52 protein-coding genes (1 of these 52 running past the window's edge) are annotated in these 56573 nt (G+C 60.6%); 30 read left to right on the top strand and 22 right to left on the bottom strand.

Annotation, left to right across the window (positions count from 1 at the left end; translation table 11 throughout):
- A protein-coding gene (flgE, locus tag AC07XF_RS14550; RefSeq protein ID WP_204934008.1) for a flagellar hook protein FlgE crosses the window boundary here: on the top strand, nt 1–727 show its 3' portion. It extends 593 nt beyond the left edge of the window; the window shows 727 of its 1320 coding nt (coding positions 594–1320); its start codon lies off the left edge, out of view; the stop codon is at nt 725–727.
- Nucleotides 728–980: 253 nt separating this feature from the next.
- Here flgE and AC07XF_RS14545 read toward each other — a convergent pair whose 3' ends face one another.
- A complete protein-coding gene (locus tag AC07XF_RS14545) occupies nt 981–3872 on the bottom strand; it encodes a ribonucleoside-diphosphate reductase subunit alpha (RefSeq protein WP_495027040.1) in 2892 nt (963 codons plus the stop codon).
- Nucleotides 3873–4612: 740 nt separating this feature from the next.
- On the opposite strand from AC07XF_RS14545, the gene AC07XF_RS14540 reads away from it, so the two are divergent.
- Together AC07XF_RS14540 and AC07XF_RS14535 are read left to right on the top strand one after the other, a co-directional pair.
- Complete coding sequence (locus AC07XF_RS14540) at nt 4613–5335, top strand: response regulator (protein ID WP_007980115.1); 723 nt, start codon at nt 4613–4615, stop codon at nt 5333–5335.
- A complete protein-coding gene (locus tag AC07XF_RS14535; protein ID WP_495027039.1) occupies nt 5332–6942 on the top strand; it encodes an ATP-binding protein in 1611 nt (536 codons plus the stop codon). Before AC07XF_RS14540 ends, AC07XF_RS14535 begins: the two co-directional genes overlap by 4 nt.
- 127 nt (nt 6943–7069) lie before the next feature.
- Here AC07XF_RS14535 and AC07XF_RS14530 read toward each other — a convergent pair whose 3' ends face one another.
- On the bottom strand, nt 7070–7795 hold the full coding sequence (locus tag AC07XF_RS14530; protein ID WP_495027038.1) for a 4'-phosphopantetheinyl transferase family protein: 726 nt from the start codon (nt 7793–7795) through the stop codon (nt 7070–7072).
- A 215-nt stretch (nt 7796–8010) separates the two neighbouring features.
- Complete coding sequence (locus AC07XF_RS14525) at nt 8011–8802, bottom strand: dienelactone hydrolase family protein (protein WP_495027037.1); 792 nt, start codon at nt 8800–8802, stop codon at nt 8011–8013.
- Nucleotides 8803–8948: 146 nt separating this feature from the next.
- Here AC07XF_RS14525 and AC07XF_RS14520 point away from each other — a divergent pair, with 146 nt between their 5' ends.
- From AC07XF_RS14520 to AC07XF_RS14510, 3 genes are all read left to right on the top strand, one after another.
- Nucleotides 8949–9551 carry a hypothetical protein gene (locus AC07XF_RS14520; RefSeq protein ID WP_495027036.1) on the top strand — a complete coding sequence of 201 codons (603 nt, stop codon included), beginning with the start codon at nt 8949–8951 and terminating at the stop codon, nt 9549–9551.
- Between the two features lie 189 nt (nt 9552–9740).
- Entirely contained in the window at nt 9741–10418 is a 678-nt protein-coding gene (locus AC07XF_RS14515; RefSeq protein WP_495027035.1) for a response regulator, read from the top strand.
- The gene (locus AC07XF_RS14510; RefSeq protein ID WP_495027034.1) at nt 10415–11761 is read left to right on the top strand and encodes an ATP-binding protein; all 1347 of its coding nucleotides are present in this window, start codon (nt 10415–10417) and stop codon (nt 11759–11761) included. The genes AC07XF_RS14515 and AC07XF_RS14510 overlap by 4 nt, the downstream gene beginning before the upstream one ends.
- Nucleotides 11762–11914: 153 nt before the next feature.
- Here the strand turns inward: AC07XF_RS14510 and AC07XF_RS14505 are convergent, their stop codons facing one another.
- Nucleotides 11915–12913: an AraC family transcriptional regulator gene (locus tag AC07XF_RS14505; protein ID WP_495027033.1), complete on the bottom strand. Its 999-nt coding sequence runs from the start codon at nt 12911–12913 to the stop codon at nt 11915–11917.
- Nucleotides 12914–13251: 338 nt separating this feature from the next.
- On the opposite strand from AC07XF_RS14505, the gene AC07XF_RS14500 reads away from it, so the two are divergent.
- Complete coding sequence (locus AC07XF_RS14500) at nt 13252–14586, top strand: dicarboxylate/amino acid:cation symporter (RefSeq protein ID WP_495027032.1); 1335 nt, start codon at nt 13252–13254, stop codon at nt 14584–14586.
- A 144-nt stretch (nt 14587–14730) separates the two neighbouring features.
- Nucleotides 14731–15912, top strand: coding sequence for a CaiB/BaiF CoA transferase family protein (locus AC07XF_RS14495; RefSeq protein WP_495027031.1), 1182 nt, complete (start codon nt 14731–14733; stop codon nt 15910–15912).
- Nucleotides 15913–16032: 120 nt separating this feature from the next.
- Here AC07XF_RS14495 and AC07XF_RS14490 read toward each other — a convergent pair whose 3' ends face one another.
- Together AC07XF_RS14490 and AC07XF_RS14485 are read right to left on the bottom strand one after the other, a co-directional pair.
- The gene (locus tag AC07XF_RS14490) at nt 16033–16527 is read right to left on the bottom strand and encodes a SprT family zinc-dependent metalloprotease (protein ID WP_495027030.1); all 495 of its coding nucleotides are present in this window, start codon (nt 16525–16527) and stop codon (nt 16033–16035) included.
- Between the two features lie 156 nt (nt 16528–16683).
- Nucleotides 16684–17286 (bottom strand): Yip1 family protein, encoded by a 603-nt coding sequence (locus tag AC07XF_RS14485; RefSeq protein WP_429367095.1) that lies wholly within the window; start codon nt 17284–17286, stop codon nt 16684–16686.
- A 416-nt stretch (nt 17287–17702) separates the two neighbouring features.
- Here AC07XF_RS14485 and ttcA point away from each other — a divergent pair, with 416 nt between their 5' ends.
- Nucleotides 17703–18527, top strand: coding sequence for a tRNA 2-thiocytidine(32) synthetase TtcA (ttcA, locus tag AC07XF_RS14480; protein ID WP_015096458.1), 825 nt, complete (start codon nt 17703–17705; stop codon nt 18525–18527).
- Between the two features lie 128 nt (nt 18528–18655).
- Complete coding sequence (locus AC07XF_RS14475) at nt 18656–19330, top strand: DNA-3-methyladenine glycosylase I (protein ID WP_495027029.1); 675 nt, start codon at nt 18656–18658, stop codon at nt 19328–19330.
- Between the two features lie 88 nt (nt 19331–19418).
- On the opposite strand, the gene AC07XF_RS14470 is transcribed toward AC07XF_RS14475, so the two are convergent.
- From AC07XF_RS14470 to arsC, 3 genes are read right to left on the bottom strand one after another with little or no spacing between them, the layout of a single operon-like run.
- Nucleotides 19419–19844: a DUF2069 domain-containing protein gene (locus tag AC07XF_RS14470; protein WP_495027028.1), complete on the bottom strand. Its 426-nt coding sequence runs from the start codon at nt 19842–19844 to the stop codon at nt 19419–19421.
- 1 nt (nt 19845) lies between these two features.
- Complete coding sequence (wrbA, locus tag AC07XF_RS14465) at nt 19846–20442, bottom strand: NAD(P)H:quinone oxidoreductase (protein ID WP_007988758.1); 597 nt, start codon at nt 20440–20442, stop codon at nt 19846–19848.
- Entirely contained in the window at nt 20439–20792 is a 354-nt protein-coding gene (gene arsC, locus AC07XF_RS14460) for an arsenate reductase (glutaredoxin) (protein WP_150672588.1), read from the bottom strand. Before arsC ends, wrbA begins: the two co-directional genes overlap by 4 nt.
- A 114-nt stretch (nt 20793–20906) precedes the next feature.
- On the opposite strand from arsC, the gene AC07XF_RS14455 reads away from it, so the two are divergent.
- Nucleotides 20907–21374: a TlpA disulfide reductase family protein gene (locus AC07XF_RS14455; protein WP_495027027.1), complete on the top strand. Its 468-nt coding sequence runs from the start codon at nt 20907–20909 to the stop codon at nt 21372–21374.
- Between the two features lie 214 nt (nt 21375–21588).
- On the opposite strand, the gene AC07XF_RS14450 is transcribed toward AC07XF_RS14455, so the two are convergent.
- From AC07XF_RS14450 to AC07XF_RS14435, 4 genes are all read right to left on the bottom strand, one after another.
- Entirely contained in the window at nt 21589–21993 is a 405-nt protein-coding gene (locus AC07XF_RS14450; RefSeq protein ID WP_495027026.1) for an META domain-containing protein, read from the bottom strand.
- Nucleotides 21993–22427: a hypothetical protein gene (locus AC07XF_RS14445; RefSeq protein ID WP_495027025.1), complete on the bottom strand. Its 435-nt coding sequence runs from the start codon at nt 22425–22427 to the stop codon at nt 21993–21995. The genes AC07XF_RS14450 and AC07XF_RS14445 overlap by 1 nt, the downstream gene beginning before the upstream one ends.
- Before the next feature lie 77 nt (nt 22428–22504).
- On the bottom strand, nt 22505–23497 hold the full coding sequence (locus AC07XF_RS14440) for a 2-hydroxyacid dehydrogenase (protein ID WP_495027024.1): 993 nt from the start codon (nt 23495–23497) through the stop codon (nt 22505–22507).
- A 195-nt stretch (nt 23498–23692) separates the two neighbouring features.
- The gene (locus AC07XF_RS14435; RefSeq protein WP_495027023.1) at nt 23693–26446 is read right to left on the bottom strand and encodes a response regulator; all 2754 of its coding nucleotides are present in this window, start codon (nt 26444–26446) and stop codon (nt 23693–23695) included.
- A 216-nt stretch (nt 26447–26662) separates the two neighbouring features.
- Here AC07XF_RS14435 and AC07XF_RS14430 point away from each other — a divergent pair, with 216 nt between their 5' ends.
- The 8 genes from AC07XF_RS14430 (at nt 26663) to AC07XF_RS14395 (ending at nt 36236) form a co-directional block, all read left to right on the top strand.
- Nucleotides 26663–27382: a response regulator transcription factor gene (locus AC07XF_RS14430; protein WP_495027022.1), complete on the top strand. Its 720-nt coding sequence runs from the start codon at nt 26663–26665 to the stop codon at nt 27380–27382.
- Nucleotides 27372–28793: a sensor histidine kinase gene (locus AC07XF_RS14425; protein ID WP_495027021.1), complete on the top strand. Its 1422-nt coding sequence runs from the start codon at nt 27372–27374 to the stop codon at nt 28791–28793. The genes AC07XF_RS14430 and AC07XF_RS14425 overlap by 11 nt, the downstream gene beginning before the upstream one ends.
- Before the next feature lie 169 nt (nt 28794–28962).
- Nucleotides 28963–29865 (top strand): cysteine synthase CysM, encoded by a 903-nt coding sequence (gene cysM / locus AC07XF_RS14420; protein WP_046043004.1) that lies wholly within the window; start codon nt 28963–28965, stop codon nt 29863–29865.
- A complete protein-coding gene (rlmD, locus tag AC07XF_RS14415; protein WP_495027020.1) occupies nt 29865–31217 on the top strand; it encodes a 23S rRNA (uracil(1939)-C(5))-methyltransferase RlmD in 1353 nt (450 codons plus the stop codon). Before cysM ends, rlmD begins: the two co-directional genes overlap by 1 nt.
- A 123-nt stretch (nt 31218–31340) precedes the next feature.
- A complete protein-coding gene (gene relA / locus AC07XF_RS14410) occupies nt 31341–33584 on the top strand; it encodes a GTP diphosphokinase (RefSeq protein ID WP_007974540.1) in 2244 nt (747 codons plus the stop codon).
- A gap of 119 nt (nt 33585–33703) precedes the next feature.
- Nucleotides 33704–34537, top strand: coding sequence for a nucleoside triphosphate pyrophosphohydrolase (gene mazG / locus AC07XF_RS14405; RefSeq protein ID WP_495027019.1), 834 nt, complete (start codon nt 33704–33706; stop codon nt 34535–34537).
- A gap of 28 nt (nt 34538–34565) precedes the next feature.
- Nucleotides 34566–35108, top strand: a complete 543-nt coding sequence (locus AC07XF_RS14400) for a DUF2058 domain-containing protein (RefSeq protein ID WP_007988773.1) — start codon at nt 34566–34568, stop codon at nt 35106–35108.
- 180 nt (nt 35109–35288) lie between these two features.
- Nucleotides 35289–36236 (top strand): hypothetical protein, encoded by a 948-nt coding sequence (locus AC07XF_RS14395; protein WP_495027018.1) that lies wholly within the window; start codon nt 35289–35291, stop codon nt 36234–36236.
- A gap of 67 nt (nt 36237–36303) precedes the next feature.
- Here AC07XF_RS14395 and AC07XF_RS14390 read toward each other — a convergent pair whose 3' ends face one another.
- The 6 genes from AC07XF_RS14390 to AC07XF_RS14365 form a co-directional block, all read right to left on the bottom strand.
- A complete protein-coding gene (locus tag AC07XF_RS14390) occupies nt 36304–36492 on the bottom strand; it encodes a hypothetical protein (protein WP_007974549.1) in 189 nt (62 codons plus the stop codon).
- 443 nt (nt 36493–36935) lie between these two features.
- A complete protein-coding gene (gene fabB, locus AC07XF_RS14385) occupies nt 36936–38156 on the bottom strand; it encodes a beta-ketoacyl-ACP synthase I (RefSeq protein ID WP_007974551.1) in 1221 nt (406 codons plus the stop codon).
- A gap of 11 nt (nt 38157–38167) precedes the next feature.
- Entirely contained in the window at nt 38168–38683 is a 516-nt protein-coding gene (gene fabA / locus AC07XF_RS14380) for a 3-hydroxyacyl-[acyl-carrier-protein] dehydratase FabA (RefSeq protein ID WP_003179264.1), read from the bottom strand.
- A 247-nt stretch (nt 38684–38930) separates the two neighbouring features.
- Nucleotides 38931–40832, bottom strand: coding sequence for an ATP-binding protein (locus AC07XF_RS14375; protein WP_495027017.1), 1902 nt, complete (start codon nt 40830–40832; stop codon nt 38931–38933).
- Complete coding sequence (locus AC07XF_RS14370; protein WP_495027016.1) at nt 40829–41761, bottom strand: ABC transporter substrate-binding protein; 933 nt, start codon at nt 41759–41761, stop codon at nt 40829–40831. Before AC07XF_RS14370 ends, AC07XF_RS14375 begins: the two co-directional genes overlap by 4 nt.
- A 1-nt stretch (nt 41762) precedes the next feature.
- Nucleotides 41763–43886, bottom strand: a complete 2124-nt coding sequence (locus AC07XF_RS14365; RefSeq protein ID WP_495027015.1) for a TonB-dependent receptor plug domain-containing protein — start codon at nt 43884–43886, stop codon at nt 41763–41765.
- 195 nt (nt 43887–44081) lie between these two features.
- Between AC07XF_RS14365 and AC07XF_RS14360 the strand changes: the two genes are divergently transcribed.
- From AC07XF_RS14360 to AC07XF_RS14315, 10 genes are all read left to right on the top strand, one after another.
- Nucleotides 44082–45107: an NAD(P)H-dependent glycerol-3-phosphate dehydrogenase gene (locus tag AC07XF_RS14360; protein WP_495027014.1), complete on the top strand. Its 1026-nt coding sequence runs from the start codon at nt 44082–44084 to the stop codon at nt 45105–45107.
- 31 nt (nt 45108–45138) lie between these two features.
- A complete protein-coding gene (locus tag AC07XF_RS14355; protein ID WP_204934037.1) occupies nt 45139–45486 on the top strand; it encodes a DUF4389 domain-containing protein in 348 nt (115 codons plus the stop codon).
- Nucleotides 45483–45935, top strand: coding sequence for a phosphohistidine phosphatase SixA (gene sixA / locus AC07XF_RS14350; RefSeq protein ID WP_223456125.1), 453 nt, complete (start codon nt 45483–45485; stop codon nt 45933–45935). The genes AC07XF_RS14355 and sixA overlap by 4 nt, the downstream gene beginning before the upstream one ends.
- Before the next feature lie 199 nt (nt 45936–46134).
- Entirely contained in the window at nt 46135–47802 is a 1668-nt protein-coding gene (locus AC07XF_RS14345) for an AMP-binding protein (protein WP_495027013.1), read from the top strand.
- 32 nt (nt 47803–47834) lie between these two features.
- A complete protein-coding gene (locus AC07XF_RS14340; RefSeq protein ID WP_495027012.1) occupies nt 47835–48278 on the top strand; it encodes a hotdog fold thioesterase in 444 nt (147 codons plus the stop codon).
- 113 nt (nt 48279–48391) lie between these two features.
- Nucleotides 48392–49198, top strand: coding sequence for an alpha/beta fold hydrolase (locus AC07XF_RS14335; RefSeq protein WP_007988799.1), 807 nt, complete (start codon nt 48392–48394; stop codon nt 49196–49198).
- The gene (locus AC07XF_RS14330) at nt 49195–50049 is read left to right on the top strand and encodes an alpha/beta hydrolase (RefSeq protein WP_495027011.1); all 855 of its coding nucleotides are present in this window, start codon (nt 49195–49197) and stop codon (nt 50047–50049) included. The genes AC07XF_RS14335 and AC07XF_RS14330 overlap by 4 nt, the downstream gene beginning before the upstream one ends.
- 50 nt (nt 50050–50099) lie before the next feature.
- On the top strand, nt 50100–50759 hold the full coding sequence (locus tag AC07XF_RS14325; RefSeq protein WP_495027010.1) for a glutathione S-transferase family protein: 660 nt from the start codon (nt 50100–50102) through the stop codon (nt 50757–50759).
- A gap of 8 nt (nt 50760–50767) precedes the next feature.
- Nucleotides 50768–51574, top strand: a complete 807-nt coding sequence (locus tag AC07XF_RS14320; RefSeq protein WP_495027009.1) for a DUF4892 domain-containing protein — start codon at nt 50768–50770, stop codon at nt 51572–51574.
- Between the two features lie 69 nt (nt 51575–51643).
- Nucleotides 51644–52699, top strand: coding sequence for an AI-2E family transporter (locus tag AC07XF_RS14315; RefSeq protein ID WP_495027008.1), 1056 nt, complete (start codon nt 51644–51646; stop codon nt 52697–52699).
- Between the two features lie 107 nt (nt 52700–52806).
- Here AC07XF_RS14315 and xopAW read toward each other — a convergent pair whose 3' ends face one another.
- The 3 genes from xopAW to AC07XF_RS14300 form a co-directional block, all read right to left on the bottom strand.
- Entirely contained in the window at nt 52807–53445 is a 639-nt protein-coding gene (gene xopAW, locus AC07XF_RS14310) for a XopAW family type III secretion system calcium-binding effector (protein WP_495027007.1), read from the bottom strand.
- Between the two features lie 233 nt (nt 53446–53678).
- Entirely contained in the window at nt 53679–54728 is a 1050-nt protein-coding gene (locus AC07XF_RS14305) for a sensor histidine kinase (protein WP_495027006.1), read from the bottom strand.
- A complete protein-coding gene (locus AC07XF_RS14300; protein WP_495027005.1) occupies nt 54728–55486 on the bottom strand; it encodes a response regulator in 759 nt (252 codons plus the stop codon). The genes AC07XF_RS14305 and AC07XF_RS14300 overlap by 1 nt, the downstream gene beginning before the upstream one ends.
- Nucleotides 55487–55782: 296 nt before the next feature.
- On the opposite strand from AC07XF_RS14300, the gene pyrF reads away from it, so the two are divergent.
- On the top strand, nt 55783–56481 hold the full coding sequence (gene pyrF / locus AC07XF_RS14295) for an orotidine-5'-phosphate decarboxylase (RefSeq protein ID WP_173677935.1): 699 nt from the start codon (nt 55783–55785) through the stop codon (nt 56479–56481).
- Nucleotides 56482–56573: the final 92 nt, after the last annotated feature.

Raw genomic sequence — 56573 nt, 5'->3', positions numbered from 1 at the left:
TCAGGGTAACCAGCACACCATGGATCAATACATGGTCAAGACTGGCGCGAACACGTGGGACACCTACACCCTGATCGATGGTCGCAACCCGGATGGTAGCGATCCTACCGTTACCGCTCCGGTTGCTTCGACCATGTCGTTCGACTCGACTGGTAAACTGGTTTCGGTCAGCACCCCGGCCCCACCTGGCGCTCCAGTGATCAGCAGTGACCTGAAGATCACCAACTGGACTCCGGGCTCCGTGACCGGTGGCGTCTGGACCGCCAACGGCGCCGCAGCCGATCCGGCAGGTTTGACCATCGCCATGGCCAACACCACCCAGTTCAACGCCGACACCGCGCGTTCGATTCCGGCACAGAACGGCTACGCCACTGGCCAGATCACCAACCTGACCATCGACGGCAGCGGTGTGCTGCTGGCCAACTTCAGCAACAACCAGACCAAGCCCATCGGCCAGATTTCCCTGGCCAGCTTCACCAACGAGCAAGGCCTGCAGCCGGTAGGCGGCACCAGCTGGAAAGAAACCTACGCGTCGGGCATCCCGGGCTACGATGCGCCGGAGACTGGCACCCTGGGTTCGATCGTTTCCAACTCCCTGGAAGAGTCCAACGTCAACCTGACCAACGAACTGGTCGACCTGATCAAGGCGCAGAGCAACTACCAGGCGAACGCCAAGACCATCTCCACCCAAAGCACCATCATGCAGACCATCATTCAGATGACCTGATGCTGGAAAGTGCTGCATAAAAAGCCCCTCGCAAGAGGGGCTTTTTTGTGGCCTGAGGTTTTGTGTTGGAGGTGATGGCCTCTTCGCGGGCAAGCCCGCTCCTACAGGGATCACATTGAACCTGTAGGAGCGGGCTTGCCCGCGAAAGCGTCAGACCCGTCACCATTTTTCGTAAGGCAAAAGAAAACCCCCGACCCGCCAGAGGCTGATCGGGGGTTTTTAGTAAGCACCTTTCAGTGCTCACCGGCTCAGCTTATTGGCAAGCTTCGCAATCCGGCTCGTCGATGGCGCAAGCCTTCGGCACTGGAGCAGGACCGGCAGGCGCTGCCAGGACCGAGTCGTCACCGTGGTTGCCGCCGCTGGAAACAGCGTTCAGCTTGCCGGTGTTGATGGTCGACTTCTCGGTGCTGGTCGCGGCCAGGGCACGGAGGTAGTAAGTGGTTTTCAGGCCACGGTACCAGGCCATGCGGTAGGTCACGTCCAGTTTCTTGCCCGAAGCGCCAGCGATGTACAGGTTCAGCGACTGAGCCTGGTCGATCCACTTCTGACGACGGCTGGCCGCGTCGACGATCCACTTGGTGTCCACTTCGAAGGCAGTCGCGTAGAGCTCTTTGAGTTCTTGCGGGATGCGCTCGATCTGCTGCACCGAACCGTCGTAGTACTTCAGGTCGTTGATCATGACCGAATCCCACAGGCCGCGAGCCTTGAGGTCGCGAACCAGGTACGGGTTGATCACGGTGAATTCGCCCGACAGGTTCGATTTCACATACAGGTTCTGGTAGGTCGGTTCGATCGACTGCGATACGCCGGTGATGTTGGCGATGGTCGCGGTCGGTGCGATGGCCATGATGTTGGAGTTACGAATGCCTTTCTGTACACGGGCGCGAACCGGTGCCCAGTCCAGGGTTTCGTTCAGGTCGACATCGATGTACTTCTGGCCACGGGCCTCGATCAGGATCTGTTGCGAATCCAGCGGCAGGATGCCTTTGGACCACAGCGAACCCTGGAATGTCTCGTACGAGCCGCGCTCGTCGGCCAGGTCGCAGGAAGCCTGGATCGCGTAGTAGCTGACCGCTTCCATCGACTTGTCGGCGAACTCGACGGCAGCGTCGGAGCCGTAAGGGATGTGCTGCAGGTACAGCGCGTCCTGGAAGCCCATGATGCCCAGGCCGACCGGACGGTGCTTGAAGTTGGAGTTCTTCGCTTGCGGCACCGAGTAGTAGTTGATGTCGATCACGTTGTCGAGCATGCGCACGGCGGTGTTCACGGTGCGTTGCAGCTTGGCGGTGTCCAGCTTGCCGTCGACGATGTGGTTCGGCAGGTTGATCGAGCCCAGGTTACAAACGGCGATCTCGTCCTTGTTGGTGTTCAAGGTGATCTCGGTGCACAGGTTCGAGCTGTGGACCACGCCGACGTGCTGCTGCGGGCTGCGCAGGTTGCACGGGTCCTTGAAGGTCAGCCATGGGTGGCCGGTTTCGAACAGCATGGACAGCATTTTGCGCCACAGGTCTTTGGCCTGGATGGTCTTGAACAGCTTGACCTTGCCCGGGTACTCGGTCAGGGCTTCGTAGTACTCGTAGCGCTCTTCGAAGGCCTTGCCGGTCAGGTCGTGCAGGTCCGGCACTTCGGATGGCGAGAACAGGGTCCACTTGCCGTCATCGAAGACACGCTTCATGAACAGGTCAGGGATCCAGTTGGCGGTGTTCATGTCGTGGGTACGACGACGATCATCACCGGTGTTCTTGCGCAGCTCGATGAACTCTTCGATGTCCATGTGCCAGGTTTCCAGGTAGGCACACACAGCGCCTTTGCGCTTGCCACCCTGGTTAACGGCAACGGCGGTGTCGTTCACGACTTTGAGGAACGGAACCACGCCCTGGGATTTGCCGTTGGTGCCCTTGATGTACGAACCCAACGCACGAACCGGGGTCCAGTCGTTGCCCAGGCCACCGGCGAATTTCGACAGCATGGCGTTGTCGTGGATCGCGTGGTAGATGCCCGACAGGTCATCCGGCACGGTGGTCAGGTAGCAGCTCGACAGCTGTGGACGCAGGGTACCGGCGTTGAACAGGGTCGGGGTCGAAGCCATGTAGTCGAAGGACGACAACAGGTTGTAGAACTCGATGGCACGGGCTTCGCGGTCTTTCTCTTCGATCGCCAGGCCCATGGCCACGCGCATGAAGAAGATCTGCGGCAGTTCGAAACGCACGCCATCCTTGTGGATGAAGTAACGGTCGTACAGGGTTTGCAGGCCCAGGTAGGTGAATTGCTGGTCGCGCTCGTGGTTGATCGCCTTGCCCAGTTTTTCCAGGTCGAAGGAGGCCAGCTCAGGGTTCAGCAGCTCGTATTCGATACCCTTGGCGATGTAGGCCGGCAGCGCCTTGGCGTACAGGTCGACCATCTCGTGGTGAGTGGCGCTCTCGGCAACACCGAGGAAGCCCAGGCCTTCGGCACGCAGGGTGTCCATCAGCAGGCGCGCGGTCACGAACGAGTAGTTCGGCTCGCGTTCAACCAGGGTACGGGCAGTCATCACCAGGGCGGTGTTGACGTCGGTCAGGGCCACGCCGTCGTACAGGTTCTTCAGGGTTTCGCGCTGGATCAGGTCGCCGTCGACTTCTTCCAGGCCTTCGCATGCTTCGGTGACGATGGTGTTCAGGCGGCCCATGTCCAGCGGCGCCAGGCTGCCGTCGGCACGGGTGATGCGGATCGACGGGTGCGCTTGTACCGGCTCTTCGGTGGTGCGAACAGCGCGTTCCTTGGAACGGGCATCACGGTAGATCACGTAGTCGCGAGCAACTTTCTGCTCGCCGGCACGCATCAGGGCCAGTTCGACCTGGTCCTGGATTTCTTCGATGTGGATGGTGCCGCCCGATGGCATGCGACGCTTGAAGGTCGCGGTGACCTGTTCGGTCAGGCGGGCAACGGTGTCGTGGATTCGCGACGAGGCAGCAGCGGTGCCGCCTTCAACTGCGAGAAACGCTTTGGTGATGGCGACGGTGATTTTGTCATCGGTGTAGGGAACGACAGTGCCGTTACGCTTGATCACGCGCAGTTGGCCAGGCGCGGTGGCGGACAGATCCGAATTCGAATCAGCGGCCTGCGGCAAGGTGCCCTGCGGGTTCTCGCGAGTTGTGTCGGTTTGCATGGGGGAGTGTCTCCACATTCTCTATGTTTGTTTGGGCACCATCACGGTGCCCACCGTTCCGTCCTGAAGCACTACAACCGGCGAGCGCCGGGCATAACAACTTCGGGACAGGAGGAAGGGGGCTTTATCGGGCGCCGCTTCCATGCCGAAGTCTTTGGTCTCACGCCTTGGGCCTGAAACCGGGGTCCTTAATAGGTGACAGTTGGGACTGCAACACCCGTACCGTTTTCACCACTCGGGGCCGAAATACAGTAGCCATCCGCACGCGCGGTTTGGTCTTTCGAAAATACGTTTGGTTCAACCGGACAGAGGCAATAAAAGCGCTTGAAATTGGTGTCTGGTTTGTGTTTGGTTTTTTGCGCAAAACCCTATATCTAGGGTTTTTTTAGCGCCGGGCTACAAGATAATGCGTTTTGGGGGGCGATTGCAACGTACTGCCTGTGGATAAACCTGTGCGTAAATTGTGTGTGAAAGAGGGAACCGGCGTGTAGGCCGCGACGCAGCTGGACCGGACCTTTTTTCAGCGATTTTCTACGATCGAAAACGCTCGGGCGGATTTTTAAGGGCGCGAACCCTATCACAAAAAAACGTGTTGTCCGAACGCATTTACCCGCTTGTGTTCTCGACGGGTGGCGTTTATACAATCGGCGCAGCGTGTATACCTATTTGTCCCCCGGAATCATTACAAAAAGACGGGTGGATCCTTCCTTATTAGTGTTTTTGGCAAGCAGAGGTCACCCGTGGAGCAAGAAGCCTGGCAGGTATTGATTGTGGAGGACGACCAGCGACTGGCTGAGCTGACCCGCGATTACCTGGAAGCCAATGGCCTGCGTGTATCGATCGAAGGGGACGGTGCGCTCGCTGCGAACCGCATCATCAAGGAACAACCGGACCTGGTGATTCTCGACCTGATGCTCCCCGGTGAAGATGGCCTGAGCATTTGCCGCAAGGTCCGCGCTCGCTATGACGGCCCGATCCTGATGCTCACCGCCCGCACCGATGACACTGACCAGATTCTCGGCCTGGACCTGGGTGCCGATGACTACGTGTGCAAGCCGGTGCGCCCGCGCCTGCTGCTGGCGCGCATCCAGGCCCTGCTGCGTCGTAGCGAAACGCCCGAGGTCGCCCCGGAAAAACAGCGGCGTCTGCAGTTCGGCCCGCTGATCGTCGACAACGCCTTGCGCGAAGCCTGGTTGCAGGGCAACGGCATCGAGCTGACCAGCGCCGAATTCGATTTGCTCTGGCTGTTGGTGGCCAATGCCGGGCGCATCCTGTCCCGGGAAGAGATCTTCACCGCGCTGCGGGGCATCGGCTATGACGGTCAGGACCGCTCCATCGATGTGCGCATCTCGCGCATCCGCCCGAAGATCGGTGATGACCCGGAGCATCCACGGCTGATCAAGACCGTGCGCAGCAAAGGCTATCTGTTCGTTCCCGAGGCTTGCGTAGACCAGACCCTGTGAACTCGATCTTCCTGCGTATCTATGGCGGCATGTGCGCTGCGCTGATTCTGGTGGCGGTGCTCGGTGTGCTGGCGTTGCACCTGCTCAATCAAGTGCGCAGCGAGCAATACCGCGAGCGCCTGGCCCACGGCACGTTTTCGCTGATGGCCGATAACCTGCAACCGATGAACCCGACCGAGCGCCACCGGGCCTTATTGGTATGGGAGCGGCTGCTGGGCATTCCGCTGGCGCTGAAAACCTTCGCCGAGACTGACCTTGATCTTACCCAGCGCACTCGTGTGTTGCGCGGCCAGGCATTGGTGGAACAGACCGGGCCGCACGCGGCGAAGGTCTACAAGCTGGTCAGCGACAAGGAACAGTTGATGCTCACCGGGGAGGTGCAGCAGATCAGCGAACAACTGGCCCGGGCGACCATCTACCTGTTGACCGATGAACTGGTGCGCACCCCGGTAGCCGACCAGCCCTTGCGCCTGGCTCAATTGAAGCAAGACAAGGGCTTCGGCTTCGACCTGCGGCTGGTTACGGTTGACGAGGCGGACATGGACGACGACCAGAGCCGCCGGGTGTCCGAGGGGGACACCGTGATGGCGCTGGGCAAGGAGGGCGATTCGATCCGGGTGTTTGCCGGCATGGTCGGCACGCCGTGGGTCCTGGAAATCGGCCCGTTGTACCAGATGAATCCTTATCCGCCGGAGTGGCTGGTGTTGATTGCCGCGCTGGGCCTGACGCTGATCGGTTTGATCGTCTATCTGCTGGTGCGCCAGCTGGAGCGACGCTTGCGTGGCCTCGAAGCCGCCGCCACGCGCATTGCCAAGGGCAGCCTGGAAACCCGCGTGCCAGCGCGCGGCGCGGACTCGGTGGGACGCTTGGCCTCGGCATTCAACGGCATGGCCGAGCACTTGCAACAGTTGCTGGCGATCCAGCGCGAACTGGTGCGCGCGGTGTCCCACGAATTGCGCACGCCGGTGGCGCGCCTGCGCTTCGGCCTGGAGATGATCGGCTCGGCCACCACGCCGCAAGCCCTGGAAAAATACTGCCAGGGCATGGACAACGACATCGAGGATCTCGATCGGCTGGTGGACGAGATGCTGACCTACGCACGGCTGGAGCAGGGCTCGCCGGCGCTGAACTTTCAGCGGATCGATCTGGATGCCTTGGTCAATCAAGTGATTGAAGAACTGGCGCCGTTGCGCGCCGACGTCACGGTACAGCGGGGTTTGTGCCTGTCGGCCGCCGATAACGACGATGCCTGGGTCGAGGCCGAACCGCGTTATTTGCACCGGGCGATCCAGAATCTGGTGAGCAACGCCATGCGCCATGCGCAATCACGGGTGACCATCAGCTATCAGGTGGGGCAGCAGCGTTGCCGGGTGGATATCGAGGATGACGGGCCGGGTGTTCCGGAGTCGGCGTGGGAGAAGATCTTCACGCCGTTCCTGCGCCTCGACGACAGCCGCACCCGCGCGTCGGGCGGGCATGGACTGGGGTTGTCGATCGTGCGGCGCATTATCCATTGGCATGACGGGCGTGCGTTGATCGGCAAGAGCAAGAGCCTGGGCGGGGCGTGTTTCAGTTTGAGTTGGCCGCGCAATCAGGAAAAGCGTTGAGATTTTCGGTGAATGTTCAACCGCTTTCGCGAGCAAGCCCGCTCCCACACTGGATCTGTGGTGTTCACAAAGCCCAATGTGGGAGCGGGCTTGCTCGCGAAGAGGCCCGGTCATGTGCTGAAAATCTTCAGGCCTTGATACTGACCAGACTCAACAACTGCCCATCCTTGACCCCGAACTGCGCATCCAGCTCGGTACCACTGCGCCATTCGCTGGACAAATCAGTGAGCAGTCGCAACCGCACCTCCCCCGACTCACTCCACTCCAGCACTTCGGCGTGTTCGAAATAAAAGCGTTGCTGGACGATCGGATAGAGCGCCTTGAACAGGCTTTCCTTGACCGAGAACGTCAGGGTGACCAGCAATGCCCGTTGATCCTGATCACCGGCCGCCAGGCGCTGTAGTTCCGGCGGATTGAGGATTTCCCCGGCCAGGCGTTCGGCCCGTTCGGCGTTGAGCAGGTTTTCCAGGTCCATGCCCAGGCCGCGCCAGTGGCTTTTGTTCGCCACGATCGCGGCGGCCCGGCCGGTGCTGTGGGTGATCGAGCCGGCGATATGAGCGGGCCACACCGGTGCCCGGTCTTCACCGATGGCCGGAACCAAATTCAAACCTTCGAGCCGCTGTAACGCGGCCCTGGCACACACCCGCCCGGCGAGAAACTCCGCCTGCCGTTTGGCCACCGAGCGCTGGATGCTCGCCGGCGCCTCGACGGCGCTGCGCTGGAAATCATCGCTGGCCAGTCGGGCACTATCGAAGTGAGTACTCAGCAGGACCGTATCGGGCAGCACGAACGGCAGCGGCCAATGGTCATCGAGAGGGGTGCAGCAGACGGGCAGGGCGGGGGTTGAATTCATGCCAGGCATTTTGCCGGGTTGGCTTGAGGCTGGGTAGTGGCAGATGGCTTTTGTGGCGAGGGAGCTTGCTCCCGCTGGGTGGCGAAGCCACCCAAAAACCTGTAACCGCATTGTGTCAGACAGGGCGCGGTTGCAGGATTTACGACTGCTTCGCAGCCGAGCGGGAGCAAGCTTCCTCGCCACGGGGAGCGCTGCTCAACTTCAGTTGTTATGTCTCAGCCAAAGATCTTTTTGAAGAAAGCCTGCATGTCCGCCCAGGATTTTTCATCGGCGGCCTTGTTGTAGCCAATGTCGGGCCCGCCATGTTCGCCATGGCTCAACCGATCGGCATCCGGATTGGTGAAACCGTGCTTGGCGTCGTCGAGACTGACGAATGTATAGTCGGCCCCGGCCTTGTCCATTTCGCTTTTGAAAGCGGTGATGCTCTCCGGGGTGACGATGCTGTCCAGTGCCCCGTGCTCCACAAGGATCTTCGCCTTGACGCTGCCCGGCGTTGCCGGCGTATTGGTCGCCAGCGCGCCATGGAAACTCACCACGCCCGCCAGCGGCACACCCTGGCGCGCCGCGTTGAGCACCACGCCACCACCGAAGCAGTAGCCGATGGCGGCGATTTTGTTCGGGTTGGTTTGTGGCTGTTTTTTCAGCAAATCGAGCCCGGCGTTAAACCTCGCGCTGCCCACGGCACCGTCTTTCGTTACCGCTTGCATAAAGGCCATGGCGTCTTTGGGGTGCTCGGTATTTTTGCCGTCGCCGTACATGTCGACGGCCAGGGCGCTGTAGCCCAGGCCGGCGAGATCCCGGGCGCGACGCTTGGCGTAGTCGTTCAGGCCCCAGAACTCATGCACCACCAAGACCCCGGGGCGCGGGCCTTTGATGGCATCGTCATAGGCGTAATAGCCGATCATTTTCGTGCCGTCGGCACTTTGGTAGGGGATTTCCCGGGTTTTGATGGCGGCCTGACTGAGCCCGCTCAGGGCCAGTAGGAGGACGGCGAGGAACAGGCGCATGGTCGGATCTCCTGTTGAAACGTGTCGAAACGTTTGGGCCGGGTTGATTCAGCCCAGGTTCAGAGTGCGTTCAGGGGGAGTTCAGGGCGCGGTGCGTAACCTTGCCCCGTACCCAAAAAGCAAACAGCGCATGAGGAAACTCCCCAATGACTGGATTCAAAAAACTGCTACTGGCGTTCGCCGTTCTGGGCGCGAGCACCACAGCCTTCGCGTCCGACGACAACTTCGCCAGTCTTACTCTTGGACAGACCAGCGACAAAGTCAAAAAATCCCACGCCCTGAACGACAACCTCAATCATCCGAACGCCGACGGCGTGATCGGCAAGGACACCACCTGGGGTGTACGTCTGGGCCAGCAGAATAGCCAGGGCCGTTACTACGCCACTTACGACAACGTGTCGGGCTCGCACAACGGCATTAAACTGCGTCAGGAAAACCTCCTGGGCAGCTACGATCTGTTCTACCCGGTGGGCGGCAGCACCAAATTGTTCGGCGGCGCCACGGCGGGCCTGACCAAACTGACGCAGGAGTCGCCAGGCTTCAGCCGCGACAGCGATATCGGCTACGCCATCGGTGGCCAGGTGGGTGTGCTGCAACAGGTTTCGCAAAACACCTCGGTTGAACTGGGTTACCGTTACCTGCGCAGCAATGCCAGCACCGAGATGAGTGAGCGCGGTGGCAGCAAGCAGGGTTCGCTGGACCTGACCAGCAGCGCCCAGACTTACCTGTCGGCCAACTACGCTTTCTGACAAGGGCATGCGCCAACGCGAAGCCTGTAGGAGCGAGCTTGCTCGCGAAAGCGGGGTGTCAGGCAACATCAATGTTGACTGTGCCGTCGTCTTCGCGAGCAAGCTCGCTCCTACAGTGACTGTTGCCATTTTAGCTATTGAGGTGCGACGTTGTGCCTCTGGAGATGTTGATTTGCCCGGGAGAGCGTTATGAAACTGCTGGTTGTCGAAGATGAAGCGCTGCTGCGTCATCACCTGCAAACCCGCCTGACGGAGAGCGGCCACGTGGTCGAGTCCGTGGCCAACGCCGAGGAGGCGCTGTACCAGACCGCGCAGTTCAACTTTGACCTGGCGGTAATCGACCTCGGTCTGCCGGGCATGAGCGGGCTCGACCTGATCCGCCAGTTGCGCTCAAGCGGCAAGATCTTCCCGATCCTGATCCTCACCGCGCGCGGTAACTGGCAGGACAAAGTCGAAGGCCTGGCCGCCGGGGCCGACGATTACGTGGTCAAGCCGTTCCAGTTCGAAGAGCTGGAGGCCCGCCTGAATGCCTTGCTGCGCCGCTCCAGCGGTTTTACCCAATCGACTATCGTTGCCGGTCCCTTGCTGCTGGACCTCAATCGCAAACAGGCGTCCCTCGATGAACAGCCGCTGGCGCTGACCGCGTACGAGTACCGCATCCTCGAATACCTGATGCGCCACCATCAGCAAGTAGTACCCAAGGACCGCTTGATGGAGCAGCTCTACCCGGATGACGACGAGCGTGATCCGAATGTGATCGAGGTACTGGTCGGCCGGTTGCGCCGCAAACTGGAGGGGCCGGGCGGGTTCAAGCCGATCGACACCGTGCGGGGCCTGGGCTACCTGTTCAATGAGCGTTGCACTTGATCCGTTCGCTGCGCGTTCGCTTGATGCTCGCCGCCACGCTGTTGGCGGTGTTGTTCATGCTGGCGTTGCTGCCGGCGATGCAAGGTGCCTTCAGCCTGGCGCTGCAGGACTCCATCGAGCAGCGCCTGGCATCGGACGTGACCACGCTGATCTCTGCCGCCCGGGTGGAGAACAACAGCCTGCAGATGCCGGCGCAATTGCCCGACGAACGCTTCAACCTCACCGACAGCCGATTGCTCGGCTACATCTATGACCGTGAGGGGCACCAGGTCTGGCGTTCGAAGGCGACCCAGGAAGAACACATCAATTACAAGCCGCGCTACGACGGACGTGGCAACGAGTTCGCGCGAATCCGCGAAGCCAATGGCCAGGAGTTCTTCGTCTACGACGTCGAGGTCAAGTTGCTCGGCGGTAAAAGTGCAGCGTTCAGCATCGTGGCGCTGCAACCGGTTCGCGAGTACGAACTGACCCTCGAAGGCCTGCGGGAAAATCTTTACCTGGGTTTTGGCGCGGCACTGCTGGTGTTGCTGGCGTTGCTGTGGATCGGTCTGACCTGGGGCTTGCAGGCATTGCGGCGCTTGAGCCAGGAGCTGGACCAGATCGAAGGTGGCACCCGCGAGAGCCTCAGTGAAGAACATCCCCGGGAATTGCTGCGCCTGACCGGTTCCCTCAACCGCTTGCTGCACAGTGAGCGTGAACAGCGCAGTCGCTACCGTGATTCCCTCGATGACCTGGCCCATAGCCTGAAAACGCCGCTGGCTGTGTTGCAAGGCGTCAGTGAAGACATGGCTCAGCGTCCGGAGGATCGCGATCAGGCCTGGGTGCTGCAAACCCAGATCGAACGCATGAGCCAGCAGATCAGCTACCAGTTGCAACGTGCCAGCCTGCGCAAAAGTGGTCTGGTACGTCATCAGGTGCGCTTGCGGCCGGTGCTGAAAAGCCTGTGCGACACGCTGGACAAGGTCTATCGCGACAAGCGCGTGCACGTTGCCTTCGACCTGCCGGACCCGTGCTACGTACCGATCGAGCAGGGCGCTCTATTGGAGATGCTGGGCAACCTGCTGGAAAACGCCTATCGCCTGTGCCTTGGCGAAATACGCATCAGCGTGCGCGAAACCCTCGGCGGCACCGAGTTGTGTGTCGAGGACGACGGCCCCGGCGTGCCACAGGATCAGCGCGCACGGATTCTCGAACGCGGCGAACGCCTGGATCGCCAGCACCCGGGGCAGGGCATCGGCCTGGCGGTGGTCAAGGACATCATCGAAAGCTACAGCGCCCAGCTGACGCTGGGGGATTCGCCAATGGGCGGGGCGGCGTTCCGGATTCACTTTCCGCTGGTTTAACCGGGAGTTTGATAGTGCTTCTACTGGCCTCTTCGCGAGCAAGCCCGCTCCCACATTCGACCGCGTTCCCTCTGACGGAACAGGGCCAAATGTGGGAGCGGGCTTGCTCGCGAAGAGGCCAGTGAATACTTCAAAAAAATTCGGCCTTGGAAATCAGTTTTCCTGCGCCCGGTAGGCCCCCGGCGTCAATCCGGTCCATTTCTTGAACGCCCGGTGAAACGCCGACGGCTCGGAAAACCCCAGTTGTTCGGCGATCTGTTGCAACGACAGGTCGGCGCGGCTCAGGTGATAAATCGCGATGTCCCGGCGCAACTGGTCCTTCAATTCCTGAAAGCTCGAACCCTCTTCCCGCAGATGCCGGCGCAAGGTTTGCGGGCTGATGTGCAGGTGGGCGGCCACGGCTTCCAGGTCGGGCCAGCGAGAACTGTCTCGGCTCAGCAAGCGGCGTAAACGGCTGCTCAGGCTGTCGCCGTCATCCGGGCGCGAAAGCAGGTTTGCCGGGGAGTGCTCAAGAAAATGCTTGAGGGTGCGCTCGTCCTGCAATAACGGCATGGTCAGGTAACGGCTGTGAAACAGCAGACTGCTCTGCTTGGTAGAAAACGCCAACGGGCAGGAAAACAGCAGATCGTATTCGGCACCGTGCTCGGGGCGGGGATAGCTGAATGTGGCGTGCTCCAGTCGAATGCGCTGGCCGATCAGCCAACTGCCGAATCGATGCCAGATCACCAGCAGAGCCTCGCTCAGAAAGTGGTCCGGGTCCCAGAGTTGTGAGTCGTCCAGGCTCATGCGGACCCATTCGTCCTCATGAGTCAGGGTCAAACGCGGAGCCCCGGGGAATAGGCTATAAAACAATAAGCCGCGATTGAGTGCCTTATCCAGATTGCGGCAGTGGATCACGGCATGACACATCATCGCGAAGCTACCCGGTTTGCTCGGGGCTTGCCCAAAACCCAGGTACTCGTCGTCCAGTGCCAGCCATAAGGCCTTAATCAGTTGGGTGAACTGCTCCGGAGCGATGCGCGCCCGCGGTTCGTCCAGCAGCTCGGGGCTGATTCCCAGTTGTTGCAGCAGTCTCGAATAGTCGTAGCCGTGTCGACGCGCGCCCCCGAGAACGGCGCGGGCGAAATGACTGGCGATGGTGCGTTCGCGCATGGCAGCAGATCTGACCGTTGAACGACGGATGGTAGCTGCGTCCTGCGGGCATGAACAGGGCGGATATCCGCCAGATAGCAGGACGACTTTTAGTGGAAGGGCGGAAATCCGCCACACCGTTGTAACCGCCCGGTGACAGGGAATTCGCTGCAACCCCTGATATCAAAAGGCTTGCAGGGTTTTTACGGAAGGTGGCACGGGCCTTGCGATACAACGAGCAGATGCCTGCCGTTGCGCAGCTCGAAAAAACAAATCCCTCCAGTGCAGGAGGGTTCGCAATTGCGGTGTTGCGGGCAACAGTTGGATGTTGTCACCGGACACCCTTGAGGAACTTTGCAATGACGACTCGTCAGCCACTGTACAAATCCCTGTATTTCCAGGTGATCGTTGCAATTGTCATCGGTGTTTTGCTCGGTCACTTCTATCCGCAGCTCGGTGTGGCAGTAAAGCCGCTGGGTGACGGGTTCATCAAACTGATCAAAATGATCATCGCCCCGATCATCTTCTGCACCGTCGTCAGCGGTATCGCCGGCATGCAGGACATGAAAGCGGTCGGCAAGACTGGCGGTTACGCACTCCTTTACTTTGAAATCGTTTCGACCATCGCTTTGCTGGTGGGTCTGGTCGTGGTCAACGTCGTGCAGCCAGGCGCTGGCATGCACATCGACGTAAGCACCCTGGATGCCTCCAAAGTCGCTACCTACGTAGCGGCTGGTGCTGATCAAAGTGTCATCGGCTTCCTGCTCAACGTGATCCCGACCACCATCGTCGGCGCTTTCGCCAACGGTGACATCCTGCAAGTGCTGATGTTCTCGGTGATCTTCGGTTTCGCCCTGCATCGCCTGGGTGCCTACGGCAAGCCGCTGCTGGACTTCATCGATCGCTTCGCCCACGTGATGTTCAACATCATCAACATGATCATGAAGCTCGCGCCGATCGGTGCCTTCGGTGCCATGGCCTTCACCATCGGTGCCTACGGTGTCGGCTCGCTGGTGCAGTTGGGTCAGTTGATGGCGTGCTTCTACATCACTTGCCTGCTGTTCATCCTGATCGTGCTGGGCTCCATCGCTCGCATGCATGGCTTCAGCGTGCTGAAGATGATCCGCTACATCCGTGAAGAGTTGCTGATCGTGCTTGGCACTTCTTCTTCGGAATCGGTGCTGCCACGCATGCTGGTCAAGATGGAGCGTTTGGGCGCGCAGAAATCTGTCGTGGGTCTGGTGATCCCGACCGGTTACTCGTTCAACCTCGACGGTACCGCCATCTACCTGACCATGGCGGCCGTGTTCATTGCCCAGGCAACTGACACCCACATGGACATCACGCACCAGATCACCCTGCTGGTGGTGTTGTTGCTGTCCTCCAAAGGCGCCGCCGGTGTGACGGGTTCGGGCTTCATCGTACTGGCAGCCACCCTGTCCGCTGTTGGCCACCTGCCGGTTGCCGGCCTGGCGCTGATCCTCGGCATCGACCGCTTTATGTCCGAAGCACGCGCCCTGACCAACCTGATCGGCAACGCCGTTGCTACTGTCGTTGTGGCCAAGTGGGTCAAGGAACTGGACACCGACGTGCTGCAGGCCGAACTGGCTTCGGGCGGTCGCGGCATTGCCGACGAGCCTAAAGATGATGTTCTGGGCCACGTCGAAGGGGTAACCCCGACTAACGCCAAGTAAGCCTTGTTGTAATGAAAAACCCGCTTCGGCGGGTTTTTTGTTGCCTGTGGTTTGAGCGCAACGGTCAGCGTGACTGGCGCATACGGTGATTGCTGCAATGCGTTCGGCTGCCTAGTCTGGGGGCATCGTATAGGGAGAACGCTCATGCTCGGTCCACTGGCTTCACTCAAGGTTCTGGATTTCTCGACACTGCTGCCGGGGCCGTTCGCCTCGTTGCTGCTGGCGGACATGGGCGCCGAAGTGCTGCGCATCGAATCACCGACCCGCCTGGATCTGCTGCGGGTGTTGCCGCCCCACGATCAAGGCGTGTCAGCCAGTCATGCCTACCTCAACCGCAACAAGCGCAGCCTCGCCCTGGACCTCAAACAGCCTGAGGCACTGGAGGTGATCAGCTCGTTGCTGCAGGACTACGACATCGTGCTCGAGCAGTTCCGTCCGGGTGTCATGGAGCGTCTGGGCCTGGGCTACGAAGCCCTGAAGGCGATCAATCCGAAACTGATTTATGTGTCGATCACCGGCTACGGCCAGACCGGCCCCTACAAGGACCGCGCCGGCCATGACATCAACTACCTGGCCCTGTCCGGGCTGGCGAGTTACACCGGCCGTGCCGACAGTGGGCCACTGCCGTTGGGCATGCAGGTGGCGGATGTCGCCGGTGGCTCGCTGCACGGGGTGATTGGCTTGCTGGCGGCGGTCATTGCCCGGCAGCAAACCGGTCAGGGCCAGCACCTGGATGTCAGCATGACCGACTGCGCGTTCAGCCTGAATGCGATGGCGGGTGCCGGGTATCTGGCCTGCGGCGTCGAGCCGGGGCCGGAAAGCCAGGTGCTCAATGGCGGCAGCTTTTACGATTACTACTGCTCCCGGGATGGGCGCTGGCTGTCGGTGGGCAGCCTGGAACCGGCCTTCATGAAGCAGTTGTGCACGGCGTTGGGGCTGGAGGAACTGGCCGGCCTGGGCCTGTCACCGCAACCGGCGCATCAGAAACAGCTTAAAGACGCGCTGAGGGTCGAATTTGAAAAGCATGACTTTGCCGAGTTGTGCGCGCTGTTCGCGGAACTGGATGCGTGTGTCGAGCCGGTGTTGAGCCTGGGAGAAGCGCTGTGTCATCCGCAGTTGCAGGCGCGGGAGTTGGTGACCGACGTGCCGCGGGGTGATGGTTCAACCCAGGCGCAGATGGCGTGCCCGCTGAAGTTTTCCGATGGCTTGCCAGAGCCGAAGCATATCGGTGCGGCGCTGGGGCAGCATACGGATCAGGTGTTGGGGGAGTTGGGGCTTGGTGTCGAGCGGATTGCTGAATTGCGGCGGGCCAAGGTGATTCTCTAGCGTCTGCTCCGGCTTCTTCGCGAACAAGCCCGCTCCCACACTGGATCTATGCCACACCGGAGGTCCCCTGTGGGAGCGGGCTTGCCCGCGAAGAGGCCAGTACAGCCACCCAAAGTCTTGCTATTCGACCCGCATCTCGCCACTGAACACCAAGGTGTTGCGACACCGCCGGCACAAATACCGCCGCCCTTGCCGAACCAGGCTGTGGCGCTGGGCCGAGAACGGAAAGTCGCTGTCGGCGCACGGGCACTTGTAGATGTAGCGGGTCACGTTGCGGCGTTTGACGTCATAGGTGTGGCAGCGGTTGGGCGGCAGTTCGTACACGCCGCGCATGATCAATTGCCACTCTTCGCCATGGGGCTGGATGCGGTCGCCGAACAGCTGATGGGCGATCAGGTGCGCGACTTCATGGGCCACGGTCTGCTTGAGGAAATCTTCGGTGTTTTCCCGGTACAGCTGCGGGTTGAAACGCAGCAGGTTCTCGTGCAAATGCGCGACACCGGCTTTTTGCCCGCGCAGCTTGAGGCTCACCACGGGGCGCTTGAAAGATCGTTTGAAAAAGGATTCGGCTAGTTGGAAACAGTCTTCGACGCGGGTATTGAGTTGCTCGGGCATGCTTGATGGATCTCCAGAGCGGTCGAGTATGCCGCAACCCTAGGACCTTGCGAATCACCAGGTTGCCGAATGGTCGTGTGCCTTTTCGTTCCTGAAGATGAAAAGGCCGCCTTGCGGCGGCCTTTGTCGGCAGTTCTGATTTTCAGTGATGAGCGGCTAATTGGTGTAGACCGGCCCCACGCCGAGTCCCCAGACAATCACAGTGAACGCCATGATGGCGACCAGCACCACCAGGCCTACGGCGAGCACCGAACTTGAAAACAGGAAGCCCTCGTCAGATGGAATGTTCATGAATGTCGGTAAGCCCACATACAGCAAGTACACCGTGTAGCAGATGGCTGCGGTGCCGACGATCATCCCCAGCCACAAGTGCGGGTACAAGGCGGCGAGGCCGCCGATGAACAGCGGTGTAGCGGTGTAGGTTGCAAACGCAATGCAGCGGGCGAGGCTTGGGTTGGCGTCATAGGTGCGGGCCATCCAGTGGATGAATGCACCCATTACCGCTACACCACCGAGCATCGCCACGTACGACATGACCGTCATCCATATCGCGCTTTCTACGGTCAACATCACGGGAGCCCGATTGCCGATGACCCAGCCGACCTGTGTGGTGCCAATAAAGGCAGACACGGCGGGGATTGCCGCCAGGATCAGCGTGTGGGTCAGGTACATGTGGCTGATGCTTTCCTCTTGGTCGCCACGGATTTCTTTCCATTCTTGGTCAGGGTGGGTGAAGAGCCCCACTACGTGATGGATCATGCCAGTCACTCCTCTTGTTTTTACCGTCGCCCCCCAGTGGAGCGCCTACGGGCCAATGCGGCCGGGCAAGTCATAGGTCTGAAGATAATATGCGACCTTATGTCGCAGTATAGGGAGGAGTTTCCCCAGAGGGAGTAGGGGCATTAGAGCAAATCGCGCTGTAAACCCGGTTGTTAATCGCCGTCGGGTCTGTGCGGTATGACACCTGTGGCGAGGGAGCTTGCTCCCGTTCGGTTGCATAGCAACCGCAAAAAAGCCGCCGCGGAGTGTCTGGCGCAAAGGGTTGCAACAAATCAGGGCTGCTTCGCACCCCGGCGGGAGCAAGCTCCCTCGCCACTGGTATCCGAGGCACTTCGCCCCTGAAGCGTTTTTGCGTAAAATGCCGGCCTTTCGTCACTCCTCACGGATTTCGCGTCATGGGCACTCTCACGGTCAACCAGAACAAACTGCAAAAGCGCCTTCGCCGACAGGCCGGTGAGGCGGTCGCCGATTTCAACATGATTGAAGACGGCGACAAGGTCATGGTCTGCCTGTCCGGTGGCAAGGACAGCTACACCATGCTCGACGTGCTGATGCATTTGCAGAAGGTCGCGCCGATCAAGTTCGAGATCGTGGCCGTGAACATGGACCAGAAACAGCCGGGCTTCCCGGAGCACGTGTTGCCGGCCTACCTCAAAGAGCTGGGCATCGAGTACCACATCGTCGAGAAAGACACTTACTCGGTGGTCAAGGAGCTGATCCCGGAAGGCAAGACCACATGCTCGCTGTGCTCGCGCCTGCGTCGCGGCACGCTCTACACCTTCGCCGACGAAATCGGTGCGACCAAGATGGCCCTCGGTCACCACCGTGACGACATCGTCGAAACGTTCTTCCTGAACATGTTCTTCAACGGTTCGCTCAAGGCCATGCCGCCAAAGCTGCGCGCCGACGACGGCCGCAACGTGGTGATCCGCCCGCTGGCCTACTGCAACGAAAAAGACATCCAGGCCTACTCGGACTTCAAGCAATTCCCGATCATTCCGTGCAACCTCTGTGGTTCCCAGGAAAACCTGCAGCGTCAGGTGGTCAAGGAAATGCTGCAGGACTGGGAGCGCAAGACACCGGGCCGTACCGAGAGCATTTTCCGCAGCCTGCAGAACGTGATTCCGTCGCAACTGGCGGATCGCAACCTGTTCGACTTCACCAGCCTCAAGATCGACGAAAGCGCGGCTTCGCGCTTCGTCAACGTGGTCAACCTCTGATTAAAACTGTGGGAGCGGGCTTGCTCGCGAAGGCGTAGTGTCAGTCGACATCAATGTTGAATGACGCACCGCCTTCGCGAGCAAGCCCGCTCCCACTTTGGTTTTCGTTTCAATCCTCAGGAGAGGGCATGCGCGATTACAAGTGGCTCAATGAATACTGTCTGAACCGCTTCGGTTCGGCGGCTGAACTGGAAGCCCATCTGCCCGTTCCCAAGACTGCGGCGCAACTGCGCAAGATCAGCGACGATCGCTACCTCTCGATGATGGCGCTACGGGTATTCCGCGCCGGACTCAAACACAGCCTGGTGGATGCCAAGTGGCCGGCCTTCGAAGAAGTCTTCTTCAAGTTCGATCCGGAAAAAGTCGTGCTGATGAGCGCCGAGCACCTTGAGCGCCTGATGCAGGACGCGCGGATCATTCGTCACCTGGGCAAGCTCAAGAGTGTGCCGCGCAATGCGCAGTTCATACTGGACGTGGCCCATGAAAAGGGCAGCTTCGGTGCGCTGATCGCCGACTGGCCGGTGACCGATATCGTCGGGCTCTGGACCTTCCTGAAAAAACGCGGACATCAGTTGGGCGGCCTGTCAGCCCCGCGCTTCCTGCGCATGATCGGCAAGGATACCTTTGTACCGAGCTATGACGTGGTAGCGGCGCTGAATGCACAGGACATCATCGACAAGGTGCCGAGCAGTCTGCGCGACCTGGCTTTGGTGCAGGACGTGTTCAACCAGTGGCATGAGGAAAGTGGCGGGCGGCCGATGAGCCAGATTTCGATGATGCTGGCTTATACCGTCAATCATTGAGACCGGGGGGCCCCATTCGCTGGCAAGCCAGCTCCTACAAAATCAGCGTATACCCTGTAGGAGCTGGCTTGCCAGCGAAGGCGTCGGATCAGGCGACAGAGATTTCGCCTTCGCCGGCCAGCTTACGGTTCAACTGATAGCGCCAGCGCACATACAACAGCGCCGAGCAGAACACCGCCAGGCTCGCGCCCATCTCCAGCAAACCGAAGATTTGCCGATTCGGGTCATAGGCAGCCAATGCGCCCTTGATGAAAAACAGGTTCACCACAAAGCACATCCACGAATGCCCGCGAGGGCTGCCGACGATCATCCCCGGCGCCAAAATCAGCAGCGGCACCAGCTCGATCAACAGAATCACCCAAGGGCGTGCACCGTGCAGGTCGGCGACCGCCAGGTAGTAAACGCAAAGCAACCCCACCAGGCCGAAAAAACACAGCAGGCTGATGACGCGCATCGCCTTGACGCGTGGTTCGAGCCATTCGAGGGCGGGCAGTATCTTCGGCTTCCTGGCCACCTCAGCTCTCCAGTTTCTGTGCAGTCTTGGCCAGGCGCATGCCGAGTGCCCGGCACAGCGCCACTTCATGGGCGTCCAGGCCGCTTTTGCCATCAGCACCGGCGTGGTGGCTGGCGCCGTATGGCGTACCGCCGCCCTGGGTTTCCAGCAATGCCGATTCGCTGTACGGCAGACCGGTGATCAGCATGCCGTGGTGCAACAACGGCAACATCATCGACAGCAGCGTGGTTTCCTGGCCGCCGTGCAGGCTGGCCGTGGAGGTGAACACACCGGCCGGTTTACCGACCAACGCGCCGGTCAGCCACAGGTTGCTGGTGCCGTCGAGAAAGTACTTGAGCGGCGCCGCCATGTTGCCGAAGCGGGTCGGGCTGCCCAGTGCCAGGCCGGCACAGTTTTTCAGGTCGTCGAGGCTGGCATAGAGCGCGCCTTCGTCCGGAATTTCCGGCGCAACGGCTTCGCACTCGGTGGAAATCGCCGGCACCGTGCGCAGGCGGGCTTCAAGCCCGGCCTGTTCGACACCGCGGGCAATCTGCCGGGCCATTTCGTTGGTCGAGCCGCTGCGGCTGTAGTACAGAACCAGAATGTACGGCGCACTCATGGCAACAGTTCCAGGATCTGCTCCGGTGGGCGGCCGATGATGGCTTTGTCGCCGACTTCGAGAATCGGTCGCTCCATCAGTTTCGGGTGGGCGGCGATGGCGGCGATCAATTGCGCCTCGCTCAGGCTGCTGTCGGCCAGGTCGAGGGTTTTGTACTCGTCCTCACCGGTGCGCAGCAATTGCCGGGCGCTGATCCCGAGTTTGCCCAGCAGGCTCTGGATTTGCGCGGCGTCCAGCGGGGTTTCCAGGTAACGGACCACGGTCGGTGTCAGGCCACGGGCTTCAAGCAGTTCGAGCGCACCGCGGGATTTCGAGCAGCGCGGGTTGTGATAAAGCGTCAGATCGGTCATGAGCGGGTCGCATCTTGCGTAAGGTGGCGGCTATTCTAACTGTGCAGCGCGCAATCCAGAACCGTGAGAGGCGATGGGTCGCAGGCGCATTCAATTTTTGACAAGGAACACGACATGACAAGGCGACTGGCAGCGGCATTGGCGATCATCGGAACGTTGATGCTGGGGGGCTGCGGTAATGACTATGGCATCGACCAGAATGGTCAGAAGATCGTCGCTGATCGGCTGGACGGCAAATGGCTGGTGCTCAACTACTGGGCAGAATGGTGCGGACCGTGCCGTACCGAGATTCCGGAGTTGAACACTTTGGCCGAGCAGCTCAAGGGCAAGAAAATCGGTGTGTTCGGGGTCAACTTCGACAACGTCCAGGGGCAGGAGCTGAAGGGCGCGAGCGAGAAACTGGGGATCAAGTTCACGGTGCTGGCCCAGGACCCTTCCGAACTGTTCGATCTGCCGCGCAGCGAAGCGTTGCCGGTGACGTACATCATCGATGACAAGGGCAAGGTGCGTGAGCAGTTGATGGGTGAACAGACGGCGGCGGGGGTGATGGCGAAGCTTGAGGCGTTGCAGGCTAAAAATTGATCAAGTGACCCTGCTCACCTCTGGCGAGGGAGCTTTTGTGGCGAGGGAGCTTGCTCCCGCTCGAGTGCGTAGCACTCGCAGGAGCAGTGTTTGCGGTGAGTCTGATTAAACGAGGTGACTGGGTTTAGGGCTGCTTCGCAGCCCGGCGGGAGCAAGCTCCCTCGCCACAAAAAGCCCCTTCACCACAGGTATCACCTGGATTGGAACGGGGCGATCAACCCTCCTCAAGCCACCAACGCAACGGCTTGCCTTCGGCTGGCCAGAAGCGTATCTGCTCGATCGGGGAGACGTCCCAGCGCTGGACATTTTCCAGTGCCTGGAGGAAGCGTTTTTCCTGTTCCATCAGCGCCGGCGCGCACAGTTTACGGGTGCTGCCGATTTTGCCGAAGGTCAGTTTTTCACCCTCAAGGGTGTACGGCGCGAACCAGTGGTTGCAGCCACCGTTGCCGTAGGCCCGGCCATCTTCGCCGAAGGTGATGGTCAGGTGGCTGTAGTCCATCAACGGCCGCTCGCCGATCCATTCCAGAATGTAGCTGCGGTTCTGTTGCAGTTGCACCGGCTCGGCGGCGCAGCCCAGCAGGCTGGCGCCGACCGTGGCGGTCAGAGCGAGGCGTTTCATCACGCAGGCTCCTGGCATTTCGGGCACAGGTGTTTCTCACCAACGGTGGTCCAGCCCAGTTCGGTAATCCGCGCGGTGGCAGCAGGTTTTTCGGCCTTGTTGCCCAGCTTGGCATCGACGGCGAATTCGAAGCTCAGCTCTTTGGCGCAGCTGTCACAGTTCACTTGCCAGGTGTGAATGGCCAGTTCGCCGAACACCGGGCCACTGGCCACCGCGACCCATTGACCAGGCGGGTTGATCAGGTGGCGAACCGTTTCGACGGTCAGGCGCATGGACAAGTCCTTGGCACCTTTGAGGGTCACGACCAGCACGTCGTTGTTGCGAATCGAGCCACCGTTGCCGGTGACCTGATAACGCCCCGGCACCAGGGCGCGGCATTCGGTGAGGGTGTGTTGCGGGTTCATCAGGCTGTAGCGGAAATCGTGTTCGACCATGGGTCCTCCAAATATGCGCGATATGCTAGCACGGGCTTGCACGCCGCATCGCGCAGGCAGATGACCTTCGATCCGTTTCAGTCTCCCGTTACTTGATTTTCCGGTGTGCCCGCCATCCAGGCTGCAATGTTGCGCAATGTGGTGGCGGCAATCGCGTCCAGCGCTTCGTGGGTCAGGAACGCCTGGTGCGCGGTGACGATCACGTTGGGGAAGGTCAGCAGCCGTGCCAGCACATCATCTTGCAGTGGCAGGTCGGAGCGGTCCTCGAAGAACAACTGCGCTTCTTCCTCATACACATCCAGCCCCAGGTAACCCAGGCGACCGTCTTTCAAGGCATCGATCAGTGCCGGGGTGTCCACCAGGCCGCCACGCCCGGTATTGATCAGCATCGCGCCCGGTTGCATGTGCGCCAGGGATTGGCGGTTGATCAGGTGCTTGCTCTGCTCGTTGAGCGGGCAGTGCAGGCTGATGATCTGCGATTCGGCCAGCAGTTGCGGCAGGCTCATGTAGTGCGCGCCGAGGGCTTCGACCTGCGGGTTGGGGTAGGGGTCATAGGCCAGTAACTGGCAGCCAAAACCGTTCATGATCCTGGCGAAGGTGGCGCCAATCTGCCCGGTACCGACCACGCCGACCGTCTTGCCCACCAAATCGAAACCGGTCAGTCCATGCAGGCTGAAATCGCCTTCACGGGTGCGGTTATAGGCGCGGTGCAAGCGGCGGTTGAGCGCGAGGATCAACGCCACCGCGTGTTCGGCCACGGCATGGGGCGAGTAGGCCGGGACCCGCACAATCGCCAGTCCCAGGCGTTTCGCCGCTGCCAGGTCGACATGGTTGTAGCCGGCCGAGCGCAGGGCGATCAGGCGTGTGCCGCCGGCAGCCAGGCGTTCGAGCACCGGGGCGCCGAGGTCATCGTTGATAAAGGCGCAGACCACCTCGTGATGTTCCGCCAGTGCCGCCGTATCCAGGCTCAGTCGCGCCGCTTGAAAGTGCAGCTCGATGCCGGCCGGTTGCCCGGCGGCGAGAAAACTGTCGCGGTCGTAGTTCTGGCTGCTGAAAAGAATCGTACGCATGCTGTCCCCCTGAGAGTTGAAGCTTTCTGTCGCAGCTGGCGAAGCCTGCGTTCGGCGGCGAAGCCGTCGCAAAACAAGCCGCCGCAGTTCTGCAGGTTAGCCGCGGATACGGGTTTTACGACGGCGTCGCCGCCGAACGCAGCCTTCGCCAGCTGCTACATTAGCGTTCATGCAACCTGGCAGGGTTGCGCTGCATCAAGCATTCGTGCGCGCCAGGGCTGCCAGGCGATTGATCGCCCGGTCGAGCTCTTCCAGTGCAACACTGGCTTTCGGGTCCTGTTGCTTGAGCAGGGTTTCGCTGCGTTGGCAGGCTGCGCGCAATTGCGGTACGCCGCAGTAACGTGTCGCGCCATGCAGGCGATGGACTCGTTCGATCAGGGCGTTGTGGTCGTTGCTTTGCTGAGCGAACCGGATGGCTTCACGGTCGGCCTCCAGTGACGCCAGCAGCATCGCCAGCATGTCCGCCGCCAGATCTGCCTTGCCGGCGGCCAGGCGCAATCCTTCCTCGTGGTCGAGCACCAACAGGTCATGGGCGCCGCCATGCATATCGCCGGAGCGCTCCGGGCTGTGATTGCGCAGCGCCAGGCCGCTCCACTTCAGCACCACCTGCGCCAATTGCCGTTCGCTGATCGGTTTGGTCAGGTAGTCGTCCATGCCGCTTTGCAGCAGCGCGCGTTTTTCGTTGGCCATGGCGTGGGCGGTGAGGGCCACGATCGGCAGCGGCGTGCAATGCCGTTCGCTTTCCCACTGGCGGATCGCCTCGGTACTCTGGCGGCCGTCCATGCCGGGCATCTGCACGTCCATCAACACCAGATCGAATGCCTCGTTCTGCACCGCCTTGACGGCGGCATAACCGCTTTCCACCGCAAGCACCTTGGCGCCCATGTCTTCGAGCAGGGTCTGCACCAGCATCAGGTTGGCCGGATTATCGTCGACACACAGCACCTTCGGTGCACGGCTGGACACCGGTTCACCCGGCTCGCTGCGCATCGGGCGCGGGTTGACCAGGTCAGACAGGGAACGTCGCAGCTTGCGGGTGCAGGCCGGTTTCGCCTGGAGCTGGCTGTGGGGGTTGGGCACGGAAAGATGGAACAGCGTCTGTTCCGTGGTCGGGCACAACACCAACACCTTGCAGCCAAGATGCTCGAGGTCCCAGATGTGCTGGTTGAGGCGTTCCGGCGGCATGTCGTTGCTGGTGATGCCGAGCACGGCGAGGTCGATCGCCTGATCGGTCTGGTGGGCGGCGGTGACGCCATTGGTCAGGCTTTCCAGGGTATTGAACGGCGTGGTGTCGAGGCCGCAGTCTTGCAGTTGATGCTGCAACGCCTGCCGGGCCAGCTCGTGGTTTTCCAGCACCGCCACCCGACGCCCGAGCAAGGGCGCGGCGGGCAGGTCTTCGGCATCGTCGCGGGCTTTCGGCAGGCTCAGGCTGATCCAGAACTCCGACCCTTCCCCCGGCGTGCTGTCGACGCCGATCTCGCCACCCATCTGTTCGATCAGGCGCTTGGAAATCACCAGGCCCAGGCCCGTGCCGCCGGGTTGCCGCGACAGCGAGTTGTCAGCCTGGCTGAAGGCCTGGAACAGCGCCCGCACGTCCTGGCTCGAGAGGCCGATACCGGTGTCCTGAATGCTGATGCGCAACTGCACAGTGTCTTCGTGCTCTTCTTCGAGCATGGCACGGGCGGCGATGGTGCCTTCGCGGGTGAACTTGATCGCGTTGCTCACCAGGTTCGTCAGGATCTGCTTGAGTCGCAGCGGGTCGCCCACCAGTGACAGCGGCGTGTCCCGATACACCAGGCTCACCAGTTCCAGCTGCTTGGCGTGGGCAGCCGGGGCGAGAATGGTCAGGGTGTCTTGCAGCAGGTCGCGCAGGTTGAACGGAATGTGGTCGAGCACCAGTTTGCCCGCCTCGATTTTCGAGAAGTCGAGAATCTCGTTGATGATGCCCAGCAGGCTGTCGGCAGACTTTTCGATGGTGCCCAGGTAGTCGAGCTGGCGCGGGGTGAGCTCGCTTTTTTGCAACAGGTGGGTGAAACCGAGAATGCCATTGAGTGGCGTGCGGATTTCATGGCTCATGTTAGCCAGGAATTCGGACTTGATCCGGCTCGCTTCCAGGGCCTCCTTGCGCGCCAGGTCCAGCTCGATGTTCTGGATCTCGATGGTTTCCAGGTTCTGGCGCACGTCTTCGGTGGCCTGGTCGATGCTGTGCTGCAATTCTTCCTGCGCGTTTTGCAGGGTGCCGGCCATGCGGTTGATGCCGGAAGCCAGTTCATCCAGTTCCTGGCTGCCGAGGGGCGGCAAGCGGGTTTCCAGATGGCCGTCCTTGAGTTGAGTCACGGCTTGTTTGATCTGGCTCAGCGGCCGATTGATCGTGCGGCCCATGCGCAAGGCCAACAGTGCCGCACCGATCAGTCCCGCACTGATCAACATCAGGCTGGCGAACAGGCTGCGGTAACCGCGCAACAGCATGCTGTTATGGGACAGTTCAAGTTCGACCCAGCCCAGCAGGCGGTCGGCTTCTTCGGGAATCACGTCCCCGGCCAGGTTGCGGTGTTTGCCGAATACCGGCAGCAGATAGCGGGTCGCATCGCTACCGCTGAGGCGCAGCATTTGCGTGCCGCCGCCGGAGGGCGACTGATTGAGCATGGTCGGGCCGGCGTGGGCCAGCAGCGTGCGATCGGGAGCCAGGAAGGTCACGGCTCGTACGTCGGTTTGTTCCAGGGCCTGGGTGGCGATGCGTTCGAGCAGTTCGTTGTCCTGATGACCCATGGCTGGCGCCGCCAGCGGAGCCAACTGCTCGGCGATCATTTCACCGCGCTGCATGAGCTGGGTTTGCAGGTCAGCCTGTTGCATCCAGGTAAAATAACCTCCCAGCACCAACGCCATCAGGCTGGTTGGCAACAGGGTCAGCAACAGCACGCGGCCTTTGATTCCCAGTTTCTTGAGCACGCATCTCTCCTGCATCCCGCTATTTATTGACCTGCACATGCATCCGCCATGCACCACTTGCGCAGTGTAGCGATTTGCTCGCGGGCAATCCTGGTAAAAATGGTGCGGCCATTCGTCGGCCCGGGCGACTCATTGGCGATACGGACAAACCGTGGGTTGCCCCTGGCGAGGCAATCTTGAATAATCAGCTCAACTGAGAATTGTTTGCAGATAGTCATGACTCCCATCACTGCTGGCTTCCCCCGAATCCTGTCCATCGAAGACGACCTCGTGCTCGGAGCCTACGTTCATGAGCATCTGGATCGCAGCGGCTTTCAGGTGACCTGGTGCCAGAACGGCCAGGAAGGCCTGGACATTGCCCGCCGGCAACCTTTCGATGTGGTGCTGATGGATATTCTGCTGCCGGGCATGGACGGCCTGGCGGTACTGACCCAATTGCGCCAGAGCCATTCCACCCCGGTGTTGCTGATGTCGGCCCTCGGTGCCGAGGCCGATCGCATCAGCGGCTTTCGCCTGGGGGCCGATGATTACCTGCCAAAGCCTTTCAGCATGGTGGAGTTGCGGGTGCGCATCGAAGCCATTCTGCGGCGGGTGGCACTCGACCGCCGGCCCGCGCCCGCAGTGCCTGCCCTGTCGATGGACAGCCTGCGTTTCGACGATGAAAGTTTCGAAGTCTTTTATGGCGAACAGGCGGCCGACCTGACCCGCAGCGAGTATCGGTTGCTGGAGACGCTGCACCGCAGCGCCGACGAAGTATTGAGCAAAGCCTTCCTTTATCAACAGGTGCTGCAGCGCGGCTATGCGGCCCATGACCGCAGCCTGGACATGCACATCAGCCAGATCCGCCGCAAGCTCAAGGCCATCGGCTACACCGAGCGCGAAGTGCGTACGGTATGGGGCAAGGGTTACATCTTGAGCGCCGCCGATGAAATGTAATTTGCCGGGCAGGCATTCGCTGTTCTGGAAGCTTGCTTGCCTATTGGTAGCGTTCTGCTTGCTGATGATCTGGCTCAGTTGGTCCTGGGGACGCTACATGGAGGAGCGTAACCAGTTCCTCTCGGATGAGGCCCGAGGCACCCTGACGCGCTATGCCGCCGAGGTTGAGCAAGCATGGCAACAGCGGCAGAGCGCTGGCGTCGATGACTGGCTGCAAGGCATGTATCAGCGGGAAGAAGGCTGGGTTGGTGTCATCGGCGCTGACTTGCAGTCCTTGAGCAACCAGTCGCTGACGGACAAGGAAGTCGAACGCCTGACTTTTTTGCGCGGCCTCGATTGGCCCATCCACAGAAAAGGCCGGCCGTGGATGCGCATACCGTTTCCCGGCGACCCGTCTAGCGGCAGCCTGGTGATCGAACTGCCCAAGCGTTTTGTACCGGGGCATTACCGAGTGTTCTGGCGGGTGATCACCAACGGCGTGATTCCGGGGTTGTTCACCTTGCTGTTGTGCGTTGGGCTGTACCGCTTGTTGGTGGTGCCGCTCAATCACTTGCGCGCGCAGGCCAATGCCTGGCGTGCCGATCAACTGAATGTACGGCTGTCGACCCGGACCACCAATCGTTCGGATGAGCTGGGTGAGTTGGGTCGGGCGTTCGATCACATGTCTGAACGCCTGCAAAGCACCGTGGCCTTGCAGCAGCAATTGCTGCGCGATTTGTCCCATGAATTGCGCACGCCATTGAGCCGCCTGCGGGTGGCCAGTGAAAGCGAGCAGGGGCTGGAGCCATTGCGCGAACGCATCGGCCGTGAGGTCGATGGCATGCAGCGCCTGGTGGAGGACACGCTGCAACTGGCGTGGCTGGACACCGAGCGCACCCGACTGCCCGACGAAGCCATCCAGATCCAGGCCCTGTGGGAAATGCTCACGGAAAATGCCTGTTATGAAAGTGGCTGGCCCGATACTCGGTTGCAATGCACGGTAGATGCATCCTGCTGGGTCCGCGGTCATCTCAACACCTTGGCCCAGGCATTGGAAAACATTCTGCGCAATGCCATCCGTCATTCGCCGAAGGGGGGTGTCGTGAGTCTTGGTGGACGGCGTGATGGCGACTTCTGGCATCTGTGGCTGGAGGATCAGGGCGGCGGTGTGGCGGAAGCCGATCTTGAGCGGATCTTCCTGCCGTTCACCCGACTCGACGGTTCGCGGCCGGGGGATGGTGGGTTTGGGCTGGGGCTGAGCATTGCGAGGAATGCGGTGCAGCGGCAGGGCGGGAAACTTTGGGCGCAGAACACCGGGACCGGGTTGCGCCTGAATATGCGTTTGTTGGCGGATGTTGATAGCGCCAGTGTCGACGCCTTCGCGAGCAAGCCCGCTCCCGCATTGGCCGTGTTCCAACCGCAAAACGCATGATCACCCCCGATACCCTGTGGGAGCGGGCTTGCCCGCGAAGAGGCCCTCCCATTCCCCATAAAATTCAGCCTTATTCCCATAAACCATAAGCACCACACTTTGCGTGATATGGCCTCGCTCGGTTTGCCGGTATGATAGTCGCCCCCGCAGTCTGGATTGCGAATACGCCATGACCTTGCAGTACCCAACCATCGCCGATTGCGTCGGCAACACTCCGCTGGTCCGTTTGCAGCGCCTGCCCGGCGCCACCAGCAATACCCTTTTGCTCAAGCTCGAAGGGAACAACCCGGCGGGTTCGGTCAAGGACCGTCCGGCGCTGTCGATGATCACCCGCGCCGAACTGCGCGGGCAGATCCATGCCGGCGACACGCTGATCGAAGCGACCTCGGGCAACACCGGGATCGCCCTGGCCATGGCCGCTGCGATCAAGGGTTACAGGATGATCCTGATCATGCCGGACAACTCCAGCGCCGAGCGCAAGGCGGCCATGACCGCTTATGGCGCCGAGCTGATTCTGGTCAGCCAGGAGCAGGGCATGGAAGGCGCCCGTGACCTCGCGCAGAAGATGGAAGCAGAAGGTCGTGGCAAGGTACTGGATCAGTTCGCCAACGGTGACAACCCCGAGGCGCACTACACCACCACTGGCCCGGAAATCTGGCGCCAGACCCAGGGCACCATCACCCATTTCGTCAGCTCCATGGGCACCACCGGCACCATCATGGGCGTGTCGCGCTACCTGAAAGAACAGAACGACAACGTGCAGATCATCGGCCTGCAACCGATGGAAGGCTCGGCGATTCCGGGTATCCGCCGCTGGCCCCAGGAATACCTGCCAAAGATTTATCAAGCCGATCGCGTCGACCGGATCGTCGACATGGCGCAAAGCGAAGCCGAAGACGTGACCCGTCGTCTGGCCCGCGAAGAAGGCATCTTCTGCGGCGTGTCCTCGGGCGGTGCCGTGGCGGCGATGTTGCGGTTGTCCAAAGAAGTTGAAAACGCGGTGATCGTCGCGATCATCTGCGACCGTGGCGACCGTTACTTGTCGACCGGCATTTTCGACGCGCCCAACTGATGGCCAAACATGAAAGAGGCCTGCGCTTCCAGCCCACCGGCGGCAGCAAGGCCCCGCAAATCCCGACCGGCAAAAAGCAGCGCCTGACCATCGAGCGCCTGGCCAATGACGGTCGCGGCATCGCGTTTTTCGAAGGCCGCACCTGGTTCGTCATCGGCGCATTGGCCGGTGAAGAGATTGAAGCGCGTGTGCTCGGTGCCCACGGCAAAGTGGTCGAGGCGCGCACCGAACGGGTGTTCAAGGCCAGCGATCTGCGTCGCCCGGCGCCGTGCCCCCATGCCGGTCGCTGCGGCGGTTGCAGCGTGCAGCATTTGCCTCACAACGAACAACTCGCCCTGAAACAGCGAATGCTCGCCGAGCAATTGTCCAAAGTCGCCGGTGTCGAGCCCGAGGAATGGGCCGCGCCATTGAGTGGTCCGGAGTTCGGCTACCGTCGTCGCGCCCGCGTCGCGGTGCGCTGGGACATGAAAGCAAAAAAACTCGAAGTCGGATTCCGTGCCGCCGGCAGCCAGGACATCGTAGGCATCGATGAATGCCCGGTTCTGGTTCAGCCCTTGCAGCCGATCATGACCCGCTTGCCGGAGATGCTGCGGCGCTTGAGCAAACCCCTGGCACTCGGACATGTGGAGTTGTTCAGCGGCTCGAAGCTGGCGGTTTTGCTGCGGCACATGGCGCCGTTGTCCGACGCCGACCTGACGATTCTCAAGGATTTCTGCGCGTTCCACGAAGCCCAGTTGTGGCTGCATGGCGACAGCGAACCGCAACCGGTCGAGGCCGATCAGTCATTGGGCTATCGTCTTGAACAGTGGGATCTGGAACTGGCTTACCGGCCAGGGGATTTCATCCAGGTCAATGCCGGGGTCAACGAAGCGATGGTCGCCCAGGCACTGGACTGGTTGAAGCCGACAGCCGATGAGCGCGTACTTGATCTGTTCTGTGGCCTGGGCAACTTTGCCTTGCCATTGGCCAAGGCCGCTCGTGAAGTGGTGGCGGTGGAAGGTGTGCAGGTGATGGTCGATCGGGCAGCGGCGAATGCCGCTAGCAATAATCTGCATAACGCGAAGTTTTTTCAGGCCGATTTATCCCAGCCTTTGTCGGACGCTGAATGGGCCGCCGAAGGCTTTTGTGCGGTACTCTTGGACCCACCGCGTGACGGTGCTTTCGAGGTTGTGCGCAAGCTCAAGGCCCTGGGCGCCGAACGATTGGTGTATGTGTCGTGCAACCCTGCAACTCTGGCGCGCGACACGGTCGAATTGATCAAGCAGGGCTACCGGTTAAAACGTGCCGGGATTCTCGATATGTTTCCTCAAACGGCGCATGTCGAGGCCATGGCGTTATTTGAAGCGAGCTAGGATGGCTCGTCTGGTCCGACTGGCCCGCCCGTGCAGCCGCGCACCCAGCCCGACGTGGGCGCACGGGCAACGAAGGTCAGCGATTTGACGCATTGAATCTGCGTCGTAGGGAAGGTAAGCAAGATGGTACAGGTGAGAGCACACCAGCCGATCAACACCGACGGCAGTATCAATCTCGAGGCTTGGCTCGATCACGCGGTGAGTGTCGATCTGGCACTGGATCGCGAAGCCTTGAAAGAGGCCTGCGAGTACGCTCGCGAGGCTGAGCAGCAAGCCAATGCGGCACAGAATCTATGGTCGGAAGGCAACTCGACTTTCCGTACCGGCCTTGAGATCGCCGAGATTCTCGCCGATCTCAAACTCGATCAGGATTCACTGGTCGCCGCGATCCTGTATCGAGGCGTACGCGAGGGCCAGATCAAGTTGCCCGCCGTCAGCCAGCGCTTCGGTCCGGTGGTGGCCAAGCTCATCGACGGCGTGCAGCGCATGGCCGCGATCAGCGACAGCCTGAGTCCGCGAAAATCCCTGGTGCTGGGCACCCAGGGGCAGGTGGAAAACCTGCGCAAGATGCTGGTGGCCATGGTCGACGACGTTCGCGTCGCCCTGATCAAACTGGCCGAACGCACCTGCGCGATCCGTGCGGTGAAGACCGCCGACGACGAAAAGCGCAACCGCGTGGCTCGTGAAGTCTTCGACATTTATGCACCACTGGCCCACCGCCTGGGTATCGGTCACATCAAGTGGGAACTGGAAGACTTGTCCTTCCGTTACCTGGAGCCAGACCAGTACAAGCAGATCGCCAAGTTGCTCCACGAGCGGCGACTGGATCGCGAGCGCTTCATCAGCGACGTGATGAGCCAGCTGAAAAACGAATTGCAGGCCACCGGCGTCGATGCCGACATCAGCGGCCGGGCCAAACACATCTATTCGATCTGGCGCAAAATGCAGCGCAAAGGTCTGGAGTTCAGCCAGATCTACGACGTGCGTGCCGTTCGCGTGCTGGTGCCGGAGATGCGCGATTGCTACACCGCGCTCGGCATCGTCCACACCCTGTGGCGGCACATCCCGAAAGAGTTCGACGACTACATCGCCAACCCCAAGGAAAACGGCTATCGCTCGCTGCACACGGCGGTGATCGGGCCTGAGGGCAAGGTGCTGGAGGTGCAGATCCGCACCCATGCGATGCACGAAGAAGCTGAACTCGGCGTGTGCGCGCACTGGCGCTACAAGGGCACCGACGTCAAATCCGGTTCCAATCACTACGAAGAAAAAATCTCCTGGCTGCGTCAGGTGCTCGAATGGCACGAAGAGCTGGGCGACATCGGTGGCCTGGCGGAACAGCTGCGGGTCGATATCGAGCCTGACCGCGTCTACATCTTCACCCCGGACGGTCACGCCATTGACTTGCCGAAGGGCGCGACACCGCTGGACTTCGCCTACCGCGTACACACCGAAATCGGTCACAACTGCCGCGGCGCCAAGATCAACGGGCGCATCGTGCCGCTCAACTACAGCCTGCAAACCGGTGAACAGGTCGAGATCATCACCAGCAAGCACGGCACCCCGAGCCGTGACTGGCTGAACCCGAACCTGGGTTACGTCACCACGTCGCGGGCGCGGGCGAAGATCGTTCACTGGTTCAAGTTGCAGGCTCGTGACCAGAACGTCGCGGCCGGTAAAACGCTGCTTGAGCGCGAGCTCAATCGCCTCGGTCTGCCGGCGGTGGATTTCGACAAGCTGGCCGACAAGGCCAACATGAAAACCGCCGAAGACCTGTTCGCCGCCCTCGGTGCCGGCGACTTGCGCCTGGCGCAACTGGTCAACCTGGCGCAGCAACTGGTCGAGCCGGAACGCGGCAACGAACAGCTGGAACTGATTCCACGCAAGGCCACCGGCTACAAACCGGGCAAGCGCGGCGATATCCAGATCCAGGGCGTCGGCAACCTGATGACCCAGATGGCCGGCTGCTGCCAGCCGTTACCGGGCGATGCAATCGTCGGGTACATCACCCAGGGCCGCGGCGTGAGCATTCACCGCCAGGACTGCGCCTCGGTGCTGCAACTGGCCGGGCGCGAGCCCGAGCGAATCATCCAGGTCAGCTGGGGGCCGGTACCGGTGCTCACCTATCCGGTGGACATCGTCATCCGCGCCTACGACCGTTCCGGTTTGCTGCGTGACGTGTCGCAGGTGCTGCTCAATGAGCGGATCAACGTGCTGGCGGTCAACACCCGCTCGAACAAAGAGGACAACACCGCGCTGATGTCCCTGACCATCGAGATTCCGGGGCTGGATGCATTGGGGCGGCTGCTGGGGCGGATTTCCCAGTTGCCGAACATCATCGAAACCCGGCGTAACCGGACGCCCTGACCCCCCCCTCCCTGTAGGAGCCGGCTTGCCGGCGAAGGCGGCCTCAAGTCTTGCGCTGGCCTGATGGTCGCCATCGCTGGCAAGCCAGCTCCTACAGGGGTGTTTGACGAGAATCACGGATGTACACACTTGAAGACCTGTTGCACCTGATGAACCGCCTGCGCGACCCGCAGTACGGTTGCCCATGGGACATCAAGCAAACTTACGCCACCATCGTCCCGCACACCCTTGAGGAAGCCTACGAAGTCGCCGACGCCATCGAGCGCGGCGACTTCGATCACTTGCAGGGTGAGTTGGGCGATCTGCTGTTCCAGGTGGTTTATTACAGCCAGCTGGCTCGCGAAGAAGGGCGCTTTGAGTTCGCCGGTGTGGTCGACAGCATCACCCGCAAGCTGATCCGCCGTCACCCTCATGTGTTCCCCACCGGTGACCTGTATGCGCCGCTGGATGTCCCGCGCCTGAGTGAAGAACAGGTCAAGCAGCGCTGGGAAGAGATCAAGGCCGAAGAGCGCGCGGAGAAATCTTCGGCACCCGAGCAGTTGTCGTTGCTCGATGATGTTCCCGCCGCACTGCCGGCGCTGTCCCGTTCGGCAAAATTGCAGAAGCGCGCGGGGCAGGTCGGGTTCGACTGGCCGGACGCTTTGCCGGTGCTCGATAAAGTGCGTGAAGAGCTCGATGAAGTCCTCGAAGCCATGTCGGAAAACGATCCCGAGGCCGTGGCCGACGAGATCGGCGACCTGCTGTTTTCCGTGGTCAATCTGGCGCGGCATCTCAAGGTCGATCCGGAAGCCGCATTGCGTGGCGCCAACGGCAAGTTTGAAAGACGCTTTCGTTTTATCGAACAGGCATTGCGCGATACCCGTCGTCCCATGGAAGATTGCACCCTCGAAGAGTTGGACGCCTTGTGGGGCGAAGCCAAACGTCAGGAAAAGAATTTGCCCAGCTGCGGTTGAGCAGTGGCCTAAGTGAGTAATAAGCACCATGAGCATTTCCCTTCGCGACCAGTTGCTCAAAGCAGGGCTGGTCAACCAGAAGCAGGCCAAGCAGGTCAGCAAAGACAAGCAGAAACAACAACGCCTGGCCCACAAAGGCCAGATCGAGCTGGATGACTCCCAGCAGCGCGCGGCGCAGGAAGCCATGGCCGAGAAGGTCAAGCGCGACCAGGAACTCAACCGCCAGCAGCAGGAGAAAGCCGAGGCCAAGGCCCGTGCGGCGCAGGTCAAGCAATTGATCGAAGTCTCGCGCCTGCCGAAACTGACGACCGAGGATTACTACAACTTCGTCGACGACAAGAAGGTCAAGCGCATCTCCGTCAACACCCTGATGCGCAACAAGCTCAGCAGCGGTTCGCTGGCCATCGTGCATCACGCTGGCGGCTACGAAGTGATTCCGCGCGAGGCGGCATTGAAGATTCAGGAGCGCGACCCACAACGCATCGTGCAACTGAATGTGCAAACCGAGGAAGTCAGTGTCGAGGACGATCCGTACGCGGCCTACAAGATTCCTGATGATCTGATGTGGTAATCGACTCACTCGCGTTACATGATTGCTAGTACTTTGCAGGATTAAATAATTGAACCCGAAAGATCGTATCGATACGATCTTTCGGGTTTTCTTTTGCTGAAAATAATCTCTCTTGGGTGAGTGGTTAATTAATAAGGAGAAAACAAATGGAATGAATTTTAATGGATAAGGATGTCTTCAATGCTGATAAGTATCGCTTCGTTACGCCAACCCACTTTCAAGTCGCAGTTATCGCACCCGCGAATGCCCGAACAATCCATTCTCGATTATCTGGACGATGAACTGGCCGAGCGCGCTTACCTGGTGCGCCGAAAGATCAAGATTGCTGCAAAGGCCGCCCGCGAGGACCATGGTGAGGTCGCTTGTGTTTTCTTTACACTGCCTGAGTTTTTCTGGAATATTCCCTGGCACCAGGTCCGCAGTGAAGAGGAACTCCATGAGTTGAATTCGGCTTATCTGCAAAAGGTGCCAGAGTGTGTGGCGTTGTTGATCAGCGAACTGCCAGTGGAGCAATACGGCAAGATCGTTCTGCTGGCGGGAAGTTGTGCGACGCTGATTAAAGTTGGAGAGGGTGAGTCTGGTTATTACGATGTTATTAATTACTTACTGACGATCTCCAATAAGGATTACGAGGCTGATAGGCCATTGATGTCGATGTGGCCGAAGCGCTATGTATCAGGCATCGATTTCGGCAAGCATGTAGGTACTGAAGACGGCTATTGGTTTTTCAAGTTGTTTGACGAGGTTGTCGTCAGGGTAAAGGAAGTCAGTAGTGTGCAGGCCGAACACAGTTATTTTGGTGGTTACGAAGGAAGGTTTATTAATAGTCTCGTTCCGGGCTGCCCATTCGGTATCAACTTGTGCCTTGATTATGCGCTGTTGAAAGACGGTGAGCGGGACAAGGAAATTGAACTGGCGGGAGCGAAAATCGATTTTCTGATCGCCTGCGGCATGAGTTTCGATTACGGCAAGCGTCATCCAACTTCGATCCAGTTTTCCATCCGCAATGACGGCATGGGCGATGGTGAGTGTGAAGTGGTGAAGCTTGAGGCGGGGCGGATCGTCGGTGTTGTCCCTTCGGTGGTGATCGACGACTCTCTTCATTTAGCGGCCGTTCAGATTGCCTGAGCCGTGTGATCCGGATGCAGCCCGCCCGTGCGGGGAGGGGCAGGCTGCACGGTGGTGGAGTCTGTTTTCAACCGGTCGCAAGTTCGCGTTTGCGCTCGAGCATTTCCAGTTCGGCCCTGTAGTTTTGTGCGTCAGCCTCGGAATGGAACATCCCGACCAGCAGGTCTTGTTGATGCACGTCCCAGATCCGGATACCGGCGGCTACACCCTCGTGGGATTTATGTGAATCGTCGCGTTCAGTTACTTTTACAGTCATCTGCTAGCTCCAATCTCTGTTATCTGCAGCAAGGCATGTGCAGGCCTCCGTTATATGTTTTGTTAGCTTGCTAAGTAAACGCTTCGATTTGGAAACAGACTTTTGCAAAATCGGAGAAAGTCCCGCAGGCCTTTAGTTCTGCGGCATTGCGTCGCAGGCCGCTGAGTTTCATGACAAAAGCTTCATGTACGCATTGAAGAGTTGCGACACAACACAGGACCTGTAGCAGCTGGCGAAGCCTGCGTTCGGCGACGAAGTCGTCGCAAATCCTGCGCATGCGGTTTGCCTGACACACTGGGCTTAATGATTTCACGACGACTTCGTCGCCGAACGCAGGCTTCGCCAGCTGCTACGGACAGCATTACGGCAGTCCCCGTATTTCAGGCAAAAAAAACGCCCCGAACCAGTCGGGGCGTTTTCATGTGCGGCTCAGCAGCGGGAAATTACTTACCTTCCCAGCGCTTCAGTACCAGCGTGGCGTTAGTGCCACCGAAACCGAAGCTGTTGCTCATCACGGTGTTGATGGTGGCGTTTTCGCGGGTCTTGGTCAGTACCGGCAGATCGGCTACTTCAGGGTCCAGCTCGTCGATGTTGGCGGAGCCGGCAATGAAGTTGCCTTCCATCATCAGCATGCAGTAGATCGCTTCGTGAACGCCGGCGGCGCCCAGGGAGTGACCCGACAGGCTCTTGGTGGAGCTGATGGCTGGAGCCTTGTCGCCGAACACTTCACGCACACCTTTCATTTCCGCGACGTCGCCGACCGGAGTCGAGGTGCCGTGGGTGTTCAGGTAGTCGATCGGGGTATCGACGGTGGACAGCGCCTGCTGCATGCAGCGGATCGCGCCTTCGCCGCTTGGGGCAACCATGTCGTAGCCGTCGGAGGTCGCGCCGTAGCCGACGATTTCCGCATAGATCTTCGCGCCACGGGCCAGAGCGTGTTCCAGCTCTTCAACCACGACCATGCCGCCACCGCCGGCGATGACGAAACCGTCACGGTCGGCGTCGTAGGCGCGGGAGGCTTTTTCCGGGGTGTCGTTGCGCTTGCTGGACAGGGCGCCCATGGCGTCGAACAGGAACGACTGGCTCCAGTGCTCTTCTTCACCGCCACCGGCGAAGACGATGTCCTGCTTGCCCATCTGGATCTGTTCCATGGCGGTACCGATGCAGTGAGCACTGGTGGCGCAGGCAGAAGCGATGGAGTAGTTCAGGCCCTTGATCTTGAACGGAGTGGCCAGGCAAGCGGAAACGGTGCTGCTCATGGTCCGCGTGACGCGGTATGGGCCGACGCGCTTGACGCCTTTCTCGCGCAGGATGTCCAGCGCTTCCATCTGGTTCAGGGTCGATGCGCCACCGGAACCGGCGATCAGGCCGGTACGCGGGTTGGAAACCTGCTCTTCGGTCAGGCCCGAGTCGGTGATGGCGTCTTTCATGGCCAGGTAGGCATAAGCTGCCGCGTGGCCGACGAAGCGATAAATCTTGCGATCGATCAGTTCTTCAAGGTTGAGGTCGATGGAGCCGGAAACCTGGCTACGCAGACCCATTTCGGCATATTCCGGATTGAACCGGATGCCAGGGCGGCTTGCACGCAGGTTAGCGGAGACGGTCTCTTTGTCATTGCCCAGGCAAGAAACGATGCCCAGACCAGTGATAACGACGCGGCGCATGCGGATAACCCTTAGAAGTTGTCAGTGGAGGTGAACACGCCGACCCGGAGGCCTTCGGCGGTGTAGATTTCGCGACCGTCGACAGTGACCGAACCGTCGGCGATGGCCAGGTTCAGCTTGCCCTTGAGGACGCGTTTGATATGGATGTTATAGGTGACTTTCTTGGCGGTCGGCAGGACCTGACCGAAGAATTTCACTTCGCCCGAACCCAGCGCACGGCCACGGCCCGGCAGGCCTTGCCAGCCCAGGAAGAAACCGACCAGTTGCCACATGGCGTCGAGGCCCAGGCAGCCTGGCATTACCGGATCGCCTTCGAAGTGGCAGGCGAAGAACCACAGGTCCGGAGTGATATCCAGCTCGGCGACCAATTCACCTTTGCCGTACTTGCCACCTTCTTCGCTGATCAGGGTGATGCGGTCAACCATCAGCATGTTCGGGGCGGGCAGTTGCGCGTTACCAGGGCCGAACAGCTCACCGCGACTGCAGCGCAGCAGGTCTTCCCGGGTAAAGGCGTTTTGTTTGGTCATGCGAGCTCCTCAATAGTCCCATGCGGCAGGTGGGGCAAATCTTCCCGGCCGATCGAAGCGTTCATGCCTCGAACCGGCAGCCTACTCATAGACTATTGCGTTGTGGTGAAAGTCACAGCACCAAGGACATGAATGTACACTTGTGCACTGAAATTATTATTCAAGCCCCATTTCGGGCCTGTTCGGGTGCTTAAGACTGCCGCACTTTCGCCTTTCACGCCAGTCGCAGATGCTCGAAAGGCCTGTACTACTGCACCCAGCGCTGCAGAATTTGCTGCAGATCAGTCCGTTTGAAGGGCTTGGCCAGGTAATCGTTCATCCCCGCCGACAAACAGGCTTCGCGATCGCCCTGCAAGGCGTTGGCGGTCAGGGCGATGATCGGCAGGTCGGTGCACCCGGGCAGTTGGCGGATCTGCCGGGTGGCTTCATAGCCATCGATGATCGGCAAGCGGCAATCCATCAGGATCGCTTCGAAAATCAGGCTCTCGGCGCTGCGTACCGCCTGGGCGCCGTCGGCGGCGACACTGACCTTGAAGCCCAGACTGCGCAACATGGCTTCGATGACCGTCTGGTTGACCGGGTTGTCTTCGACCAGCAGCACATTGCGCCCTTCGCCGGCGCTGTTGCCGGTTTGCGCGCGCGGGCTCAACAGCGGCTGCGTCTGCTGGTGCAGTGCCAGGGGAATTTCCAGGGTGAACACCGAACCGCGGCCTTCCTCACTCTGCGCGCGCAAGGTGCCTCCCATGCGCTCGGCGAGGGTGCGGGCAATCGGCAGGCCCAGCCCGGTGCCGCCGTAACGCCTTGAAATGGAGCTGTCGGCCTGCTGGAAGGCGTTGAACATCAGTTCCAGGCTTTGCGCCGGAATGCCGATACCGCTGTCGCGCACAGTGCAGGTGAACCACAGCAACTCGTGATCCAGCGACTGCCATTGCGCCTCGAGGGTGATGCGGCCCTGTTCGGTGAACTTCAGTGCATTGCCGACCAGATTGACCAATATCTGCCGGATACGCGTCGGGTCGCCCTTGACCTGCAAACCACGCATGTCGTCGGGGATCTTCAGTTTCAAGTCCAGACCGCGTTGCGCGGCGCTGTGCTGGAACGACTGGGCGCAACTGCCGATCAGGTCGGCGAGGTTGAACGGAATGTGCTCCAGTTCCAGCTCCGAACGTTCGATCCGCGAGAAATCCAGGATGTCGTTGATGACCTTGAGCAAGTGCTCGGTGGATTCCGAGGCCAGCGCCGCGTATTCCACCTGTTCCTCGGTCATGTCAGTGGTTTCCAGCAACTGCAGCATGCCCAGTACGCCATTCATCGGCGTGCGCAGTTCATGGCTCATCATGGCGAGGAAGTCGGATTTGGCGTTGTTGGCCTTTTCCGCCTCTTCGCGGGTCTGGATCAACTGCGCCATGGCCTGATGCTGTTCGCGGCTGGCCTGTTCGAGACCGCTGGCGAGGTTGTTGATGTGTTGCGACAGCGCGCCCAGTTCAGTGTCGTCGACAATCGGCAGCGGTGTTTTGTAGTCGCCGTCCTGGATCGCCTTGACTGCATTGCCGATATCACGGATCGGTTGCGACAGGCTGCCCGCCAGACGCCGGGCCACGAGGAAGGTAAACAGCAGGGCAAACAGCGCCAGAATGGCGGCCTTGAGCACGATTTCCTGCTGGCGCTGGCTGAAGGCATCATTGGACAGCCCGACGATCACCCGGCCGAGATAGTCTTCGGTGGGAGCCGCGTTGGCAGTTTTGCTGCTCTGGAAAAAATCATTGTGCAAAGCGATGCGCTGTAGCCGTATCGGTGCCTGGAACACTTCGACCTGTTGCGCACGATTGTGAAGTTCGCTTGGTTGTTCGACGTACACCAGAACCCGGTTGGCACCGTCCTGGATTTCCAGAAAGCGCACATTGGGCGTGGCCAGTGTCGCCTTGAGCAAGGTTTCGAGCACTTCACTATTGCCCGAAATCACCCCGTATTCGGTAGCGGGGGCCAGTTGGTTGGCGATCAACTGGCCAGTGTGGGTGATTTCCTGACGCAGATCCTGGATGCGCACGAACGTGAAGAAGCTGATCAACAACAAGGTCAACAGCAGGGCGGGGCCGAGGCTGATGAGTTGGGTACGGGTGTTGATGTCCCAGCGACGGCGCAAGTTCATGGACGGCGTTCTCCTTCAGCCAGCAGTGTGGCGACAGACGCTTCGTTTATCTGCTCGAGTCCCAGTGAACGCGCCACCTGTGGGTTGCTCGAGACTTTGAATAGATGGGGATAATGCGTGCGCGGCCAGGTGGCCGGTGGCCGGTCGAGCATTTCGTCGACGACCGCCAGCCAATCACTCTGGTCGCTGTAGGTGCTGGCCAGGCTCCCGGCCTTGACGAATCCCGCGTTGGGTCCAATCAGCGCCATTTGCCGTGAGTAGCTGCTCAGCAGCAGGTTCTTGGCGGTTTGCGGGTTGTACAGGTCGGCGTCGTCCAGGCCCAGCAACACGTCGCTGTTTTCCAGCAAGGCCTGTAACGGACGGCTGTCTTGAGTGTTGTCCCAGCGCTGGGTGACCACCTCAAGACCCAAGGGGAGGGCGGCCTGACGCAGCTCATTCAAGAGGAATTCGCTGTGGTTGTCGTAGAGCACGCCGATGCGTTTGGCTTGAGGCAACAGGGTGCGGGTCAAGCGCAACTGGCGGCCCAGCGGTGGATCGCTCCATAGCAGGCAAAGGCGCGCAGGCAACGTATTGTTCAAGCGCTGCCGGGCTTGCAAGCGGCTGACACGCAGCACCAGTGTCGCCGGGCCCTGGGTGTCTTGCAGGCGCCAGTCGAGGCTGGGCAGGTCGAGCAGAATCAAGCGGATGTTTTCCGGCAGCTTGTCCGGTATTGGCATACTGGCCAGTGTCTGGAATCGTACGTTATCGCCCGGCCGCAACTCGCTCAGGGCCTGGGTAAACGCTCGCACTCCGGGGCTGTCTTCGGCCCCCGTGAGCAAAATGTCGGCCGCATTACTCGCCAGGCTGCCCAGCATGCCGCATAACAACAGGCAAAGTGCGACCAGCAGCCGGCCCAGGGGCGGCATTCTGCAGGCCGGACGACGCGGCATCTTAAAGCTCCAGCTCCGCACTGAAATACATCACGTGGCGCTGGTCATAATTGTTATCGATGAAGGTGGTCGGCTGATTGTCCAGCCGTTGCTGGAGCACCCCGGCCAGTTCCAGGCTGGCCTTGCCCAGGCCGATACGTTTGGCGATGCGCGCATCGACCCGTTCGAAGCGGTAGCCGTTGAGGGCGTCATCCCCATAGTAGAAAAGCGCACTGTTCCAGCCCCGGCCCCAATCGCGCATCCACCCGGCGGAACCACTGTTGCGTGCAGTCTGTTGGGCATCCAGCGGGTTGCTGGCGTCGGCATCGACGTAGGCATAGGTCAGTCGCAGGCGATCGAGGCTGCCGACACGCCAGTCGAGCTGGGTTTCGCCCCCCGAAAAACGCGCCTTGTTGGCATTGCTGGCGATGTACTGATTGTTGCGCAGCGGTTCACTGATCATGCCGGTGATTTCGTCGTGGAACAGCTTCACGTCGAGCGCCAGCCCCGGTTCGGGGAAATAGCCGTTGTAGCCGAGCTCCCGGGAGCGCATGTGCTCTTGATCGAGGTTGCCGGGGCCACGGGTCTTGACGAAATAACGGGCGCTGGACTGGCCAAAGGCACCGGGTTTGAGGTTGGTGACCTGATAACTCCAGTTGACGTTGTTCTCGAACATGTCCGGCGAACGGATAGCCTCGGAGTACACCGCACGCAAGCCGTGGCGCGGGTTGATCAGGTAGTTGACCGCCACGCGGGGTGCCAGCGAGCTGCCGATCAACCGGGTATCTTCGAACATGGCACCGCCTTGCAGCAGCCAGTGTTCGGTGGCACGCCACTCGAACTGGCCGAACGCCCGCCAGATCGAGTCATCGAGAGTGCCATTGAAGTAGGTTTCGGAGTCCGCCCGGTCGTAACGATAGTTTATCCCGCTGACCAGCCGCAGGTTATCGGCAAGGCTCAGGGTGTCCTGCAGTTCGAGGTCGTAACGCGATTCCCGGGTGCTCTGGTCGATGTCGCCGCAAACGGTCTGGCTCGCACCGTTGCGCCATTGATCGAGTACCTGGTTGGCCAACGCCTGCTCGGCGGGTGTGCCGGCCGGCGCACCAGGACTGATGAAGCTAGTGATATTGCGGGCCAGGCGTTCGGTGTAGTTCGGGTTCATTTGCCAGAGCTCGGTCAGTTGCGGGCTGAACGAAATTTCTGCGTCGCAGGCGCGCCAGGTTTGCTGGCGATCCCAGTGTTGGGCCGAACCCTGGATATAAAGGCTGTGATCGGGATTGATATCGAGGTTCCAGCGCAATGACCCGGCATAGTCCTTGGCGGTGACGTCGGAGTCGTTGCCGGCGCGGGTAATTCCCGGGAACACCGGCCGGTAGGTATAGGGCCGCTGGTTGGTGCCGTCCTTGGCATTCAACTGCCAATCAATACTTTGCTGTTCATTGAGTGTCTGGCTGACGGCGAGGTTGAAACGGTTCAAGCGGCGGCCGTCGTGGTAGTCAGCGCCAGTGCGGTCGCTGTCAAAGCCGTCGTCTTGCTGGCCGGACAGGGACAGACGCAAGTCGCCATCCTCCCAGCCCACGCCCTGGCTGGCGTAAAAGTCGTCGATGCCACGCTGGCCCTGGGTGACCTTCATGCGCGTACCGTGACTGTCGGCCGGCCGCCGGGTAATGATGTTGACCACCGCCATCAGGGCATTGGCGCCGTAGCTGACGGTATTCGGCCCGCGAAAGACTTCGATGTGCTCGATGTCTTCCATGGCCACCGGAATGTCACTCCAGTCCACGGTGGCCAGGCCGGCGCGATACACCGAGCGCCCGTCGATCAGCACTTGCATGCGCCGCGCCTGCGTCGCGTTGGTGCCGTGGTAGTTCACTGCGGCCTGGTTGCCACTGATGTTGCCGACCATCATCCCCGGCACCAGGCGCAGCAGTTCGCTGATGTCGCGGGCACCGCTGGCGTGGATCAGGGCGCTGTCGATCACGGTCATGCTCCCCGGAACGGCAGCCGGCGACTGCTTCAGGCGCGTGGCCGTGAGCACTTGGGGCAGCGGTTCGCTGTCCAGGAACAAGTCGTCGGCCAGCAATGGCGAGCTGAAAATCAGCGCCAGTACCAGAGGCGAACGCGGTGAAGGAGAGCCCGGAGACACAACACGTCCCTGTCAGAGATTAATGGCGCGCATGTTAACCGAGCCGAATGACTTTTCCATTCACGATGCCCGCATTTTCCTCGGATTTGTTGGTCTTCTTCCCACGGCTGCCAGTATTTGACGTCGGGGCTGGCCGCCAAGGGGCTGCCCCGTATAATGCCGACATCGCCACTGGTATGGATTAACGGATTGCATATGACTGAACAGCGCCCAATTGCGGTCCTGGGAGGCGGAAGTTTTGGGACCGCCGTGGCTAATCTGCTGGCCGAGAACGGGCATCAGGTCCTTCAGTGGATGCGTGACCCCGAACAGGCCGAGGCCATTCGGGTCAATCGCGAGAACCCGCGTTACCTCAAAGGCATCAAGATTCTGCCCGGCGTGACGCCGGTCACCGACCTGCAAGTCACCCTGGATGCCTGTGACCTGTGTTTCGTCGCATTGCCCTCCAGCGCGCTGCGCTCGGTGCTGGTGCCGCACGCCGAACGGTTGACCGGCAAATTGCTGGTGAGCCTGACCAAAGGCATCGAAGCCCACACGTTCAAGCTGATGAGCGAGATCCTCGAAGAGATCGCCCCGCAGGCGCGCATCGGCGTCCTGTCCGGACCCAACCTGGCCCGTGAAATCGCCGAACACGCGCTGACCGCCACAGTGGTCGCCAGTGAAGACGAAGAACTGTGCCAGCAGGTTCAGGCCGCGTTGCACGGCCGCACCTTTCGTGTTTACGCCAGTGCCGATCGTTTCGGCGTGGAGCTGGGCGGGGCGTTGAAAAACGTCTACGCGATCATCGCCGGCATGGCGGTGGCGCTGGGCATGGGGGAAAACACCAAGAGCATGCTGATCACCCGGGCATTGGCGGAAATGACCCGCTTCGCGGTGAATCAGGGCGCCAACCCGATGACCTTCCTGGGGCTGGCGGGCGTGGGCGATCTGATCGTGACCTGCTCGTCGCCCAAGAGCCGTAACTATCAGGTCGGCTTCGCCCTCGGCCAGGGCCTGAGCCTGGACGAGGCCGTCACACGCCTGGGCGAAGTCGCCGAAGGGGTCAACACGCTTAAAGTGCTCAAGGCCAAGGCGCAGGAGGTTGGCGTGTACATGCCGCTGGTCGCCGGGCTGCACGCGATCCTGTTCGAAGGTCGCACGCTGGAACAGGTCATCGGTCTGTTAATGCGTGGCGAACCGAAAACCGATGTCGACTTTATTTCCACCAGTGGTTTCAACTAATCACACTTGCCAGAAAAGCAGGGAGTTGCGCATGAACGATCCGAAAGTAGAAGCCAAATACGAATCCATCCTGCTGCGGGTGTTGTGGATGATCGTCTTCGTACTGGTGTGGCAAGTGGCGCAGTTCATCCTCGGCGCCGTCGTGCTGGTGCAGTTGATCTATCGTTTGTTTTATGGCGCCCCGAGCGCCAGCCTGATGAATTTCGGCGACAGCCTGAGCCAGTTTCTGGCGCAGATCGGGCGTTTCGGCAGCTTTCACAGCGACCAGAAACCCTGGCCGTTCGCCGATTGGCCGGCGCCGCGTACGCCGGAAGGTGAAGCGCCGCATGTCGTGGCACCGGCACCGCATCCGGCCCGAGATGAGGAACCCAAGCTATGAAACTCTGGGTATTGCGTCATGGTGAGGCCGAGCCTTACGGCACTCGACCCGATTCCGAGCGGGCACTGACCGACCATGGCCGCAAGGAAGTGTTGAGCAGCGCGGCGCGGTTGATGGGCCAGCCGCTGACGGCGATTTATGCCAGCCCCTACCTGCGTGCACAGCAAACGGCGCAACTGGTGCGCGAGGCGTTGGGCTTCGAGCCCGAGATCCGCACCGTAGATTGGCTGACTCCGGAAACCGATCCGGACAAAGTGGCTGAGCAACTCGTATCGGTGAGCAACGTCCTTTTGGTCAGCCACAACCCGCTGGTGGGGCATTTGTTGAGTTACCTGCAACATGGTGCCGGGCATCCGCCGGAAAAAGTCAGCACCGCCGGGTTGGCCGAACTCAAGGGCGATGAGTTACTGATCGGGTCGATGAAGCTCGACAGCATCAAGCACCCATAACGCCGCATTTCTGTGGGAGCGTGGCTTGCCCGCGAAGGTATCGACTCGGTTTACCTGATAAACCGCGGAGTCTGCATCGCGGGCAAGCCACGCTCCCACAGGGACGTCATCGCCTGGAAAGTTTTGAATGAAATAGTTAACCAAGCACTTGCTTGGTTGACTACGCTTGCTCCAGACCAAAATCACAGGAGCGAGTCGCATGTCTTCTGCTTTTCGTTTGCCGCTGGACGTTTTCTACGAGCGTGAGGCCCGTCATCCCCGCCAGCGCTTTCTGGTCCAGCCGGTCGGAGGCGGCCAGGTCGAGACGTTGACCTGGGCGGACGTCGGTCACCAGGCCCGTTGCGCGGCTCATTGGTTGCGGGCACGGGAACTGCCGCAGGGCAGCCATATCGCCCTGATCTCGAAGAACTGTGCCCACTGGATCATTGCCGACCTGGCGATCTGGATGGCCGGGCATGTGTCGGTGCCGTTGTACCCCAACCTCACCGCCGAATCGGTTTCCCAGGTACTTGAACACTCGGAAGCGGCGCTGGCGTTCATCGGCAAGCTCGACGACTGGCCAGGCATGTCCCGTGGCGTCAGCCCCGACCTGCCGACCATCAACCTGCCGCTGCATCCTCCCGGCGACTTTGATTTCAGTTGGGACGACCTGCAACGCAGCTCGCCGATCCAGGACGATCCCAAACCTGCCGCCGATCAACTGGCAACCATCATTTACACCTCCGGCACTACCGGCCTGCCCAAAGGCGTGATGCACAGCTTCGGCAGTCTGGGGTTCGCCACCACCCGTGGCACTTCGTTGTTCGGTCTCAACGAGTCGGACCGGTTGTTGTCCTACCTGCCGCTGTGCCACGTCGCCGAGCGGATGTTCGTCGAACTCGCGTCGATTTATACCGGCCAGACGGTGTTTTTCGCCGAGAGCCTGGACACCTTTCTCACCGACCTGCAGCGTGCACGTCCCACCGCGCTGTTTGGCGTGCCGCGCATCTGGACCAAATTCCAGATGGGCGTGTACAGCAAGATCCCGGCAAAACGCCTCGACCTCCTGCTCGGCCTGCCGATCATCGGCAAACGGGTCGGGCATAAAGTTCTCGCCGGGCTCGGGCTGGATGCTTTGCGCATCGCCTTGTCCGGCGCGGCTCCGGTGCCGCAGACCTTGTTGCAGTGGTACCGCAAATTGGGACTGGACGTGCTGGAGGTCTACGGCATGACCGAGAGTTGCGGTTACTCCCACATCGGCATGCCGGGCCAGAACAAACCGGGCTGGATCGGCAAACCCTGCCCTGAAGTCGAAGTGCGGATCGCCGAGACGGGGGAGGTCATGGTGCGCAGTGGCGCGACCATGCTCGGGTATTTCAAGGAACCGGAAAAAACCGCTGACACCATTACCGAGGACGGCTTCCTGCGCACCGGCGACAAGGGCGAGGAAGACGCCGAAGGCAATCTGCGCCTGACCGGGCGCCTGAAGGAAATCTTCAAGACCAGCAAAGGCAAATACGTGGCCCCGGCGCCGATTGAAAATCGCCTGGCCGTGCATTCGCGCATCGAACAGGTCTGTGTGGTGGGCGATGGCTTGAGCGCACCGCTGGGCTTGTGCGTGTTGTCGGCGGTCGGCCAGCAGGACGCTGGCGGGGCTGCCCGCGCCGGCTTGCATTCCAGCCTGGAAAAACTGCTGGAAGAGGTCAACGGCGCCCTCGACAAACATGAGCGACTGCGCCGCCTGGTGGTGGTCAAGGACAGTTGGGCCGTGGAAAACGGCTTTCTCACCCCGACCCTGAAGATCAAGCGCAACGTGATCGAAGCGGCTTATGGCGAGCGCTTTGAAGAATGGAGCGAGCGCAACGAAGCGGTGCTGTGGCAGGATTGATCCACGAACAAAACCAGCAAGGAAACTCTGCGATGAGCCTGTGGCGTACCACTCCAAACATCGAGCAGTTGAACGCAATCCAGAAAAACACCATCGGCGAAGTGCTGGACATCCGTTTCGAAGCCTTCGACGAGGAGTCCCTGTCTGCCAGTATGGTCGTCGATCACCGCACCCATCAGCCCTACGGCTTGCTGCATGGCGGTGCCTCGGTGGTGCTGGCCGAAACGGTCGGGTCGATGGCCAGCTACCTGTGTATCGATGCCAGCAAATTCTATTGCGTGGGCCTGGAAATCAACGCCAACCATTTGCGCGGCCTGCGCAGCGGGCGGGTGACGGCGGTGGCCAAGCCGATCCACATCGGCCGCACGACCCATGTCTGGGACATTCGGCTGACCAGTGATGAAGGCAAGGCCAGTTGCGTGTCGCGGCTGACCATGGCGGTGGTGCCGTTGGGGGAGAATCCGCCGACACGCTGAGCTCAAGCCATAGCCTTGACCGGACTGTCATCATTCCTGGCAGTTACGGTCATTGCTGCAGGACGCGGTCTTGCGGACAATCAATGCCTGTTTTCGCTTATGGATTTGCAGGTATGTCGCAACAGATCTTTTTCGCCCACGCCAATGGTTTTCCTTCGGGGACCTACGGCAAGTTGTTTGCGGCGCTGGCACCCGAGTATCAGGTGACGCATCTGGAGCAGCACGCCCACGACCCGCGTTTCCCGGCCGATGACAATTGGTACAACCTGGTGGACGAGTTGATCCATCACCTGCAACGGCAGGCCGAGCCCGTGTGGGGCGTCGGTCATTCCTTCGGTGGCGTGTTGCATCTGCATGCGGCCTTGCGCTGCCCCGAGTTGTATCGCGGCGTGGTGATGCTCGACTCGCCGGTGCTGACCCGAACCGATCGATGGGTCATCCGTGCGGCCAAGCGTTTTGGTTTCATCGACCGCTTGACCCCGGCCGGCCGTACCCTCGGCCGTCGTGAAGAATTCGCCGACCTGGAAAGCGCCCGCAAGTATTTCGCCGGCAAGACCCTGTTTCGCGGTTTCGACCCGGAATGCTTCGATGCCTACCTGCAGCATGGTTTGCACCAGGATGGCGACAAGCTGCGCCTGCGTTTCGACCCGGCCACGGAAATCAGCATCTATCGCGGCGTGCCGCACACCAGCCCGGGCAGCACCCGGCAGTTGAAAGTGCCGCTGGCGGTGGTTCGCGGGCACAACAGTCGCGTGGTCATGCGCCATCACGCCAGTTCGGTCGACCGCCTGCCGCTGGGCGAGTCGTTGACCATGCCCGGTGGCCACATGTTTCCGCTCGAGCGTCCTCTTGATACCGCGGAAATGCTCAAAGGCCTGTTCAACCGCTGGGACGGCCGTCGACAACAGGATTGCGCATGAGCCACGTCGTCGAAGAAGTCCGCCTGAGTCTGCCGCACATCGAACTGGCGGCGCACCTGTTCGGTCCTGAAAACGGTTTGCCGGTGATTGCCCTGCATGGCTGGCTGGACAACGCCAACAGCTTTGCCCGCCTGGCACCCAAGCTCAAAGGCCTGCGCATCATAGCGCTGGACATGGCCGGTCACGGTCATTCCGGGCACCGCCCGCCGGGAGCCGGTTACGCCATGTGGGACTATGCCCACGATGTGCTGCAAGTCGCCGAACAGCTTGGACTGAAGAAATTTGCGCTGATGGGGCATTCGATGGGCGCCATCGCTTCACTGATCATCGCCGGATCGATGCCCGAGCGGGTCACCCACCTGGCGTTGATCGACGGCATCATTCCTCCTACAGACAAGGGTGAAAACGCTGCCGAGCGCATGGGGATGGCCCTGCAAGCGCAACTGGATCTGCGGGAAAAGCGCAAACCGGTCTACGACACCCTCGACCGTGCCATCGAAGCGCGCATGAAAGGGCTGGTGGCGGTCAGCCGCGAGGCCGCTGAACTGCTGGCGCAGCGTGGTCTGATGCCGGTATCGGGCGGTTACACCTGGCGCACCGATAGTCGCCTCACGCTGCCATCGCCACTGCGCCTTACCACTGAACAGGCCATGGCCTTCGTCCAGCGGGTCAAATGCCCTGCAACACTGGTGGTCGCTGCCGACGGCATGCTCGCCAAACACCCAGAATTGCTGGAGCGTCTACCCTTTAGCCGTGAACAGCTGCCCGGCGGCCATCATTTGCACCTCAATGACGAACCCGGAGCCGACCTTGTCGCAGACTGTTTCAATCGGTTCTTCGCCATTCCTTGACTTGCGCCGAGCAACTGTCGAGGCTGGGCGGGTTGAAATGGGAGACAACCATGATAGATCTCTACACCGCTGCGACCCCAAATGGCCACAAGGTCTCTATCGTGCTCGAGGAACTCAGCCTGCCCTACACGGTGCATGCCTTGAGTTTCGACAATAAGGAGCAGAAGTCCGCGGACTTCCTCAAGATCAACCCCAATGGACGGATTCCGGCGATTGTCGACCGCGCCAATGGCGATTTCGCTGTGTTCGAATCCGGCGCCATCCTGATTTACCTCGCTGAACAAACCGGCAAACTGATGCCTTGCGACCCAAAGGGCCGTTCGGTGGTATTGCAGTGGCTGATGTTCCAGATGGGGGGGATCGGCCCGATGCAGGGCCAGGCCAACGTGTTCTTCCGCTACTTTCCGGAAAAACTCCAGGGCGCCATCGACCGCTATCAGCATGAAACCCGTCGCCTCTACGAAGTACTCGACACGCGTTTGCAAAGCGTGGAGTTCCTCGCCGACGAGTACAGCATTGCCGACATCGCAACCTTTCCGTGGGTGCGAGGTTACGAGTGGTCGGGCGTCTCGGTGGAGGGCTTGACGGCATTGCAACGCTGGATGGCAACCATGGAGGCCCGGCCGGCGGTGCAGCGTGGACTGCAGATACCGAAACGCGCCGATGAAGCCAGTGTCATCAAGGGCGCTCAGGCCATGCTGATCCGATGAGTCTATCCATGCGTTCATTCAGTTTGCTGGTGCTGTGCAGTTTCAGTCCCTTGTTGTTCGCCGCCGATATTCCGGGTAGTCAGGACCTGCCGATAGTGCCGCGCATGGTCGACGCCCAGATTGTCGACTATCGCCCCGCCGCCGAGCTGGAGCGGATCTACCCGTTGGGCTCGATCCGCAAGATCAGTGGCCAGTTACGTTTCGACGGTCAGGTCAGTGCCCGCGGCAACGTCACTTCGGTGACCTACGAGTTGCCACCGGAGCATTCATCCATCGAGGCGTTCACCGCTGCCCGCGAGGCTTTGCAAAAACAGGACGCCGGGTTGCTCTTTTGGTGCCAGGCGCGCGATTGCGGCGAAAGCAGCCTCTGGGCCAATCAAGTCTTCGGCAACGCCAAGCTGTACGGCGCCGACGATCAACAAGCCTATTTGCTGCTGCGACTTGCCGCTCCTCGGGACAACACACTCGTCGCGCTGTACAGCATCACCCGTGGTAATCGCAAAGCCTATCTGCATGTCGAACAGTTCGAAGCTTCGGCACCGCTGGGCGAGTTGTTGCCGACCTCCGCGACCTTGCTGCGTGAACTCAGGAGCACTGGTGAGCTCGACTTTTCCGCGTTGAGCGACGCATCTGACGAGACCTGGCTACGCCTGATTTCTCGCGGACTGAATCTCGACACCACCTTGCGGGTCAGTATTTCCGGAGCGAATGCCGAAGCCTGGCGTCAGGCGCTGATTGGCCAGGGCGTGCGTTCTGCGCGGATGGAAACCGGACGTGCCGAAGGCTCTGGCCTGCACATCGAGCTATTGCGGTAGGCTGTACCGGGCGAGCGCGTACGCCGTGTTCGCCTACTCTTTTGCTGACTGACTTTTTCGAGACTTTAGATGATCAATAACGATCGCCTGTTGGTGCAGATCCTGCTCGTGGTGCTGTTCGGCGCGAGCTTCTGGGTGATGGCGCCGTTCTGGTCGGCGTTGTTCTGGGGTGCGGTCCTGGCCTTTGCCAGTTGGCCGTTGATGCGCTTGTTGACCCGTTGGCTCAATGGCCGCGAGTCGCTGGCGGCGGCATTGCTGACGGTGGGCTGGATGGTGCTGGTAGCGGCACCACTGGTGTGGCTGGGTTTCAACCTCGCCGACCATGTTCGCGATGCCACGGCGTTCATCAAGGATGCGCAGGTCGAGGGTCTACCCGAAGCGCCGGCCTGGCTGGGTTCGATTCCCCTGGTGGGCGAGCGGCTGGTCGGGCTCTGGAACAGCATTGATGAGCACGGCGCAGCGATGATGGTATCGCTCAAGCCTTATCTGGGGCAGGTGGGTAACTGGTTGCTGGCGCGCAGCGCGCAGATCGGCGGCGGTATTCTCGAACTGACCCTGAGCATCCTCTTCGTATTCTTTTTCTATCGTGACGGGCCGCGCCTGGCGGCGTTTGTGCACACATTGCTGGAACGGCTGATCGGTCAACGGGCCGGCTACTACATTGAACTGGTGGCTGGCACGGTACAGCGGGTGGTGAACGGTGTGATCGGCACGGCGGCGGCCCAGGCGATCCTGGCGCTGATCGGGTTCCTGATTGCCGGTGTGCCGGGAGCGTTGGTACTCGGCATTGTGACCTTCATGCTCAGCCTGATCCCGATGGGGCCGCCGCTGGTGTGGATTCCGGCGACCGCGTGGCTGGCCTGGAAAGGCGAGTACGGGCTGGCCATATTCCTCGGGATCTGGGGCACATTCATCATCAGCGGTGTCGACAACGTGCTTAAGCCGTACCTGATCAGCCGTGGCGGTAACCTGCCGTTGGTCATTGTGCTGCTTGGGGTGTTTGGCGGGTTGATTGCCTTTGGCTTTATCGGCCTGTTCATCGGCCCGACATTGCTGGCGGTGGCCTATAGCCTGTTGATCGACTGGAGCAAGACTCAGGCACGGGTCGAAGACCGCCGCCCCTGAGATCTGTATTCAGTTTAGGGCCTCTTCGCGAGCAAGCCCGCTCCCACACTGGTTTTGTGATCGACACAGATCAATGTGGGAGCGGGCTTGCTCGCGAAGCTTTTGACTCAGGTCGCCACGTTCAGGTGCCTGCCCACGCTCGCCACGTTATCCAGCGAATACTGTTTGCTCAGGTTGGCGATCATCTTCTGCAATGCGTCGTTGACGTTCGACGAGTCGGAGGTACTGCCGGTGGTCTGCTCGCGACCGGCCTGCAGGGCCGCCTTGAGTTCATCACTGCTGACGCCACCGCTACTGTCGCTGTCCAGCGCCTTGAGCAGCGCAGCACCGGTGTCGGTGCTGGTCGACGAGTTGCCGTTGCTGGCCTGCAACGCGCTGCTCAGTTCGGTAGCGTTGACGCTGCCATCACTGTCGGTATCGAGTTGGCTGAACAGTTCGTCGCTGGACATCTGTTGTGGCGGTGGTGGCGGTGGCGCCATCGCGGCCATTTCTTCGCTGTTCAGGCTGCCACTGCCATCGCTGTCGAGGTCGGAGAAATTCTTGCTCAGGTTGACCAGCAAACCGTCGTCGGATTTCTGCGACAAGGCACTCTTGAGTTCATCCTGATCGACCGTACCGTCGCTGTTGCTGTCGAGTTTGGCCAGCAGGTCCTTCTGGAATTGCTGGCTGCGGGCGCTATTGGTTGTGGTGCTGCTGATATTGGTACTGGTGAAATTCGAGTAATTGCTGCTGATGCTACCGATCATCGGGCTCACTCCCTGGAAAGATTAACCGGTGGTGTACCGGCTTGTGCAGACTCAAGGGGCGAGTTGTCGCAGGTATGTGGAGTTTGTACCGAGTGCTACACACCTAAATCGCAAGGTCCCTAAACCTGTGGGAGCGGGCTTGCTCGCGAAGGCAATCTGTCAGTTGATACATCAGTTGACTGATACACCGCTTTCGCGAGCAAGCCCGCTCCCACAATGGATCGGATGGATTTTCAGGTGCGCGGCAGGTAGATGACTGCCGTCAGGCCGCCACCCGGCGTCTCCTCCAGCGTTAACTGTCCGCCCAACCGTTGAGCCGCCTCGCGGGCAATGGTCATGCCCAGGCCAACGCCGCCGGAATTGCGATTGCGCGAGCCTTCAAGGCGAAAGAAGGGTTCGAACACCGCTTCGCGTTGTTCCGCGGCGATACCCGGGCCGTGGTCGATGACCCGAATCACCAGGTGTTCACGATGGTCTTCCAGGGTGATCAGCGCCTGCCCGGCGTAGCGCAGGGCATTGTCCATCAGGTTGTTGATGCAAGAGCGCAAGGCCATCGGTTGCACCTGCAGCGGGGCACAGTGACCGCTGGCCTGGACGTTTGCGCCCTGGTCCTGGGCATTTTCGCTCAGGGACTCCACCAGCGCCTGCACGTCCATCCACTGTGGGGCTTCGCTGGTGCGCTGTTCATGCAGATAGGTGAGGGTGGCGTCGAGCATGCTGATCATGTCGTCGAGGTCTTGCCGCATCTGGCCTTGCAGCTTGTCGTCGTCGATTTTCTCCAGCCGCAGCTTAAGTCGCGACAGCGGCGTGCGCAGGTCGTGGGACACCGCGCCGAGCATGCGCGAGCGCTGCTTGACCTGTTCAAGGATGCGCCGCTGCATTTTGTTGAATGTGTGCGCCGCTTGCCGCGCTTCCCGTGGCCCCGACTCTTCCAGTGGCGGGCTGTCGAGGTTTTCGCTCAGGCGCTCGGCCGCGTCGCTCAGGCGCTGGATCGGCCGGCTCAGCAGTTTGGCGCCGTACCAGGCGGCAATGATCAGCGAGACAAATTGAAAGGTCAGGGGCACCAAGGGGCCGCCGAACCACGGCCGTGGCGGCCGCTTCTCGAAGTGCGGGTCCAGCGGCGGACGCGGCCCGTCCAGGCCTTCAGAAAACTCCGGTGGCGGTGGCGGTGGCGGCGGGCCGTAATGGTGAAACCAGGCAAAGGCCAGCAGGTGCGCGAGGATGATTGCCAGCAACAGCACGCCAAACAGGCGGCCGAACAGCGTATCGAAGCGCCCGCGCATCAGCCGATGTCTCGGGCATCGAACAGGTAACCCTCGCCGCGAACGGTCTTGATCAGCTGCGGAGCCTTGGGATCGTCGCCGAGCTTCTGGCGCAGGCGCGACACCAGCAAGTCGATGCTGCGATCAAAGGCTTCAATCGAACGACCACGAGCGGCATCCAGCAGTTGTTCACGGCTGAGCACGCGACGCGGACGCTCGATAAACACCCAGAGCAGGCGGAATTCGGCGTTGGACAGCGGCACCACCAGGCCATCGTCGGCAATCAGTTGTCGCAGCACGCTGTTCAGGCGCCAATTGTCGAAACGAATGTTCGCGCGCTGTTCGCTGCGGTCATCGCGCACCCGACGCAAAATGGTCTGAATCCGCGCCACCAGTTCCCGGGGCTCGAACGGTTTGGCCATGTAGTCGTCGGCGCCGAGTTCGAGGCCGATGATCCGGTCAGTGGGTTCACAGCGAGCGGTGAGCATCAGGATCGGGATGTCCGACTCGGCGCGTAGCCAACGGCACAGCGACAGACCGTCTTCACCGGGCAGCATCAGGTCGAGCACCACCACGTCGAAATGCTCCGCCTGCATCGCCAGGCGCATCGCTGCGCCATCGGTGACGCCGCTGGCGTGGATGTTGAACCGGGCCAGGTAGTCGATCATCAATTCGCGGATCGGGACGTCATCGTCGACGATCAGGGCGCGAATGCTCCAGCGTTTGTCGTCACCGGGCGTTTTTTGGTCGTCGTTCACGGGGGCTTGGGGGTTGTGCATGCGTGCGTTCATCTGCCAGGTAGGCTGCCAACCACAAAGATGGGCTGCGAGGTTGTGGTTCCAGCATAGGCGTCCGGCCCGGAGGCGGGAAGTGCTGTTGCAAGGACCTGTTGCGGTTGCCGAGGGTAGCGGGACTGGGTGTTGCGGGCGTGTCGTGTCTGTATCGAACTCGACACAATGGCCCCAAGGACTAGTCTTGCCTGAGCTGTCTCGACGATTTACCGATCATCGGGTCCCGCAGCGGCGCTGGTTCCGCTACAATGCGCGCCGATTTCGACTTGCCTGAGAGCCCACTCATGTCCGCCTGCCAGACTCCTATCATCGTCGCCCTGGATTTCCCTACCCGTGACGCCGCACTGAAGCTGGCCGATCAGTTGGACCCGAAGCTGTGCCGGGTCAAAGTCGGTAAAGAACTGTTCACCAGCTGCGCTTCGGAAATTGTCGGGACCCTGCGCGACAAGGGTTTCGAAGTGTTCCTGGACCTCAAGTTCCACGACATTCCGAACACCACCGCGATGGCCGTCAAGGCGGCTGCGGAAATGGGCGTGTGGATGGTCAACGTGCATTGCTCCGGCGGCCTGCGCATGATGGCGGCGTGTCGTGAAGTGCTGGATCAGCGCACCGGTCCGAAACCGCTGCTGATCGGCGTGACCGTGTTGACCAGCATGGAGCGTGAAGATCTGGCGGGCATCGGTCTGGACATCGAGCCGCAAGAGCAGGTGCTGCGTCTGGCCGCCCTGGCGGAAAAAGCCGGGATGGACGGCCTGGTGTGCTCGGCCCTGGAAGCCCAGGCGCTGAAAACGGCGCATCCGTCGCTGCAATTGGTGACCCCGGGGATTCGCCCGGCGGGCAGCGCACAGGATGATCAGCGCCGCATTCTGACCCCGCGTCAGGCGCTGGATGCCGGTTCCGACTATCTGGTGATCGGCCGTCCGATCAGCCAGGCAGCAGATCCGGCGAAGGCGTTGGCGTCGGTAGTGGCCGAACTCGCCTGATCAGACACCGCAGAACCAAATGTGGGAGCGGGCTTGCTCGCGAATACGGTGTGTCAGTCAACATTGATGTCGGCTGACACACCGTATTCGCG

The sequence above is a fragment of the Pseudomonas sp. GW821-FHT01C01 genome, from assembly GCF_059422645.1.
This window is presented reverse-complemented; position numbering and strand designations above follow the sequence as displayed.

Bases quoted from the DNA above. Each gene is read 5' to 3' on its own strand.
- fabB (WP_007974551.1), bottom strand. From the start codon at position 38,156: ATGCGCCGCGTCGTTATCACTGGTCTGGGCATCGTTTCTTGCCTGGGC.
- AC07XF_RS14485 (WP_429367095.1), bottom strand. From the start codon at position 17,286: ATGATCCATCACGTAGTGGGGCTCTTCACCCACCCTGACCAAGAATGG.
- AC07XF_RS14505 (WP_495027033.1), bottom strand. From the start codon at position 12,913: ATGCGCGAACGCACCATCGCCAGTCATTTCGCCCGCGCCGTTCTCGGG.
- AC07XF_RS14320 (WP_495027009.1), top strand. From the start codon at position 50,768: ATGCGTTCATTCAGTTTGCTGGTGCTGTGCAGTTTCAGTCCCTTGTTG.
- AC07XF_RS14325 (WP_495027010.1), top strand. From the start codon at position 50,100: ATGATAGATCTCTACACCGCTGCGACCCCAAATGGCCACAAGGTCTCT.
- AC07XF_RS14395 (WP_495027018.1), top strand. From the start codon at position 35,289: ATGCTGATAAGTATCGCTTCGTTACGCCAACCCACTTTCAAGTCGCAG.
- AC07XF_RS14400 (WP_007988773.1), top strand. From the start codon at position 34,566: ATGAGCATTTCCCTTCGCGACCAGTTGCTCAAAGCAGGGCTGGTCAAC.
- AC07XF_RS14515 (WP_495027035.1), top strand. From the start codon at position 9,741: ATGAAACTGCTGGTTGTCGAAGATGAAGCGCTGCTGCGTCATCACCTG.
- AC07XF_RS14335 (WP_007988799.1), top strand. From the start codon at position 48,392: ATGTCGCAACAGATCTTTTTCGCCCACGCCAATGGTTTTCCTTCGGGG.
- AC07XF_RS14525 (WP_495027037.1), bottom strand. From the start codon at position 8,802: ATGCGCCTGTTCCTCGCCGTCCTCCTACTGGCCCTGAGCGGGCTCAGT.
- AC07XF_RS14475 (WP_495027029.1), top strand. From the start codon at position 18,656: ATGCGCGATTACAAGTGGCTCAATGAATACTGTCTGAACCGCTTCGGT.
- AC07XF_RS14425 (WP_495027021.1), top strand. From the start codon at position 27,372: ATGAAATGTAATTTGCCGGGCAGGCATTCGCTGTTCTGGAAGCTTGCT.
- AC07XF_RS14370 (WP_495027016.1), bottom strand. From the start codon at position 41,761: ATGCCGCGTCGTCCGGCCTGCAGAATGCCGCCCCTGGGCCGGCTGCTG.
- AC07XF_RS14300 (WP_495027005.1), bottom strand. From the start codon at position 55,486: ATGCACAACCCCCAAGCCCCCGTGAACGACGACCAAAAAACGCCCGGT.
- AC07XF_RS14455 (WP_495027027.1), top strand. From the start codon at position 20,907: ATGACAAGGCGACTGGCAGCGGCATTGGCGATCATCGGAACGTTGATG.
- rlmD (WP_495027020.1), top strand. From the start codon at position 29,865: ATGGCCAAACATGAAAGAGGCCTGCGCTTCCAGCCCACCGGCGGCAGC.
- mazG (WP_495027019.1), top strand. From the start codon at position 33,704: ATGTACACACTTGAAGACCTGTTGCACCTGATGAACCGCCTGCGCGAC.
- wrbA (WP_007988758.1), bottom strand. From the start codon at position 20,442: ATGAGTGCGCCGTACATTCTGGTTCTGTACTACAGCCGCAGCGGCTCG.
- fabA (WP_003179264.1), bottom strand. From the start codon at position 38,683: ATGACCAAACAAAACGCCTTTACCCGGGAAGACCTGCTGCGCTGCAGT.
- AC07XF_RS14450 (WP_495027026.1), bottom strand. From the start codon at position 21,993: ATGAAACGCCTCGCTCTGACCGCCACGGTCGGCGCCAGCCTGCTGGGC.
- AC07XF_RS14440 (WP_495027024.1), bottom strand. From the start codon at position 23,497: ATGCGTACGATTCTTTTCAGCAGCCAGAACTACGACCGCGACAGTTTT.
- AC07XF_RS14390 (WP_007974549.1), bottom strand. From the start codon at position 36,492: ATGACTGTAAAAGTAACTGAACGCGACGATTCACATAAATCCCACGAG.
- sixA (WP_223456125.1), top strand. From the start codon at position 45,483: ATGAAACTCTGGGTATTGCGTCATGGTGAGGCCGAGCCTTACGGCACT.
- pyrF (WP_173677935.1), top strand. From the start codon at position 55,783: ATGTCCGCCTGCCAGACTCCTATCATCGTCGCCCTGGATTTCCCTACC.
- ttcA (WP_015096458.1), top strand. From the start codon at position 17,703: ATGGGCACTCTCACGGTCAACCAGAACAAACTGCAAAAGCGCCTTCGC.
- AC07XF_RS14430 (WP_495027022.1), top strand. From the start codon at position 26,663: ATGACTCCCATCACTGCTGGCTTCCCCCGAATCCTGTCCATCGAAGAC.
- AC07XF_RS14500 (WP_495027032.1), top strand. From the start codon at position 13,252: ATGACGACTCGTCAGCCACTGTACAAATCCCTGTATTTCCAGGTGATC.
- AC07XF_RS14375 (WP_495027017.1), bottom strand. From the start codon at position 40,832: ATGAACTTGCGCCGTCGCTGGGACATCAACACCCGTACCCAACTCATC.
- cysM (WP_046043004.1), top strand. From the start codon at position 28,963: ATGACCTTGCAGTACCCAACCATCGCCGATTGCGTCGGCAACACTCCG.
- AC07XF_RS14345 (WP_495027013.1), top strand. From the start codon at position 46,135: ATGTCTTCTGCTTTTCGTTTGCCGCTGGACGTTTTCTACGAGCGTGAG.
- AC07XF_RS14360 (WP_495027014.1), top strand. From the start codon at position 44,082: ATGACTGAACAGCGCCCAATTGCGGTCCTGGGAGGCGGAAGTTTTGGG.
- AC07XF_RS14330 (WP_495027011.1), top strand. From the start codon at position 49,195: ATGAGCCACGTCGTCGAAGAAGTCCGCCTGAGTCTGCCGCACATCGAA.
- AC07XF_RS14490 (WP_495027030.1), bottom strand. From the start codon at position 16,527: ATGCCCGAGCAACTCAATACCCGCGTCGAAGACTGTTTCCAACTAGCC.
- arsC (WP_150672588.1), bottom strand. From the start codon at position 20,792: ATGACCGATCTGACGCTTTATCACAACCCGCGCTGCTCGAAATCCCGC.
- AC07XF_RS14530 (WP_495027038.1), bottom strand. From the start codon at position 7,795: ATGAATTCAACCCCCGCCCTGCCCGTCTGCTGCACCCCTCTCGATGAC.
- AC07XF_RS14520 (WP_495027036.1), top strand. From the start codon at position 8,949: ATGACTGGATTCAAAAAACTGCTACTGGCGTTCGCCGTTCTGGGCGCG.
- AC07XF_RS14305 (WP_495027006.1), bottom strand. From the start codon at position 54,728: ATGCGCGGGCGCTTCGATACGCTGTTCGGCCGCCTGTTTGGCGTGCTG.
- AC07XF_RS14445 (WP_495027025.1), bottom strand. From the start codon at position 22,427: ATGGTCGAACACGATTTCCGCTACAGCCTGATGAACCCGCAACACACC.
- xopAW (WP_495027007.1), bottom strand. From the start codon at position 53,445: ATGATCGGTAGCATCAGCAGCAATTACTCGAATTTCACCAGTACCAAT.
- AC07XF_RS14495 (WP_495027031.1), top strand. From the start codon at position 14,731: ATGCTCGGTCCACTGGCTTCACTCAAGGTTCTGGATTTCTCGACACTG.
- AC07XF_RS14355 (WP_204934037.1), top strand. From the start codon at position 45,139: ATGAACGATCCGAAAGTAGAAGCCAAATACGAATCCATCCTGCTGCGG.
- relA (WP_007974540.1), top strand. From the start codon at position 31,341: ATGGTACAGGTGAGAGCACACCAGCCGATCAACACCGACGGCAGTATC.
- AC07XF_RS14340 (WP_495027012.1), top strand. From the start codon at position 47,835: ATGAGCCTGTGGCGTACCACTCCAAACATCGAGCAGTTGAACGCAATC.
- AC07XF_RS14315 (WP_495027008.1), top strand. From the start codon at position 51,644: ATGATCAATAACGATCGCCTGTTGGTGCAGATCCTGCTCGTGGTGCTG.
- AC07XF_RS14545 (WP_495027040.1), bottom strand. From the start codon at position 3,872: ATGCAAACCGACACAACTCGCGAGAACCCGCAGGGCACCTTGCCGCAG.